This is a genomic window from Prevotella denticola, assembly GCF_900454835.1.
GTDB lineage: Bacteria > Bacteroidota > Bacteroidia > Bacteroidales > Bacteroidaceae > Prevotella > Prevotella denticola.
Genome location: NZ_UGTM01000001.1, coordinates 1,791,231 through 1,848,901 on the forward strand (window position 1 = coordinate 1,791,231; position 57,671 = coordinate 1,848,901).

The 57,671-nt window shown below is 50.3% G+C and carries 33 protein-coding genes (1 of these 33 only partly in view); 11 read left to right on the plus strand and 22 right to left on the minus strand.

Features of this window, described 5'->3' with window-relative positions; all coding sequences use genetic code 11:
- From DYH27_RS07565 to DYH27_RS07575, 3 genes are all read right to left on the minus strand, one after another.
- Positions 1 to 2,019 carry the 5' portion of a S46 family peptidase gene (locus tag DYH27_RS07565; protein WP_025067101.1) on the minus strand. It extends 105 nt beyond the left edge of the window, so only the first 2,019 of its 2,124 coding nucleotides appear in the window; the start codon lies at positions 2,017 to 2,019; its stop codon lies beyond the left edge, outside the window.
- Between the two features lie 276 nt (positions 2,020 to 2,295).
- Complete coding sequence (locus tag DYH27_RS07570; protein WP_025067100.1) at positions 2,296 to 3,744, minus strand: oligosaccharide flippase family protein; 1,449 nt, start codon at positions 3,742 to 3,744, stop codon at positions 2,296 to 2,298.
- 70 nt (positions 3,745 to 3,814) lie between these two features.
- Positions 3,815 to 5,041, minus strand: coding sequence for a nucleoside recognition domain-containing protein (locus DYH27_RS07575; RefSeq protein WP_013670811.1), 1,227 nt, complete (start codon positions 5,039 to 5,041; stop codon positions 3,815 to 3,817).
- Positions 5,042 to 5,538: 497 nt separating this feature from the next.
- On the opposite strand from DYH27_RS07575, the gene DYH27_RS07585 reads away from it, so the two are divergent.
- Positions 5,539 to 5,997, plus strand: coding sequence for a hypothetical protein (locus DYH27_RS07585; RefSeq protein ID WP_013670810.1), 459 nt, complete (start codon positions 5,539 to 5,541; stop codon positions 5,995 to 5,997).
- Between the two features lie 811 nt (positions 5,998 to 6,808).
- Complete coding sequence (locus DYH27_RS07590) at positions 6,809 to 9,109, plus strand: TonB-dependent receptor (RefSeq protein WP_244595158.1); 2,301 nt, start codon at positions 6,809 to 6,811, stop codon at positions 9,107 to 9,109.
- A 1,007-nt stretch (positions 9,110 to 10,116) separates the two neighbouring features.
- On the opposite strand, the gene DYH27_RS07600 is transcribed toward DYH27_RS07590, so the two are convergent.
- From DYH27_RS07600 to DYH27_RS07625, 6 genes are all read right to left on the minus strand, one after another.
- Positions 10,117 to 10,596: a hypothetical protein gene (locus tag DYH27_RS07600; RefSeq protein ID WP_013670806.1), complete on the minus strand. Its 480-nt coding sequence runs from the start codon at positions 10,594 to 10,596 to the stop codon at positions 10,117 to 10,119.
- Complete coding sequence (locus tag DYH27_RS07605) at positions 10,586 to 11,098, minus strand: RNA polymerase sigma factor (RefSeq protein WP_025067096.1); 513 nt, start codon at positions 11,096 to 11,098, stop codon at positions 10,586 to 10,588. The genes DYH27_RS07600 and DYH27_RS07605 overlap by 11 nt, the downstream gene beginning before the upstream one ends.
- Positions 11,099 to 11,370: 272 nt before the next feature.
- Positions 11,371 to 13,263, minus strand: coding sequence for a biosynthetic arginine decarboxylase (speA, locus tag DYH27_RS07610; RefSeq protein WP_004353910.1), 1,893 nt, complete (start codon positions 13,261 to 13,263; stop codon positions 11,371 to 11,373).
- Positions 13,264 to 13,647: 384 nt separating this feature from the next.
- Positions 13,648 to 14,208, minus strand: coding sequence for a shikimate kinase (locus tag DYH27_RS07615; RefSeq protein ID WP_025067095.1), 561 nt, complete (start codon positions 14,206 to 14,208; stop codon positions 13,648 to 13,650).
- An 85-nt stretch (positions 14,209 to 14,293) separates the two neighbouring features.
- Positions 14,294 to 16,633 carry a type I DNA topoisomerase gene (gene topA / locus DYH27_RS07620; protein ID WP_025067094.1) on the minus strand — a complete coding sequence of 780 codons (2,340 nt, stop codon included), beginning with the start codon at positions 16,631 to 16,633 and terminating at the stop codon, positions 14,294 to 14,296.
- Positions 16,634 to 16,711: 78 nt separating this feature from the next.
- The gene (locus DYH27_RS07625) at positions 16,712 to 17,248 is read right to left on the minus strand and encodes an NUDIX domain-containing protein (protein WP_025067093.1); all 537 of its coding nucleotides are present in this window, start codon (positions 17,246 to 17,248) and stop codon (positions 16,712 to 16,714) included.
- A 334-nt stretch (positions 17,249 to 17,582) separates the two neighbouring features.
- Here DYH27_RS07625 and DYH27_RS07630 point away from each other — a divergent pair, with 334 nt between their 5' ends.
- Entirely contained in the window at positions 17,583 to 18,407 is an 825-nt protein-coding gene (locus DYH27_RS07630) for an alpha/beta hydrolase (RefSeq protein ID WP_004354034.1), read from the plus strand.
- A 235-nt stretch (positions 18,408 to 18,642) separates the two neighbouring features.
- Here the strand turns inward: DYH27_RS07630 and DYH27_RS07635 are convergent, their stop codons facing one another.
- The 4 genes from DYH27_RS07635 to DYH27_RS07650 all read right to left on the minus strand — a co-directional run bounded on the left by DYH27_RS07635 (position 18,643) and on the right by DYH27_RS07650 (position 23,875).
- Positions 18,643 to 19,314 (minus strand): WbqC family protein, encoded by a 672-nt coding sequence (locus tag DYH27_RS07635; protein ID WP_025067092.1) that lies wholly within the window; start codon positions 19,312 to 19,314, stop codon positions 18,643 to 18,645.
- 145 nt (positions 19,315 to 19,459) lie between these two features.
- Positions 19,460 to 20,989, minus strand: a complete 1,530-nt coding sequence (locus tag DYH27_RS07640) for a S26 family signal peptidase (protein WP_029216312.1) — start codon at positions 20,987 to 20,989, stop codon at positions 19,460 to 19,462.
- 91 nt (positions 20,990 to 21,080) lie between these two features.
- Positions 21,081 to 21,836: a 4-hydroxy-tetrahydrodipicolinate reductase gene (gene dapB, locus DYH27_RS07645; protein WP_025067091.1), complete on the minus strand. Its 756-nt coding sequence runs from the start codon at positions 21,834 to 21,836 to the stop codon at positions 21,081 to 21,083.
- An 842-nt stretch (positions 21,837 to 22,678) separates the two neighbouring features.
- Positions 22,679 to 23,875, minus strand: coding sequence for a serine/threonine-protein kinase (locus DYH27_RS07650; RefSeq protein ID WP_025067090.1), 1,197 nt, complete (start codon positions 23,873 to 23,875; stop codon positions 22,679 to 22,681).
- Positions 23,876 to 24,472: 597 nt separating this feature from the next.
- On the opposite strand from DYH27_RS07650, the gene DYH27_RS07660 reads away from it, so the two are divergent.
- Together DYH27_RS07660 and DYH27_RS07665 are read left to right on the plus strand one after the other, a co-directional pair.
- Positions 24,473 to 25,333, plus strand: a complete 861-nt coding sequence (locus DYH27_RS07660; protein WP_025067089.1) for a GLPGLI family protein — start codon at positions 24,473 to 24,475, stop codon at positions 25,331 to 25,333.
- 4 nt (positions 25,334 to 25,337) lie between these two features.
- Positions 25,338 to 27,917 carry a peptidase associated/transthyretin-like domain-containing protein gene (locus DYH27_RS07665; RefSeq protein WP_029754930.1) on the plus strand — a complete coding sequence of 860 codons (2,580 nt, stop codon included), beginning with the start codon at positions 25,338 to 25,340 and terminating at the stop codon, positions 27,915 to 27,917.
- A gap of 551 nt (positions 27,918 to 28,468) precedes the next feature.
- Here DYH27_RS07665 and DYH27_RS07670 read toward each other — a convergent pair.
- From DYH27_RS07670 to DYH27_RS07680, 3 genes are all read right to left on the minus strand, one after another.
- Positions 28,469 to 29,227 (minus strand): succinate dehydrogenase/fumarate reductase iron-sulfur subunit, encoded by a 759-nt coding sequence (locus tag DYH27_RS07670; protein ID WP_004353967.1) that lies wholly within the window; start codon positions 29,225 to 29,227, stop codon positions 28,469 to 28,471.
- Positions 29,228 to 29,362: 135 nt separating this feature from the next.
- Positions 29,363 to 31,345 (minus strand): fumarate reductase/succinate dehydrogenase flavoprotein subunit, encoded by a 1,983-nt coding sequence (locus tag DYH27_RS07675; protein WP_007367745.1) that lies wholly within the window; start codon positions 31,343 to 31,345, stop codon positions 29,363 to 29,365.
- A 38-nt stretch (positions 31,346 to 31,383) separates the two neighbouring features.
- Positions 31,384 to 32,073, minus strand: coding sequence for a succinate dehydrogenase/fumarate reductase cytochrome b subunit (locus tag DYH27_RS07680; RefSeq protein ID WP_013670794.1), 690 nt, complete (start codon positions 32,071 to 32,073; stop codon positions 31,384 to 31,386).
- A gap of 738 nt (positions 32,074 to 32,811) precedes the next feature.
- On the opposite strand from DYH27_RS07680, the gene DYH27_RS07685 reads away from it, so the two are divergent.
- The 6 genes from DYH27_RS07685 (at position 32,812) to DYH27_RS07710 (ending at position 46,270) form a co-directional block, all read left to right on the plus strand.
- A complete protein-coding gene (locus tag DYH27_RS07685; protein WP_029216310.1) occupies positions 32,812 to 35,883 on the plus strand; it encodes a SusC/RagA family TonB-linked outer membrane protein in 3,072 nt (1,023 codons plus the stop codon).
- 39 nt (positions 35,884 to 35,922) lie between these two features.
- Complete coding sequence (locus DYH27_RS07690) at positions 35,923 to 37,716, plus strand: RagB/SusD family nutrient uptake outer membrane protein (RefSeq protein ID WP_025067088.1); 1,794 nt, start codon at positions 35,923 to 35,925, stop codon at positions 37,714 to 37,716.
- 54 nt (positions 37,717 to 37,770) lie between these two features.
- Positions 37,771 to 38,868, plus strand: coding sequence for a DUF5017 domain-containing protein (locus DYH27_RS07695; RefSeq protein WP_004354057.1), 1,098 nt, complete (start codon positions 37,771 to 37,773; stop codon positions 38,866 to 38,868).
- A gap of 145 nt (positions 38,869 to 39,013) precedes the next feature.
- Positions 39,014 to 43,156, plus strand: coding sequence for a hybrid sensor histidine kinase/response regulator transcription factor (locus tag DYH27_RS07700; protein WP_029754927.1), 4,143 nt, complete (start codon positions 39,014 to 39,016; stop codon positions 43,154 to 43,156).
- Positions 43,157 to 43,211: 55 nt separating this feature from the next.
- Positions 43,212 to 44,813 carry a glycoside hydrolase family 31 protein gene (locus tag DYH27_RS07705; RefSeq protein WP_025067087.1) on the plus strand — a complete coding sequence of 534 codons (1,602 nt, stop codon included), beginning with the start codon at positions 43,212 to 43,214 and terminating at the stop codon, positions 44,811 to 44,813.
- A 23-nt stretch (positions 44,814 to 44,836) separates the two neighbouring features.
- Positions 44,837 to 46,270: a DUF4832 domain-containing protein gene (locus DYH27_RS07710; protein WP_004354032.1), complete on the plus strand. Its 1,434-nt coding sequence runs from the start codon at positions 44,837 to 44,839 to the stop codon at positions 46,268 to 46,270.
- A gap of 287 nt (positions 46,271 to 46,557) precedes the next feature.
- On the opposite strand, the gene DYH27_RS07715 is transcribed toward DYH27_RS07710, so the two are convergent.
- From DYH27_RS07715 to DYH27_RS07740, 6 genes are all read right to left on the minus strand, one after another.
- A complete protein-coding gene (locus DYH27_RS07715; RefSeq protein ID WP_025067086.1) occupies positions 46,558 to 49,149 on the minus strand; it encodes a beta-N-acetylglucosaminidase domain-containing protein in 2,592 nt (863 codons plus the stop codon).
- A gap of 126 nt (positions 49,150 to 49,275) precedes the next feature.
- On the minus strand, positions 49,276 to 49,503 hold the full coding sequence (locus tag DYH27_RS07720) for a hypothetical protein (protein WP_025067085.1): 228 nt from the start codon (positions 49,501 to 49,503) through the stop codon (positions 49,276 to 49,278).
- Between the two features lie 133 nt (positions 49,504 to 49,636).
- On the minus strand, positions 49,637 to 50,530 hold the full coding sequence (locus tag DYH27_RS07725; protein ID WP_025067084.1) for a hypothetical protein: 894 nt from the start codon (positions 50,528 to 50,530) through the stop codon (positions 49,637 to 49,639).
- 103 nt (positions 50,531 to 50,633) lie between these two features.
- Positions 50,634 to 52,058 (minus strand): TolC family protein, encoded by a 1,425-nt coding sequence (locus DYH27_RS07730; protein WP_025067083.1) that lies wholly within the window; start codon positions 52,056 to 52,058, stop codon positions 50,634 to 50,636.
- Positions 52,042 to 55,230, minus strand: a complete 3,189-nt coding sequence (locus DYH27_RS07735; RefSeq protein WP_029216308.1) for an efflux RND transporter permease subunit — start codon at positions 55,228 to 55,230, stop codon at positions 52,042 to 52,044. The genes DYH27_RS07730 and DYH27_RS07735 overlap by 17 nt, the downstream gene beginning before the upstream one ends.
- A 117-nt stretch (positions 55,231 to 55,347) precedes the next feature.
- Positions 55,348 to 56,427 carry an efflux RND transporter periplasmic adaptor subunit gene (locus DYH27_RS07740; RefSeq protein WP_025067082.1) on the minus strand — a complete coding sequence of 360 codons (1,080 nt, stop codon included), beginning with the start codon at positions 56,425 to 56,427 and terminating at the stop codon, positions 55,348 to 55,350.
- Positions 56,428 to 57,671 lie beyond the last annotated feature (1,244 nt).

Consider the following 57,671-nt stretch of genomic DNA (forward strand, 5'->3'; position numbering starts at 1 on the left):
GTCGAAGTTGATGTCACTTGAAAGACTGTCCCAGTTGCCGTCGAAAGCAAGACCGATGAGACGTCCCTTGCCGTCGAACATCGGTGAGCCGGAGTTTCCGCCGGTAATATCGTTGTTGGTAAGGAAGCAGAGCTGCATCTTTCCGGTTGTCTTGTCAGCGTAACGACCGAAGTCCTTGACGCTCATCAGCTCCTTCATGACTGGTTCTGCCTGATAATCTTCAACCTTTGCGCCACGGTTCATCTTCTCGACAATGCTCTCGGCTGTCGTATAATAGTTGCTGTTGAAGCCACCGATCATATAGCCCCCAACCTGTCCGTAAGAGAGACGCATTGTGAAATTGGCATCGCTGTAATGGGGCATATCCATCTCCATCTGTACCTTTGCCTCACAGAGTTTCTTCTCTTCACTCTCGATGGATTCTTCCTTTTCTGACAGGTCTGCCATGATTGCCTGGTAGACCATGATAAGCTGAATACCCAGCTGTATGCCCGGGTCCTTGAGGTTCTTCTCATCGTTATAGAATTTATGCCCCTTTGTCAGCAGCTTGCTGTTGGCATACACCCAGTCAGTGTACTTCTTGTAGTTGTTGCCGAACTTGTCCTTGATAGTCTTGTAGAAATCAGGAAGATACCTGGCCGGCACATGGCCGGCGTAGTTCTTCAGCATGGCCGCTGTCATTTCCTTGTCGAGTGCCAGATTCCATTCATCGCTGTTGTCCTTGAACTGCATATACTGTTTCTTGGGATCGCCTTTCGGTCCTTGCAGCTCGATGGCTCCGCGCGAAAGGTCGAAGGTTCTTTGGAGAAACTCCGATGTCCTCCAGAACGATTCGTTCCAATAGGCTTGGGCTAATGCCGGTTCCCTGCTTGTCTCATAGAGTTTACCCAGCTTGGCGAAGTCTACGCTTACAGCCGGGTCTTTCACGGTTTTGGCATCAAGCCACTTCTGTATCTTCGCTTCGTATTCCGCCTTCTGCCGGATAAGACCGATGGAGTCGATACATTTGTTCATACCCATCGAGTTCTTCCAGTAGTTGGCAGAGCCGACATACTTGTTCTCATACTGGATGCGGGTCTTTTCATTCTGGTCCATGTATTTCTTCATGATGGCGAGCTTGATGTCACGCACCTGTACACGGGTCGTATTGTCGATGTCACGACGCCGCTGTATACCGTAGGACGACAGATAGCGACTGGTCGAACCAGGATAACCCACGGTCATGGCAAAGTCCTTGTCCTTGTAGCCTTCAAGGCTTACCGGCGCCCAGTGAGCAGGATGGTAAGGTACATTGTCTTTTGAGTAGGCCGCCGGTCCGTTGGTCTTGGGGTCGGCATAGATGCGGAAGACGGAGAAGTCGCAGGTCTGCCGCGGCCACATCCAGTTGTCCGTCTCACCGCCGAATTTTCCCATGCTCTTGGGCACGGTGAACACCAGCCGGACATCAGGGAAGTCCTGATAGGTCGTTGCGTAATACTTGTTTCCCTCGTAGAACGGGTCAATGGTCACGTGTAAGGTCTTGTCAATCGCCTTTACGGAGTCGGTCATGTGGTTCGTCAGAGAGTCGATGGCGGCCTCTGTCTGTTCGGCATTCTTGCCTGCAATGAGTCGATTGACACGGTCCGTGATGTCCTGCTGGTTCTTCATGAACGACACGAACATATTTTCATTGGGCAGTTCCTCGACGTAGTTTCTGGCATAGAATCCGTCCTTCATGTAGTCGTGTTCAACGGTGGAATGGGCATTTATCGCACTGAAGCCACAGTGATGGTTGGTGAACACAAGTCCATCCGGCGACACGACGACACCCGAGCAGAATCCTGAAAAGTTGACAACGTAATTGCTGATGGCATCGGGTGAGTTGTAAAGCATGTCGCAAGGCAGCTGGAATCCCTCGGCAACCATTTGTTCGTAGACCGCATCAGGGAGGTTGTAGAGCGTCCACATACCTTCATCGGCATGCATGGATGTGCTTCCCCATGCGAGAAGTCCGGCGATAAGCAAAGCTGATTTCTTCATATTCGTATTATTTGTTGAATGATATATTTATACTGCTTTCCTGGGAGTTCAAGAAGTCGGAGGGGGAAGGGGAATATGTTTTGGCAGTCGGAGGTTTTTGACAGACGGTGTCGTCGGCTGCGTTCTTTTTCCTCTCCATTCCTTCAGAAGCCGTCTTCGGCATCCTTCAGGAAATTTTCTTCGGTGTCCGTTAAAATCTTCTCCTGTGTCGTTTGGAGCCGCCGTCCCCTAGCTTCCTTTATCGGCTTCTGCTGTTTCTCCGACTGCAGAAAGCTACTATTTTGATATGCGTCGGCATAATTGTGCCAAAGGCAGGTCGTGATAGACGATATGTGCAATGAAGAGGATGATGACCAGCGTGTTGACACCCAATGCTGCCGGGACTGAAAGGTTGGCGTTGCTGTAAGCGATAATGGCGAAAAACAGTCCGCCTATCAGTACGTAAGTAAAGATACTCTTCAGCGGATAGTCTATCGGATACTTGCGCTGGCCGACGAGATACGACAATACCATTGCCGTTGCATTGCCCAGGAAGCCGGCCCATGCGCAGGCGATGTAGCCGTAGTGCGGTACGAAAATCACGTTGATGCCGATGATTACGGCACAGCCGATTCCCGAGAAGTAGGCCCCCCAGATGGTCCTGTCGATGAGCTTGTACCAGAAACTGAGGTTGAAATAAACACCCGTCATGATGCCGCCCGCCATCACGACAGGAACGACCCGCAGTCCTACCCAGTAGTCCCGGCCGATGATATGGCGCAGAACATCCATGTACCCCATTACCACCAGGAACGCCAGCAGCGTGAAGATGATGAAGAACTTCATGGCGCGGGCATAGGTCTCCTTGTTGTCTTTGTCGCGTGCCTTGCCAAAGACGAACGGCTCATAGGCATATCGGAAGGCCTGTGTAATCATCGACATGATCATGGCGATCTTGCTCGCTGCACCGAAGATACCGAGCTGTGCGTGTGCATCGTTTCCCTTGTAGACGTAGGGGAAGAGGATGTAGCCTGCCGTCTGGTTCAGTATTCCGGCAATGCCCAGGATAAGAATCGGCCAGGAATACGACAGCATCTTCTTCGCCAAAGGCATATCAAGCAGCTTCCCGCCTGCAAAGAAACCTTCTTTCAGTTCTCTCCAGAAGCAGAAGGTGATGGTTCCCGTGCAGACAAGGTTGATGTAGAAGGCGTAACCCACCTCATGTCCGCCGAGAACAAGATAGTAGACAAGGTTCAGGACGATGTTCAGAGCGATGAACAGCAGCTTGAATGCCGCAAACTTTATCGGACGCTTCTTGTACCGGAGGTAGGCAAAAGGAATGCACTGGAAGGCGTCAATCGCCACCGTAACCGCCATTACCCATACATAAGAGGGGTGCGCCGAGTAGCCCATGAAACTGCAGATGGGTTGCAGGAAGACGAAAACCATTGCAATGAACAGCAGTGACGACAGTCCTACCATCGACAGGACAGTGGAATAAACCTTCTGTGGATTCTGGTCCGTCTTGTTGGCATAACGGAAGAAAGTGGTCTCCATGCCGTAGGTCAGGATGACGAGCAGCAGAGCTGTATAGGCATAGATATTCGTAATGACACCGTAACCACCGCTCGCCGCACTGATCTTTGCTGTATAGAGGGGGACGAGAAGATAGTTCAGAAACCTTCCGATGATACTGCTCATACCGTAGATGGCAGTGTCCTTTGCAAGTGATTTTAAATTTGCCATTGTCGCTTTGTTATTGGGCTTATTACCGCTTATATTGCCTGTTATCGCCTGGTTACCGTCCTGTCGTCATCTAAAAGAAAACATAGCAGACGGCTATTGCGGCAATCACGCCGGCCAGGTCCGCCAGCAGTCCGCACGCTACAGCGTGTCTTGTGTACTTCACGCTGATGCTGCCGAAGTAAACAGCCAGAACGTAGAAAGTCGTGTCCGTCGAGCCCTGGAAGATACAGCTGAGCCGGCCGACGAACGAGTCGGGGCCGTAGCTCTTCATGGCTTCCAGCATCAGTCCGCGTGCCCCGCTGCCCGACAGCGGCTTCATGAAGGCAGTCGGCAGCGCACCGACGAAATCGGTATTCAGTCCGCATTGCCCCACACACCACTGTATTCCCTTTATCAGCAGGTCCATTGCACCCGATGCACGGAATACTCCCACTGCCACGAGGATGGCAACCAGATAGGGAATGATGCGCACAGCCGTAGAGAACCCTTCTTTGGCTCCCTCTATGAAAGCGTCATAGACGTTTACTCTCCGCAGCAGTCCGGCACCGATGAAAAGGACGATGATCGACATGAGGATAAGATTGGAGGCAACGGAGGTCACCGTACCCATCGTCTGCTTGTCCATCTGTCCGAATCCCCAGATCACCAGACCCACGAAAGCCGTCAGCCCCACAAGGGCGGCAAGCAGAGCAGGCTGGAAGATATTGATGCGCTGCCAGCCGGCCGTGATGATGATTCCGGCAAGCGTTGCGACGGTCGTCGCAAGCAGGATGGGGATGAACACATCCGTCGGCTGGGCAGCTCCGTACGAGCTCCGGAAGGCAAGGATGGTCGTCGGGATGATGGTCAGCCCTGACGTATTCAGCACCAGGAACATGATCATCGGATTCGTTGCCGTGTCTTTCCTCGGATTCAGCTCCTGCATCTGTGCCATGGCCTTCAGTCCGGTAGGCGTGGCCGCATTGTCAAGTCCCAGCATGTTCGATGCGATATTCATGAAGATGGACCCCATGACAGGGTGATTCCTCGGGATGTCAGGGAAAAGTCTGGTGAAAAGAGGACTGAGTATCCGTGCCAGCACGTTTACGACACCTGCCTTCTCACCGATTTTCATGATGCCCAGCCAAAGTGCCAGCACTCCGGTAAGTCCCAATGATGTCTCGAAGGCGGTCTTGGACGAATCAAAGGTCGCATCCACCATCTTCTGGAAGATCGTCGTGTCACCCGTCAGCAGAGAGATGATTCCGAAGACGAAGGCAATGAGGAAGAATGCTATCCAAATGTAGTTCAGTACCATTCAGTTTGTCTGTTACAGCTGTTCATTGTTTGATTGTTTTCAGGGGCGGGGACGGACAGCCCCGCAGAAGGTACCATTCTTTCCCATTGCAAATTTAGATAAAATTCCCGAACTATAATCCAGTCGGATAAAGAAAATGCTTTTTCTTTAAAGGAAAGACAATCCATTCTGTGTGTGAACCCGTAGTAAAATAAATGAAAAAGACAGACAGACACTTCCTGTTCCGTGCTATCCAACCGTGGGAAAACGCACGAGGCGTATCCTATTGAGTTTTTTTCAAAATCAGGGAAAATTGGCCATCATTTCCCGTTTTTGTCGATGATAACCCTATACCACATATACCATTTAATCTTTTTAACGTACGAAACAAACTGTTTATTCCATGAAGTTTTTAACTTTGCAACCAAGAGTTTTCGGAATAGCGTATTGTCTGTATTCCGATTGCGCACATCAGGTTTATTCCACTTGCAAAGAACAATACAGTAACAGCAGACCATATGGGTATATTTGACTTCTTCAAGAAAAACAGGCATAAGGAATGCCGGAACAATCAGCACACGACAGAGGTGATGGAGGATGAAGAGGAGGAGGCAGACTTGTGGGCCCAGGCTTATATGGCAAAACCGCATTGCTATACGAAGGAGGGGAAGAAGCCCATCCTGAGTTTTGTCGTGACGGAGGGGATAAACACCATTCTGCCGATGTACCCCAACGAGCTGTACAGGAAAGGTAAAAACGGATTCGCCGACATACGCCTCATTTTTGTCAGCACGTCCCGGAAAGGAGAGCCTGTCGATCTTCCTTTCTTCCACTGTGTCCCCGCACTTTCCAACTATGCACTGGACATCAGAGAACCGAACGTATTGATCAGAGGACTGAACGCGCTGGAAATGGGGGAGATTATATCAGGTGTCAGACATACGCTGGCGTGCTGTCCTGAAAGAGAGAAAGTATAGCCGCCTCCCTGTACATCCCATACAGAACCACCGGGACACAGCTCCCCCGCTTTCATCCCCCATTCCGGAAGGAGAGCGATAAAACCTGCCGAAATGTGAAGACTTGTCCCTTGTGTGTGCCGTAATGTCACTGACAAGACCCTTCAGCAGACTGACTATCCTCAAACATAAGTTTTAATTTCGTTTGCCGTCATTTTAACATTTCTCACCAACCCACTGTATATAAGCACTTTAATTATTGAACAAGTGTGACGGGAGTGACAGGAAAAGCCGTTTTGAGTCCATTGCCTAAAGTGAACCAATCACACATACAGAAGAACCGGCCCCTCCATAAAATGCGTAGATGAGGTTCTTTGATGTTTATGGGATGTCAAAGGATTTGCATCACCTATCAATCTATGCAACATTGATTTACAGTTGGTTGAGAAACAGGTGCGTGACGTTTTGGAAGGCGAGCACAGACCTTCCCATAGTGTTAGCAGTCATATAAATCTATCCCTTTAACGGAAAAACCCTAAATAAGCGACATATTTAGTCATATTTATAATTAAATTCGACTTTACATTGAAGTATAATCTCTTTAAGAACTTCCGTAACCGCATCTGGTTTGTCTAACTCCTCAAGTTAGTTCTTTAATTGTGGAATGTTGATAATTTCCTCTATACAATCAAGGTGGTCATCAACAGCTTTTTGCACAATATATGTTTTAAATATTATTTATCGATACGGTTTTGTGAAAAATAACTTGTAAAACGTGGTATTCACCAAAAGAATGTGTAAATTTGGAGCGTTTATATAATGTAATACAAATATGGCAAAAAAACAGTATATATGTATGTCATTTCTGTTCTTTGCAACCCTTCCTTTATTTGGGCAAGTTGTAGATGGATATGTATTCGATGAAATAGATTCTACTGCCATTGCTAATGTGTTGGTAAAAGTCGACAATAATAGCGAGTTGTTTGCTTTAACAGATAGCCATGGCTACTTTAAATTAGATAGTGTTGCATTGAAAGATAGCCACATTATTTCTATGAGTCATGTATCTTTTAATTCTCTCACAACAAAATTAACAAGTAATGGGACAACATATTATCTTAAGCCCAAATATGAGATGCTGAATGAGGTTGTGGTTGAAAGTAACTGGATATACAGGAAAGATGGAATGGTCGTTGTCGATTTTGGAAAAATGAAGATGGAACAAAATTTGCAATTGTCAGATGCATTACGTCATATCCCAGGAATTGTTAAGAACTCTAATGGAAATTATTCTTTGGGTGGGAAAAATGCAGTCATATATGTAAATAATGTAAAGCAAAATATTTCACCACAATCATTGGAGGCTTTTCTGGAGAGTTTACCTGCAAATATTGTTGCAAATATAGAACTGACTTTTGTCAATTCAGGGAAATATAGTGCATCCACCGAGGCTGTTATAAATATTAATACTAAAAGCAATATACCCCTGGGTCAGTCAGTACAACCATATGCTTTTACTTCAATTTTCCCACATGGAATGTATGATTCTGGTGGAAATATTTTTTATATGGTAAAGAAAAGTAGATGGCTTTATAATGGCACGCTTTCATTTGCAAACGAAAGAATATACAAGTCATCTACAGATAGCTTGTCGTATAATGGTCTCAAAATCCTTGATGACCATAATTTCAGCGATGGCAGAAATAATGTGTTTACATATAGAGGAAGTACAATTTATGAGTTTACAAACAAATCCAAATTAAGTCTTAATGCGTTTGTATATTACGATAAAGGCAGTGCCGATTTAATTTGGAACAATTATAACATCAATCAATATACTGCGAACAAACATGCCCATAGTGACCTTTATAATATTTCATTGTCATATACTTTGCCTTCTATCAACAAAAGGACAAATGGCCATTTGACATATTCCTTTTCATATGGAAAGGACAACTCTAAATTTGATTACCAGACAAAAGGAGAGGTATACAAGAGTTCAGACTTGAGGATGAGTGGATATATGAATACATTTAATATAGATTTAAACTCAGAAGTAAAATCATTTTTATTCTCTTATGGGCTACAGGTGGACTATAATAAAGTGAAAGATCATGTTATCTATTCACATGTAAACATGAATAGAAATGATGTTGACGAATCATTTTCTGGTCATGAAGTACTAACAGGTTTATATGCGCAAGCAAGATATACATTTTCTAAGCGAGTATCTACACGTCTTGGTTTCCGAATGGAGAATACACAATATACATATTCCTCTACTACTAACAACAACAGCAATCATTATGTCAATTTCTTTCCATCCTTGTTGACGTATATTAATATGAACAATTATAATTCGATTATTGGTATTGTCTCAAATATAAACAGGCCTAAATATTCATGGATGGTGTATGGAGAAAGACAGGCAAATGATATGGTATCTGTGTATGGTAATCGAGATTTGAAACCAAATAAAGCATACGGCTTTGTTATTTATAACACACTATTTAAATATATGAATCTTAATTTTTCATATATACTAACATATGACTTCATTGGAAATGTTTTTTCCTCAAATGGTAAACATTTGTCTAGTACCTATCAGAATATTGCAGATCTACAGACGTTTAAGACAAATATAGTCATACCGTATCGTTTTGCAGACAAGAAAATTATGGGGCAATTCCAGTTCAACCTCGCTTATGATAAGCTATATAATTTTAAAAACCAATTTTCATTGCCTGTTAATCGAAAGTGTTCGTATGTTAATTATAACATTCATTCTAATATAAGTTACTCTCCAGCAAGTAGGATTTACTTATCAATAGATGGAAATTATTATCCAACATATAAATCCTCTTTAATGAATGCGGCAGCAAATGGCTCTTTAGATTTTGAGCTACAATATATGATGCTAAAAGAAAAGAATCTTCAGCTTAGATTGACTCTTAATGATGTATTTGCAAGAGATGCTAAAAGAGTATTCTATTATGTTGATGGTCAATATTCCTCTTATCAACGGCACATTGGACCAATATTCAGATTGTCGCTTAAATATGTATTCAATAAAGGCCAAAGAGTCGTAGATGAATATCGAGATTACACTCCATCCAACGGCCGATTAAGATAATAAGTCTTTCAGTTTCACATACTGTCAAATTAAAAACGATTTAAACTATAGAGCCGATTTTGTCCTGCTATCATTTTAATATTTTTCATCAGTTCCCTGTATATAAACATCTCATTAATTAGGGAAGCGTGACGGAAGTGACAGGAAAAGTCGTCTTAAAAGCGCATGTTTTGTCCATAAAAATTACTTTTGTTTTATCAGGAGGATGTGAGGAGACAATCTGTTCGGAAACGGAAGGGGGAACGAATGAAACCGGAAAACGAACAGGGCTCAAGAGAGGTAGCAAATCACTTATAGACAGACACATAGGAATCTTACAGGAAAAGGTGCCTGACAACATTCTAAGAGGGCGTTAGTTGGCTTGCAACTAACGCCCTCTTGGGATGCTAACGGGCGTTAGTTGGAACATAGGTGACGGCCGGTTGGGGTCCAGGGGCAGGTCATCCCCATTCCTGGTAGGTTTCTTCAGTAAGAGAACAGGGGATTTTCATCTGCAAAATGTAAAATACTTTCAAATCTGTAAAGAAGCTGTCCGGTTTCCATTCCGCCTCTGACAGGCACCGGTAGCACACGTCAACAGGTCGCCGCCCCTGCACCGCCGGCGCTTTCTTGTGATGCAGCATTCCCTCCCCCGCCTTTCCATCCCATTGTACAAGACACTCCATGGCATTCGGACTGCCTTGGGAATCTGAGAAAGCAGAAAGCCGGAGTCCCTGCATCTGCAGACCGTTGCGATGAAACCGACCGGACTCTTCGTGTTTCTGTGTTTTCATGCGAAAGGACAGCACACCGCATCCCGCTCTACAGCCTGCCATTACCGCCTGCCAGCCCGTCCGCCGGACCAGAGAGAGAACCCCTTGAGAGGGGAAAAGAAAAAACCGACACCCACGTGGAGCATCGGTTCTTCTACATTAGTATGTTATGAAAAATTTGAGAGAATTGAGACTTCACAGCCTCTGCTTGTTTAACTAAAAATGATTATTATAGAGAAAGCATAGAAATTGTCTTTACTTTGTGAGGGTAGACACAGGACTCTGTATCTTGTGCTGCAAGGTGTCTCCCTTCACGGAGTCGGCCTTGGCAACGGACGGCCCTTCCTGCGGTTTTTCCACCGCCGCTGTAGCCGGGACAGCCTGCCGGCCGTCTCCATCGGAGAAAGCCACCTGCATGGCATTGCCCAATGTGAGGAAGATGGCCACAACGGCAGCCGCCTTGAAGAGCGGCATAAACCGCTGGCGCATGGTTATGACGCGCGCCTTGACAGGTTCTTCCTCCTCGATGCGGCCCAGGACTTTGCGGTCAAAGTCATCTCCCAACACCTCCTCCGTCTTCTCGCTCTGTGCATAGGCAAACAGATGACGATAAGGCAGCAAGGCGGCTGGAATGTCCTCCTGAGAGAAGAACATACGGAGAATCTCCTCCTCCTGGAGAGATGTCTCGCATCGCCAGTAGCGTTCCAGTAATTGCTCGATGTACTTATAATCCATAATTGTCTAATTTCAAATATTTCTGTTTGACCGTCTGCCGTGCCCGGAAGATATTGACTTTTACCTGCTCTTCGCTGATGTCAAGGACACTGGCTATTTCCTTGTAGGTCTTCCCTTCGAAGTCTCTCAGCTGCATGCAGCTCCGTTGCTTCTCGGGGAGTCCGTCTACAATCTGTCTGATGAGGCGGACTTTGTCCGTCTGGATCATGCGGTCCTGCGGATTGGATGAAGCGAGGGGCTCGGCAGCCTTCACATCTTCGAGGGAGTCGTTGTCGTTCCCTTTCTTCTTGATGCGGTCGAGCGACAGATTCCGGCAAACCGTCAGGCTGAAAGCCTCGATGGAGTCGATGGCATTCCATTCTTCCCTGCGGTTCCATACCTTTATCAGTGTGTCCTGCACGATGTCCTCGGCTTCCGCTCTGTTGAGCGTGATACGGAGTGCGAGCCGGAAAAGTTCGTTCTTCAACGGCAACACATCGTTACGGAAACTGACTTTCTTCATCTTCTCTCTGTATATATGACGATTATGGATGGGGATAAGTTACAGGGGACGGACGGGAAAGCCGATGTTTAACTTTCGTTAAGTTATCGGCTGCGCTTTGCTCCCCCTGCTTCCTGCCGCCTTCCGTTCCCTTGCGGCAGGGGCGGCAAGTGCCTTGAAGACTGGGAATGGAAGCATCAGCCAGGGGCGGGACGGACAAACGGCAGCAACAGACCGGAGCACTCCGGCACACCACCCACAGCCTGCCACATCGGCAGGAAATACTTTCCCGGCTACTCCAGATAGGTGTAACCGTACAGTCCGCTGCGGTAGTTGCTGAGGAACTCCTTGCCTTCCTCCAGCGAAATCTTACCCTGCTTGACGCTCTTCGTCACCCATATCTCAAGCTGCCGGACGAGCTTCTTGGGATTGTACTGTACGTATTCCAGCACCTCTTCAACTGTCTCACCGTCGAAGATCTGGTCAATGTGATAGCCTCCGTCCTTGACGGAGATGTGTACCGCATTGGTGTCGCCGAAGAGATTGTGCATATCGCCCAGAATTTCCTGATAGGCTCCGACAAGGAAAACACCGAGATAATAAGGCTCGCCCTTCTTCAGCGGGTGGACCGGCAGGACGTGGCTGGTGCGGCCCATGGAAACGAAATTCGACATCTTTCCGTCGCTGTCGCAGGTAATGTCCTGCAAAGTGGCGTTGCGTGCCGGACGTTCGTTGAGCCGCTGGATAGGCATGACGGGGAAAAGCTGGTCTATCGCCCAGCTGTCCGGGAGCGACTGGAAGAGCGAGAAGTTGCAGAAGTACTTGTCTGCCAGCAGCTTGTCCATGTTCCGCAGTTCATCGGGGACGTGCTTCATGTTCTTGGCAAGACTGTTGATCTCATGGCACACACTCCAGTACATCGCCTCAATCTCGGCACGTGTCTTCAAATCCACCATGCCGTGGGAGAACAACTCCAGTGCCTCCTCGCGGATCTGTTCGGCATCGTGCCAGTCCTCCAGCATATTGCGTGAGTCGAGGTTGTCCCAGATGTCGTAAAGGTCTTTTACCAGCTGATGGTCTGTCTCCTTCGCCTCAAACTCTTCGGACATCTCCGGCAGGGAAGCCGTCTCCAAAACGTCGATGACAAGGACGGAGTGGTGCGCCGACAGGCTTCTTCCGCTCTCGGTGATGATGTTCGGATGTGGAATACCGTTCTTGTCGGCTGCATCCACGAATGTATAGACGCAGTCGTTGACATATTCCTGAATGCTGTAATTCACGGAACTCTCGCTGTTGGACGAGCGGGTACCGTCGTAGTCGACCCCCAGACCGCCTCCGCAGTCGACGAAATCGACGCCGTACCCCATCCTGCGCAGGTTCACGTAATACTGTGCTGCCTCGTTGAGGGCGGTCTGGATGCGGCGTATCTTGGTAATCTGCGATCCGATGTGGAAGTGAATGAGGTGCAGGCAGTCGTGCAGCCCCTTCTCGTCTAGCGTCTCCAGCGCCTGGAGCAGCTCGGAAGAAGTGAGTCCGAACTTGGAGGCATCGCCGCCGCTCTCGGCCCATTTTCCCGACCCGCTGGATGCCAGTTTGATGCGGATGCCGAGGTTCGGCTTCACATTCAGCTTCTTCGCTGCCCGGGCAATGAGGTCTATTTCGTTGAGCTTCTCCACCACGATGAAGATGCGCTTGCCCATCTTCTGCGCCAGCAAAGCCAGTTCGATGTAGCTCTGATCCTTGTAACCGTTGCAGACGATGAGCGAGTCGCTCTGGCACTGTACGGCGATGACTGCGTGCAGCTCGGGCTTCGACCCGGCCTCCAGTCCCAGATTGAACTTGCGTCCGTGGGAGATGATTTCCTCCACCACCGGCTGCATCTGATTCACCTTGATCGGATAGATGATGAAGTTCTCGGCCTTGAATCCGTACTCCTTCCTTGCCTTCTCGAAGCAGGAAGAAGTCTTCTCGATACGGTTGTCGAGAATGTCGGGGAAACGGAGCAGCACCGGCGGCGTGACATCACGCAGGGCGAGCTCGTCCATGACATCGCGCAGGTCTATCTGCGTGTTGTCCTTACAGGGCGTGACATACACGTCACCCTTGCCGTTTATGCCGAAGTAAGATGTGCCCCATCCCGAGATGTTGTACAGTTCCTGCGAATCTTCAATCGTCCACTTTTTCATTTCCGTTCTTCTGTATGCCTTTAATTTCTTTTGTATTTTACCATTTTAACGTATGGTCCAAGTATGTGTCAGCCGGTATGCCGGATGCATCAGTATCGTTGCCGGATGGCCTTTCGTCCTGCCGGATGTCTGCCTGCATTCCAAACAAGCCTTACCTGGCCTCCAATAAGGCCTTACTTAGCCTTCAATCAGGCCTTACTTGGACTTCAATCAGGCACCTTTTCCACACCTGACTGCAACTAACTGAAAACCAGCATAGTTATCTGCAGAAATGCAAACGTATTCTGCAAGACGTGAATCCACTGAATCATCCCTTTGACGGAATGTCCTTATGGTGACGATGCCAGAGGCAGTCCCTCCCGCTTCCTGATGCCCGGTCTGTCTTCAGACTTTCAGCAGCCTGCGTAGCAGGCCGACGGTTATCTGTATCTTCTCATAGTTATCCATCAGGCTTACGTCGAGCGTATGTTTTGCCTTCGCATAAAAAGGTTCACGCCGTTCCAGCTGTTCACGGATAAAGAGACCGACCTCATCGGGTGTCTTGCCGAGCAGCAGCGGACGGACAGACTTCCCCATCAGTAAATGTTTATACAGCACGCCGGGGGCAGCCTTCAGGTAAACAGTCTCCGCCTGCCGGTTCATGTAGTCCATATTGTCGAAGAAACAGGGAGTGCCGCCGCCGCAGGAGATGATGACATTCTCGAACTCCGCCACCTCATGAAGCAGAGCCTGTTCCGTCTTCCTGAAACCGTCTTCGCCTTTTTCATCGAAGATCTGCTTCACGGTTCTGCGCATACGGCTCTCTATATACCAGTCCAGATCGTAGAAAGGAATGCCCAGCTCCTTCGAGAGGGCCTTGCCGACGGTAGTTTTCCCGGCACCCATATAGCCGATGAGGATGATACGGAGCGGTCTGCCTCCTTCTTTGTAGTCTGTCATGTCCATGCTGTCTGCTCACCGCCCTGCCGCCCGGTTGTCATCGTGCCCGCAGAGGGTTTCATTCCACCTGCAACAGGCGGGGATGGTGTCCTTATTGCTTTCTGCGCCGGGGTTCGGGTGCATTCTTCACGATGTCCATGCACTGCTCGTACGTCAGCTCGGCGGCTTTCTCGTGGAGCGCCTTCGGCATACGGTAGTTCTTGCCGTCATAGGCAATGTAAGGGCCGTAACGGCCGTTCATCACCTCCATCCTGCTGTCTTCTTCAAAGGTCTTGAGGTGCCGCTGCGCATCCTGCAGACGCTTCTTCTGAATCAGGTTGATGGCAGCATCAAGGCTGATGGTAAGCGGGTCTTCGTCCTTGGGCAGCGATGTGTACTTCTTGTTGTGGAGCACGTAAGGGCCGAAACGACCTGCACCGATGACGACATCCGTCCCTTCGAACTGCCCGACTGTGCGCGGCAGCCTGAACAGCTCCAATGCCTCATCAAGGGTAATCGTCTCTATGCTCTTTTCGGCCGGGAGCTGGGAGAAACGCGGTTTGTCCTCATCATCGGCACTGCCGATCTGGACAACGGGGCCGAAGCGGCCGATCTTCACGAACACCGGCTTGCCGCTCTTGGGGTCTATGCCCAGCTCGCGTTCGCCGGCCTTATGCTCTGAACGGGCGTTCATCACCTTCTCTACCTCCGGCTCGAAACCCTGGTAGAAGGTCTTCATCTCCTTGTTCCATGCCACCTTGCCCTCGGCGATTTTGTCGAACTCCTGCTCGACCTTTGCCGTAAAGTTGTAGTCCATGATGTCCGGGAAGTTCTCCATGAGGAAATCGTTGACGACAATACCGATGTCCGTCGGGATGAGCTTGCCCTTGTCGGCACCGGCCATTTCCTTCTTTGTCCGGGAAGTAACCTTCAGCCCGAGCAGCGTGTCTACGACGTATTTCCGCTCCTCGCCCTTCCGGTCGCCCTTCTGCACGTATTCGCGCTGCTGGATGGTCGAGATGGTCGGGGCGTAGGTGGACGGACGGCCGATGCCGAGTTCCTCGAGCTTGCGCACGAGACTTGCCTCTGTATAACGGCCGGGGCCCTGCGAATAACGCTCCGTCGAGACAATCTCACGGCGTTCGAGTTCCTCGCCCTCGTGCATGGCCGGCAGTGCATGGGAGAACTCCTCGCCGCCCTCTTCATCGTCGGACGACTCGTGGTAAACTTTCAGAAAACCCTCGAAAGCAATCACTTCACCGTTGGCAACGAACTGCAGATCGGTCTGGTTCTTGCCGTCTTCCGTTTCAAGGGAAATGTTTACAGTCGTTTTTTCTATCTGCGCATCCGCCATCTGTGAGGCGATGGTACGCTTCCATATCAAGTCGTACAGGCGTTTTTCCTGGCTTGTTCCGTCGATGGAGACATTGTCTATATAGGTGGGACGGATGGCCTCGTGGGCCTCCTGTGCGCCCTTGCTGTGCGTATGGTACACTCTCGCCTTGCCGTATTCGGCTCCGTAGAGACGTTCTATTTCAGCCTTGCTGGTGTTGATGGCCAGGGCGGACAGGTTGACACTGTCGGTTCGCATATACGTGATGCGGCCGGCTTCATACAGTCTTTGCGCCACCATCATCGTCTGGCTGACGGTGAATCCGAGCTTCCTGGCCGCTTCCTGCTGCAGGGTCGAGGTGGTGAAAGGCGGCGCCGGTGTGCGTTTCAGCGGTTTCCTGGCGATGGATGCGACCCTGAACCTTGCATTCTTGCACAGTTCCAGAAACGCCAGGGCCTCCTCATGGGTCTTGAACCGCTTGTTCAGTTCCGCCTTCACCTCATTCTTCGAGCCGTCCTCGTTGGTGACGGCGAAGACGGCATTCAGGCGATAATAAGGCTCTGACTCGAAGTTCTGGATCTCCCGCTCACGTTCGACAATCAGGCGGACGGCGACACTCTGCACGCGTCCTGCGCTCAGTGCCGGCTTCACCTTGCGCCACAGGACCGGTGACAGGCGGAAACCTACCAGACGGTCGAGCACACGGCGGGCCTGCTGTGCGTTCACCAGGTTCATGTCCAGATGGCGCGGTGTCTCGATGGCCTTCAATATGGCCGGCTTGGTAATCTCATGGAACACGATGCGGCTCGTCTTCTCCTCGTCCAGTCCCAGCACCTCACAGAGATGCCAGCTGATGGCTTCTCCCTCGCGGTCCTCATCGGAAGCCAGCCAGACCTTCTTGGCAGCCTTGGCATTCTTCTTCAGTTCGCTGACGACTTTCTTCTTTTCGTCAGGAATTTCGTAGTCGGGGGTCAGGGTGTCAAGGTCAATGCTCAATTCTTTCTTCTTCAGGTCACGGATATGGCCGTAAGACGACATTACCTTGTAGTCCTTGCCGAGAAACTTCTCGATGGTCTTGGCCTTTGCGGGGCTCTCTACTATTACCAGGTTTTCTTGCATAATCACTCTTGTACATTTTTTCAAGGACGCAAAAGTACTTAAACTTTTCGCTTACACCTTATATAGTAGACAAAATTTCTACTTTTTTAAGTTTTCCCTTTCCGTCTGGAGGAAGTCGTAAAGTGCCTGGCGAATAGACCGGAGACCGAACTGCTCGGTATGAACCTCGTCCAGCGGCATCCATATTGCCTCGTCTACATCATCTGCAGCCTTGAGAACGGTCTCGTCCTCCACGCTGCAGATGAAGAAGGCATCGAGTGTGGGAATGTCGAATCCACTGTAACGGTACTTGTTCGGAAGCGAACAGAAATAACGTTTTTCCTTGATAACGAGGTTGGTCTCCTCCTTTATCTCGCGCGAAAGTGACTCTCCGATGGTTTCTCCGATGTCGCAGAATCCGCCGGGAAGGTCCAGTGTTCCGCGTCCCGGATCAAGTTTCCGGCGCGTTACGAGCAGCTCACCTTTGCCGTTCAGGATGAATGCCGCCACTGACGAGCTGGGGTTCAGGAAATACTCAAAGCCGCAGCTCTCGCAGCGTTTGCTTTTCTCGTTCTGCTCCACGAAATGTCTGCTTCCGCATACGGGGCAATACTGGAACTTGTCTAATACGTGCATATCGGGTGATGAGTGTTGATGAATTGTCTGATGCTGACCAGCATGGCAAAGAACGGTTGTTAACATAAACGCCGAAATCATTAAAATACGTTTACGCCCAATGCCTTTTGTCATTCCATGCTGCAAATATACTAAAAACTCTAAATATCTACGGCTGAAACCGTATCTTTTTGTTAACTTTGCAACAATACGCTTAAAATCACATACTTTCTCCTGCTTCCTGCTGCAACCGAGACGACATCTTCTTCTTTGGAGACATTGTCGGGAAGTCATGCAGGCCGATGCCGGCAGGGACAATATGTGCGGCGGACAAGAAACAAAAACAGAGTACAGAATGAAATTCAGAAAACTTTTCCTTGCAATCGGACTGGCTGCTGTCTGCACGACAGTGTCTGCCCAGAGTTCTTTCGAAGTCAAGCTTTACAGCGGACAGCCGCCTTACACCAACGGCGATTCAAGAGACACTGCCAAGGTGCGCGTCTTCCTGCCTATGGAGAAAGAGGCCACGGGACGTGCCGTAGTCATCTGTCCGGGCGGTGCCTATGAGACGCTGTCGATGGAGAAAGAAGGCTACGACTGGGGAGAGTTCTTCCAGAACCAGGGCATTGCGGCCATCGTGCTGAAGTACCGTATGCCGCACGGCAACCCCGATGTCCCCGTATCGGATGCCGAACAGGCAATGAGACTGGTCCGCATAAATGCTGCAAGCTGGAAGATCAGCCGAAACGACATCGGCATCATGGGATTCTCCGCAGGCGGACATCTTGCAGCGACGATTGCGACGAGAAGTCTCGGCGAGGCGAAGCCGAACTTCCAGATACTGTTCTATCCGGTCATCTCCATGCTGGAAGGTTACGGCCACGACCGAAGCCGGACCAACTTCCTGGGACAGCATCCCGGCAAGCGCGACGAGAAGAAATACAGTGCTGACATGAACGTGAGCCGTGTCACGCCACGTGCTTTCATTGCCCTCAGCGATGACGACGATACCGTTCCGCCGGCAAACGGCGTGAACTATTACAGCGAACTCTATCGCAACGATGTCCGTGCCTCGCTCCATGTCTATCCCGGCGGCGGTCATGGCTGGGGCAGCAAGATCGGCTTCCGCTATCACGAAGAGATGATGATGGACCTGAAAGCATGGCTCAAGAGCTTCTAAGAGCAAGAAGGACCTGTCTGCCACAGTCCATGGTCCTCGGACGGTCTCTCCCGACATCATCTCGCTGTTGCCGTCCATCCGCATAAAGTGTGAAAGTTTTTCCATCCTGAAAAAGACAATCCCCACGAAGACGAACATTCGTTTTCGCGGGGATTGCTCTTTTATGAAGCTCCCCAATGCACAGGAGACAACTGTGTCGCAAGGCAAGCCGGAAGGGAAAGACTGCACGGCCCATCTACAGATACAGAACACTCTCATTTCCCTCGTTGAACAGCAGGTCGAGGATGCTGAGGTTAGGCTGGAATCCGAATTTCTGCTGATAGACCTGATAGTACCTGCGGGGCACAAAGTCCGGGTCTGCCCCCGGGTGCTTCGGACGGATTACCTCTCTGTAATCATCGGTTCCGTCGGGAGACACCGTCTCATAGGTGTCCGTGCGGCGCATACAGGGCATAATATCGATAAGTTCGCACATCTTGAGCGTTATCTCCCAGTTGAAATCATAGAGGAAAGTCCACTTCCGCTCAAAGAAGGGGCGTATATCGTCCGCATAAAACTCGAAAAAAGGACTCTCACCGTAAGCGGACTGCAACGCATTCCAGTGCTGGTGCCGCCAGTTGGCATGGTCGCTGATGCGTACTTCCTTCATCTGACACTTCAGGCCGACGAACTTCTCCACAGGGACAGAGAGCGTCTGCGGGCCGTTGGCCGCCGCAATCACACAACGGTTCCGGTAGGTCTGCTTGACGAAGTTGTCGTGCTGCTCGATCAGGCAGACATCATAGCGGTTCAGCTTCTGATACCACTGGATGGGGGCGAAATAAGCGGAAGACAGCAAGGCCTCCCCAAGCGCTTCCGAAGGAGGGGATGCAGGATTACCGTTGTTGCCGTTGTCAGGATATATCATGGGGACTTTGCCGATTCAAGGAGACACAGGGTGTCCCTGCTTTACTGCCAAGAAAAACAAAACAAAAGGAGGGGATGTGCATCATCTTCACCAGACAATGACAATTTGCACATCCCCTCCTTCTGAGGCGCTCGGGGAGGCTTCCCTATTTGATGTTGCCCACCCAGTTGAACAGTCGGTGCCAGCGGATGCCGCCGAGACCCTTGCGGTCAGGGTCGCTCGACCACCAGATGAACAGCGGCTTTCCCACAATGTGATCTTCCGGAACGAAGCCCCAGTAGCGGCTGTCGGCAGAGTTGTGGCGGTTGTCACCCATCATCCAGTAGTAGTCCATCTTGAAGGTATAGCTGCCGGCAGGCTTTCCGTTGATGTAGATGCGGCCGTTCCTTACCTGCAGATCGTTCTTCTCATACACCTTGATGCAACGCTCATAGACGGGGAGGTTCTGCAGTGTGAGTGCGATGGACTTGCCTTTGGCAGGAATCCATATCGGTCCGTAGTTGTCGCGTGTCCAGCCCGTAAAGCCGTTGAGCGGATAATAAGGACCGGAATAGAGGTCCTTGTCCGTCACCGGCCGCATCGACTTCACCAGTCCCTCGCGCTTCAGTTCGGCGGCGGCACGCTTCGTCAGCGGCATATAGCCGTCATACTGGAGTACAGCATTGTTGAGTACCTGGCCCTGGTCCAGGTCATAGCCATGCAGACGGGCGAGGCTCTGCACGTCCTCCGCACTGATTTCGAAGTCCTTGCGGAGGTCATCGAACCGTTCGCCGAGGAGGTCGGCTGCGGTAATGTTGTTGAACTTGACAAAGTACGTATACTGCACCTTCTCCGGCTCCTTGTTTGGCTTTCCGTCAAGATAAACGATTCTGTTCCGGATCTGCAGGGTCTGCCCCGGCAGGCCGACACAACGCTTGACGTAGTTCTCGCGGCGGTCGGTCGGACGCCAGTCCAACGGTCCGTAAGTCCCGGCATTCTTGATGATATAAGCCCTGCCCGTGGCATAGGCCTTTCCGTAGAAGGCACGCTGCTGGAGGGTTGTCATTGCCGACAGGTTGATGCCGGGATTCTGCTGTGCAAGGAAGTTCTCGCCCATGGTGTAGGCATCATGATAGAAGTCATTACCCTGATAGGCCGGTTCGCTCATGATGGTGTCACCGGCCGGGAAGTTGAAGACGACAATATCATTCAGCTGCACCTTTCCCAAACCCTTCACACGGCGGTAGTCCCAGTGCGGCCAGGCAATATAGCTCTTCGTGTTGATGATGGGAAGTGTGTGCTGCGTCAGCGGCATGGTCAGCGGCGTTTCCGGTATGCGGGGCCCATAGCTTACCTTCGACACGAAGAGGTAATCGCCCGTGAGGAGCGACTTCTCAAGCGATGAAGACGGAATGACGTAGTTCTGGAAGAAGAAGAGATTGATAAAGTAGACCGCCACCAGTGCGAACACCAGTGCATCTACCCATCCCATCACGAAACGGACCGGCCCTTCGGTATCCTTCCACCACTGCCAGCGGATTTTCTTCGTGATGTACACATCGAAGATGAAAGGAACGACCAACAGTCCCCACCAGCTCTTGACCCATAAAAGGAAGAGGAGGTAGAGAACAAGAACACAAATAAACTTTGCCCATTGCTTCTTGGGGTTGAGGGCTGCTTTTTCTTTATCAATCATATTGGGAATGTCTTTATGCGATGATAAGTGATGATGAGAGGGGAATAGGCGATGACAGGTGCTTGACAGACGGGGAACCAGGTGCTGGGGTTCAGAAACGGAACAGATCGCTTGTCGTGAGCAGGCCAGAGTGATCCTTGGTGTATTCAGCAGCCAGGACAGCACCGAGTGCAAATCCCTTGCGGCTGTGGGCATCGTGGGTGATGGTAATCTTGTCGGCCTCGGAATCATAACTGATGCTGTGGATGCCCGGCACCTCATCCCGACGGATGGAAGCGATGGGCAGCTCGTCCGGAGCGACCTTGTTGCTGCCGCTCTCCGTGCCGTCGGCTGCGTGCTGGAAGCCCTTTATCCATTTGTCCTTGCGGTCGAGGCGGTCGATGATGTCCTCTGCAAGCGTGATGGCTGTCCCCGACGGTGCATCGAGCTTATGGACATGGTGTACCTCCTCCATCTCGACATCATACTGCGGAAATCCGTTCATGATTTTCGCCAGATAACGGTTGACGGCCGAGAAGATGGCCACGCCGATGGAGAAATTGCTTGCCCAGAAGAGCGTCTGTCCGCCTTCCGAACACATCTTCTCTACGTCTGCCTTGTGGTCCTGCATCCATCCCGTAGAGCCGCTGACAACCTTCACATTATGTGCAAAGGCACGCTGGTAGTTGCCGAAGGCAGCCGTAGGATTGGTAAATTCTATGGCGACATCGGCCGAGGCGAACGCAGGAGAATCAAAGTCCTCTATGTTGTCAACATCAATGATACTTACGATTTCGTGGCCACGGTCACGGGCAATCTGCTCGATCATGTGCCCCATCTTGCCGTAACCGATCAATGCTATTTTCATAATCAGTCTGGATTAAAACATTGCAAAGGTAGCTGATTTGCGGCATAAAACAAAATAAGTTTACGTATTTTATATGGGCTTGCTCTGAAAATCCCACGTTGGACTTTTATTGATAGGAACATTGTCTGTCCTTCGAGTCCTTCTGCTTTTATAGGGTATATCCTGTTCGCCTGAAAGGGGGAGAAAACAGCAAAGACTATCTGTAGGACCTGCCTGTAACCTGTAAGATGTATGCAGGTTTACAAATCCGACTTCCATCTGTCTGCGGGTACGGAAAACGTGATTTTCATATAAGTAGACATTATCAACAGCAGTTAAAACAAGCTCTGAAAACCGTCAACCAAGTTTAAATGCAGGATGAAAAGCAGTCAAACGGAAATATTGAACTACAAATAGAAAAGTCTTCCCGATGGCCGGGAATGGCGTTCCCAACGCCTGGGAATCGGATTCCAGATGCCTGGGAACGGCATTCCCAACCGGTTGGGAATGCTCCATTGCAGTCAGGCCGACACTTGTATGGGAGAGTCGGGCTTGCTCCCTGTACACACCTTTTACACTGCTCCTGGCTTTGGAGACGGAAGTTCCCTGCATCCCGACCGATTACGCTGCGTACATATATGAATGCCCGACTACCGGCAATGCGCAAAGCAACTATATGCTGCTTCCGCATCCAACGTTCCATCTCCCCATGCAAAACAGACGGGGGCAGATGCAGCCCGTCTCCACTTGCCTCTGCAAAGGCTGGAAGACAGTGCGGCATCTGCCCCTATCCTATTACTATGGACATAACAGCTGAAAGGAGGGATGTCAATACTCCCTGCCCTCGCGCAGATATATCAATTCTACTTCAGTGCGGCCTTTTTCTGCTTCACATAACTGCCGAAGACGCGGTCGACCTCCGCACGCTGTTCCCTGTCAAGCGTATCGTTCGCCTGGATCAGCCCGCGGTAGTAAACCTTGATGGCCTTTGACAGCTTCGTCCTGTCCGATGCGTTCTTCTCAAAGATACGGTCCAGGTCCTTGTAGAGAGCCGGCTTCATCGTGTTCATAAAGGCAAGTTTTCCTGTCGCAGGCGCCTCTTCTACCGATGCGGCACTGTCGGGCTGTGCAGCAGACTTCACACTGACCGTGTCTTCCGGAGCTTTTTCGGCATCCGACTTGAAGATGGAAGCCACATCAATCTTTCCAACCTGTTCTGCCAATATACCGCCGTAGTTGTAAATCAGCACGCCAAGAACAAGCACGGCGACGACTATCACGCCGGCCATGACGGTGCCTTTGCCTATCTTCGGCATCGTGAAGGAAGAGCCTTCGTGGTTGAGGTCGGCAAGGAACTCGTCGATACTGCCATAACGGTCGCTGCGTTTGAAGGCACAGCAACGCTTGATGACCTCGCTGTAGGCCAGTGTCAGCCCCATCACCTTCATGATGGTTCCGAGCGAATAGATGTCGGCAGTAGCGTCGGCAGACATCGTCTCGTCCTTCAGTTCCGGAGCCATGAAGCGTGTCGTGTCGGCTGTCGGCTTCACTTCGTCGAGAGCAAGCACGCTGAAGTCGATGAGCTTCACACGGTCGCCCTGACTGGTGACCAGCACGTTGGACGGCTTCAGGTTGCGGTGGGTGACACCCTGATTGTGGGCGTAGCGCAGGGCATCGGCAATCTGGTTGATGATGGCGATTTTTTCGTCATCGGTGTGCTGTTCCCTGAGGTAAGCCTGCAAGGTACGTCCTTCTACGCACTCTTCCTCTATGCAGAGTCCGTAGCCGTCTACTTCTACCAGTCCCTGGTAGCGCACTATACCGGAATGGTTGAGGCGCTGGCACTGCTTGAATTCACGCTTCAGGGCGTTACGGTACAGCGTCCGGTTGCGGTATTCTTCTTTCAGTGCCTTCAACACTACGGGCTGGTCGCCCTTGCGGCACTTCACAATCATGCAGTATCCCTGGGACGGGATGACGGTGTATTCGGTACAACTTGCCTTTACAGGTGCATCCGCCGTCTGTGCCGGCTCGTCGGCAGAAAGTTTGTTCTCGCTCATCAGTATCAATAGGTTTAAAAACGTACTGTTATCTATGTCTGGTGGCAAAATTAGCAAAAAAAAATGAGACAAGACAGAAAAAGACAACTTAAAACACCCTATTACAATCTTTCTCATTTTACAGCATGAAAGAAACACAACCGCACCAAAAAGTTAAAAGTCACAAAAAATATTAAAGAGACTTGTGTTTTTTTCTTTTAATACGTATTTTTGTACAAAAATAGGAAAGCCTTAATTTAAACAATCAAAGAATGCTATAGCTATAGTATCGTGAGGATACCTCACATAGATTTAAACAACAACCCTTTAACTTTTAAAACATGAAAAAAATTTTTTTAGTGGCATTACTTGCATTGACAATTGTTCCTGCATCCGCCAAGAGACAGACCAATGTCGTAGAAGTACACACATCCTGTGGCATTGTCGCACACATTGATACCTGTAGAGGGAGTCTAGAAGATGTCATGAAACAGGTAGAGGCAATAGACGATGTGCTCTGTGGATAAAATAGAATTATCCAACTCAGAATCAAGAACGGGCTTGGATTTTTCCAAAGCCTGTTCTTCGACAATACCATAACATTAAAGATTCATCCAAATGAAGAAGAACATATTCTTATTTCTCTTTCTCGTAAGCACGATCCACCTGCATGGACAGACATTGGATTTCTCCAAGTTAGAAGGCCGGTGGGACACGACCAAGACTGTACAATATGAGTCTGCACAATATCAGATTGCTTATGAGTATAAGTATGCGAGAGACGCAAAGTACCCTAATGCCAAGCGGACGGCGACCACGATTCTAAGAGTGGGCAGTCGATACACGATGTTCACCGACTATGCCCTGCTGACATTCGATTCTATTTCTGCATCTATTGCAAAGGGAAAGTCGTCTGCTACATCCTCTGGTCCGAAACTGCTCGGTGCATTGAAGGCTAAGGGATTCAAAGAACTCATCCTGCAAAACAGAAAAGAGAACAACGAGTTTGTCCAACGCACTGCAGGAGGAATCCAAAGATACCAATATAATGAAGCCATTCCCCAGCTACAGTGGGAACTGCTGGAGGGAGACAGCACGATAGCAGGATACCCGTGCCGGAAGGCCAGGACAAGGCTTTTCGGACGCGACTACATAGCCTGGTATGCCCCCGATGTGGAGCTTCCCTACGGTCCGTATAAGTTCGGGGGACTGCCCGGCCTCATCTTCAAAGTGCAGGACACACAGGACAACTTCGTCTTCACGCTGACAGGATTGCAGACTGTAAAGGGCTACGCCCCGATCTACATATACGACAGAAGTGCCGTGATCAAGAGCAGCCGGAAGGCGGTCAGACAGATGTACAAGAACTATTGCGCAGACCCTTTGAAAGCCTTGACAAGCAACGGAAACGTCACGGTGGCGGCTGATGCGGCTGCAACGGTGAAAGCAAAACCCTATAATCCCATAGAACTGGAATAACAGTTTGCGCCGGCTCATACTTCTGCTTCTACTTTCCGCCCTCTGTTTTCCCTGCTTCGCCCAGCAGGACGAGGCGGTGGTGAAACTGGCGGTTGAGGTCAGGGACTCTGACAGCCGACAGCCGCTGGCTGACGTGATGTGCCGTGTTGTCAGCCCGACCGGCAGGCTGCAGAGCTACAAGATTGCAGACGGAAAGGGACACCTCAGCCTCACCGCAGGGAAAGCGGACGTGCTGGTATTTTCAATGATGGGTTATGGCAGGCGTAAAGTCAGCGTTGCGGACCTGCAGCAGCACGGCAGTCAGCCGGCAATCATCCTGCTCTCACCGAAGCAGATAGCATTGAAGGAAGTCGTCGTAAAGCTACCGCCGATCAGAAAGCAAGGTGACACGCTGGTCTACAACGTTGGTTCTTTCCTGCAGAAAGGCGACCGCCACTTAGAAGATGTGCTCAGGAAACTACCGGGAATCAAGGTTGCCGAAAACGGTTCGGTGTCTTATCAAGGCCGTGCCATCAACCGGTTCTATATAGAAGGGCAGGACCTCATGGGAAACAACTATACCCAGGCAACCCGCAATATGCCCGTCAATGCGGTGCGTGACGTGGAAGTCATGGAGAACCACCAGCCTGTGAAGATGCTGCAAGGGCGCAAGCCGTCAGAGTCGGCGGCCCTGAACATCCGGCTTGACAAGAGCCATCAGGCCCGTCCCTTCGGGGAGATTGCCGGCGGAGCAGGCATAAAACCAGACATCTGGGATAACCGGCTGTTTCTCACACAGGTAATGAAGCATTCGCAGATGCTTGTTTCAGCCAAGATGAACAATACCGGGAAAGACCTTTCCAAGGAAACCAGAGAGCATATCGATATCTATAATCGGGACGCATACGAACCCCTTCCCAAGGGCATTCTATCAGAAGACATGAGCCAGGAAGCTCTTCCGCAGGAGCGATACCTGCAGAACAAGTCCTATAGTGCTGGCTTCAACGGCCTCATCACACTATCGAAAGACGCGACACTACGCAGCAACGTGCTTTTCTATGGAGACCATGCCAGATACGACCGATTGACGGAAAACCGTTACGGGGGACTTGTCCCGACTACACTGGAAACCACAGAATGGATGAAGCAACGCACGTTTCGCATCATACCGGCGCTGAAATACGAAGAAAACAGCACGTGGAGGTTTCTTTCTGACGAACTGCAATACTCCTTCGGACGACAGACAGTCGGGAACCAAGCAGTCACGAACGGCATCGGAATTACCGAACAGGCGCACATAAAACCGTCTTATATAAGGAACTATCTTTCTTCTACTTTCAAATCGGGAAAGAGTATGTGGCAGATCCACTCGCTCCTGAGATACGCTGACCGTAGAGAAGAACTGACTGCGGCCTCCGATTCCTTACCACTATATAATGTGGCAGAACGCTTTGCAACACGGTCGGCCATGACCCGAAACGTTATCATGACTTCTATCCCTGTACTGGGAAATGACCTGGATATATCCTTCCAGGCTTACTACAGGGACAACTCGTACAGCTACCAGGACAACATCCACCATCGTACATTCAAGTTACAAGGCGAACCGGGCTATACGTGGAAACACAAAAGGCAAAGCTACGTAACCTTCGGACTCCCCATGGAATGGACAAGAATCATCCTTTCAAAGAAAGACAACAGGCTGTCTGCACGCAACTTCATGGCATTCAAGCCCTACCTGACCCTGCAGCAAGAACTGACAAGCACACTGACGGTGAACCTCTTTTCCTCTTTCTCAACCGACGGCAACTCTCTTGACTTCTATGCCCAGAAACCTTTGAGAGAGGGATACAGAAACATACAAGTAACAGGAAATGACATCTACAAGTCCACCCATCTGTACACTTCGTTCCATATCCGCTACCGTAACCTCGCAACCATGCTGTTTGCAAACCTTTCGCTTGCCTGCTCTGATACGAAAAGCGAGGCTTACAGCCACTATGAATACAATGACTCGATGACAATCATGACGTGGGTAAAAGGCGACAACCACCGGCATAACACAGCCATAAGTGCGATGGTGGACAAGACTTTCATCCCCATAGGACTGTCCTTAAAGGTTGATGCGACATATAACAGGGAAAGTTATCTTGTTTCGCAGTCTGGCGTCATGGTCAACAACCATTCCCACCAAGCCTCCGGAACACTCACTGCAAGTTTCCAGAAGCTGTCCTGGCTGCGCCTGTCAGCTGCTTTCACAGCCGGATATTACTGGGAACGGAGCAGTATCATGAGACAGAATGTCCTCTCCTCCTACACAACCAATGCAGCTCTTTACCTCTTCCCTGCAAAGAAGATGGAACTGAAGATGAAATTCTATAACCTTACAAACGAAATCATGGATGGACATTACCACACCTGTGGGCTGCTGGATGGCGATTTCAACTACAAGATCAACAATGTGTGGGAGCTGGGGCTGTCAGGAACGAACCTGTTGAACAGCAAGTCCTACAGCATTACACAGAACACAGGAATCAATATTCTCAACACATCCCTGCCCTTACGTGGGCGTGAAGTAATCCTCCGCCTACAGTTGAGACTATAAAGACACATATATCCTGAGAAACGTTCTCCACCACTTAGAAGCATCCTCTTCCAGATAGAAAGGCACACCTGTTCCGACTGTCGCCAATGTCGGGACAGCGACAGAACGGTAACAAGTCCAATTTCCTTTCACGAAAACAATCATTTCTTTTCACGAAGAAAAATATTTCTTTTCATGAAGAAAAATATTTCTTTTCATGAAAAGAATTGCTTCTGTACATGAAAAGACTTTGCAACAACAGTTCAGTCAGGCCGCTGAACAGACACACTGAAGGTTTCGGCGGTCATGCTTCACAACGGCTTCGGCACGATATCATCACCGTTCTCCTGCATCGTCCGTTCCCGCTCGTGTTCTGGTTAATCCTGTGATTACCGACCCTCCACTTTTATCCACCCGGAAGAAGGCCCTGCAACTCCAATTGATGATACTGACAGGGATGACAGGATTCTACCAACAGAAAATCCCGCAACTCCATAGGGAATCACGGGATTCTGTCTTTTGAAGAAGCATGGCGGCAGTCCGTCAGGCGGATGCCGGAAGCTTGTCATCCATCAGTCTGCGAACTTCGCTTTGATGAACTCACGGTTCAGGCGGGCGATGTTGGCAATCTTCTCGTTCTTAGGGCAGACAGCCTCACAGGCACGGGTATTGGTGCAGTTACCGAAGCCCACCTCATCCATTTTGGCAACCATCGCCTTGGCACGCTTGGCAGCCTCGGGTTTCCCCTGCGGCAGAAGAGCCAGCTGGCTGACCTTGGAGGAAACGAAGAGCATGGCAGAACCGTTCTTGCAGGCTGCCACGCAGGCTCCGCAACCGATACAAGTCGCACAGTCCATAGCCTCATCGGCATTCTCCTTGGGAATGAGGATGGCATTGGCATCCTGTGCCTGACCGGTACGGATGGACGTGTAACCACCGGCCTGGATGATCTTGTCGAAAGCGGAGCGGTCTACCATACAGTCCTTGATGACCGGGAAACCGGCCGAACGCCACGGCTCGACAGTGATGATGTCGCCGTCGTTGAAGCGGCGCATATAGAGCTGGCAGGTCGTCGCTCCACGCTCGGTCTTGCCGTGCGGAGTACCGTTGATGTAGAGCGAGCACATACCGCAGATACCCTCGCGGCAGTCGTGGTCGAAGACGAAAGGTTCGTCGCCGGACGCAATAAGCTCTTCGTTGAGAATATCGAGCATCTCAAGGAATGAAGTGTCATCCGGGATGTTCTTCATCTCATGTGTATCGAAATGGCCCTGGTCCTGCGGGCCGTTCTGCTTCCAATACTTGATTGTGAATGATATATTTTTTGCCATTGTATTTATGTTTTAGTTGACAAGTAAACAAGTTGTGAAGTAAACAAGTTATTTGTCTGAAATCTAATTTAGGAACAAATGTCTTGGTAGAACAAGCTAACAACTTGTCAACTCGTCCGCCCGTCAACTCGTCTGCTAATTCTTATAGTTACGTGTTTGTACCTTGATTGCCTCATACTCGAGCGGTTCCTTGATCAGCTCCGGAGCCTTGGTGTCATCACCCTGATACTCCCAGCAGCCGACATAGAAGAAGTGCTCGTCATCACGTTTGGCCTCGCCTTCCTCTGTCTGGTGTTCTTCGCGGAAGTGACCGCCGCAGCTCTCTTCACGGTGCAGTGCATCGTAAGCGACAAGCTCGCCCATGAGGATGAAGTCACGGAGGTGGATTGCCTTGTCGAGTTCGACGTTCAGACCTTCCTTCTTTCCAGGAATGAAGAGGTTCGTGTTGAACTCCTCACGCAGTGCCTTCAGCTGCTTCAGACCCTCTTCAAGACCTTCCTTGGTGCGTCCCATACCCACATGCTCCCACATGATGTGACCGAGTTCCTTGTGGATGGAGTCGACAGAACGCTTGCCGTGGATGCCCATCAGCCGGTCGATTTCCGCATCGACGGCCTTCTCTGCCTCATCGAACTCAGGACGGTCGGTCGGAATCCTGCCCCAAAGAGCCTGGTCGGCAAGGTAGTTCTGGATAGTGTATGGCAATACGAAGTAGCCATCGGCCAGTCCCTGCATCAGTGCAGACGCTCCCAGACGGTTGGCACCGTGGTCGGAGAAGTTGCACTCGCCGATTGAGAACAGGCCCGGCACGGTCGTCATCAGTTCGTAGTCGACCCAGATACCACCCATCGTGTAGTGGATAGCGGGGAAGATCATCATCGGATTGTAGTACTTCACGCCGTTGATTTCATTGGCAACCTCACCCGGATTGACATCTGTAATCTCCTCGTACATATCGAAGAGGTTACCGTAACGCTGCAGAATCGTGTCGATGCCGAGACGGTTGATCGACTCGGAGAAGTCGAGGAACACAGCCAGACCGGTGTTGTTGACACCGAAGCCCTTGTCGCAACGCTCCTTGGCAGCACGCGATGCAACGTCACGCGGCACGAGGTTGCCGAATGCCGGATAACGACGCTCCAGATAGTAGTCGCGGTCTTCCTCGGGTATATCAGACCCTTTCTTCGTACCGGCCTGCAATGCCTTGGCATCTTCGAGCTTCTTAGGAACCCAGATGCGGCCGTCGTTACGCAGAGACTCTGACATCAGGGTCAGCTTCGACTGCTTGTCACCGTGTACAGGGATACAGGTCGGATGAATCTGCACGTAAGAAGGATTCGCCATGTAAGCGCCCTTGCGGTAGCACTGGATGGCAGCCGTACAGTTGCAGCCCATGGCGTTGGTCGACAGGAAGTAGGTGTTTCCGTAACCGCCGGTGGCAATCACAACGGCATTGGCAGAGAAGCGTTCCAGCTTACCGGTGATGAGGTTCTTGGCGATGATGCCCCGTGCATGACCGTCTACGATGACGACATCCTCCATCTCGTAGCGGGTATAGAGCTTCACCTTCCCGGCCTGGATCTGTGCGCTCAAGGAAGAGTAAGCACCGAGCAGCAGCTGCTGGCCGGTCTGTCCCTTGGCGTAGAAGGTACGGCTTACCTGTGCGCCGCCGAATGAACGGTTGGCCAGCATACCGCCGTACTCACGGGCGAAAGGTACGCCCTGGGCGACACACTGGTCGATGATGTCGTTCGACACTTCCGCCAGACGGTAGACGTTCGCCTCACGTGCCCGGTAGTCACCGCCCTTTACCGTATCGTAGAAAAGACGGTAAACAGAGTCGCCGTCGTTCTGATAGTTCTTGGCGGCATTGATACCGCCCTGTGCAGCGATGGAGTGCGCACGGCGCGGTGAATCCTGGATGCAGAAGTTCAGTACGTTGAAACCCATCTCTCCGAGAGAGGCGGCGGCACTGGCACCGGCCAGACCTGTACCGACAACGATCACATCCAGTTTCAGTTTATTCTTTGGGTTAACCAAACGCTGATGAGCCTTGTAGTTGGTCCATTTCTCAGCTACTGGTCCTTCTGGTATTCTGGAATTTAATGTCTTAGTCATGATTGTTCTGAATTAAATTTTCAATTTAGATACTTAAATTACGCAACAGCGCAGCAAAGGCTCGGCGCACAATGGAAAGCAAATGCAAGTACTACAACGAGGAAGCAGAGCATCAGCAGGGTCACGTAAACGACACCGATGGTCTTCCAGCGGCTGAACCATACCTTACCGTTGATGCCGACCGTCTGCATGGCACTCCAGAAACCGTGAGAAAGGTGGAACCACAAGGCAGCGAGCCAGATGATGTAGAGAACGACATACACCGGATTGGCGAAAGTTGCCTGGATGTACTCGAAACCATGCGAGGGCGGTATCTTGACCGCCATCCCCGTCAGTTCTGCAAACATCATGTTGTACCAGAAGTTGAAAAGGTGAAGCCCGATGCCCAGCAGCACGATGATACCGAGAACGAGCATGTTCTGGCTTGCCCACTCCACGCTTGCCGGCTTCTCCGTCACGGCATAACGGTTGTCACCGCGCGCACGGCGGTTCTGCGCCGTCAGGATGAACGCATAGACGATGTGACAGACAGCCAGTGCCCCCAGTGCCACGGTAGCCACGACGGCATACCAGTTGGCCCCCAGCAGCTCGCAGATCATGTTGTAGGCTTTTCCGGAGAAGAGCGCGACAAGGTTCATACAGCAGTGGAACGTCATGAATAGAATCAGTGCCATGCCGGTCACAGACATAATCACCTTTCTACCAATAGATGAATTGATTAACCACATAAATGTTTTGATTTTAAATATTTAAACTGTTAAAATGATTATTCCACATCAGGTCAACACGCCGGGAAGACAGTCATCCGTCTCCCCCTCGAGATCCGTCCTTTCACTTCAATACCCAAAATTCGGTATAACCGCATACGTAATGCGTTGCAAAAATACTATATTTTAATGATTTATCAAAGTTATTTAATCAAAATATCCAGTATTTAGACGGAAAATAAGGACCGTTCTTCTATCCTAATAAATGAGGATGTGTCAAATGCAAACTTATCATCCGCTTTTGGTGATTTTTTCCTGTTTGAAAGTACATTCCATATCCGGTTCCCAGCATACGGACTATTGCCTGTCCTTGCGAGATGCGGGTACGGGCACCGTAGCAGACCACACTGACCGTGAGGACCGGTGCATCGGGAAGTCTGTTCCCAACGGCCGGGAATCCTGTTCCCGATGCCTGGGAACCGTATTCCCAACCGGTCGGGAATCGTCTGTATGCAGTTTGGAACTGTCCGCATGAGGGCTTCCATCATGAAAAAGCAGCGATGAATCCGCACGAAAAAGCATTTTCTCACCTCTTGGGAGCCATCGGAGAGCAGCCCGCAGAGCCATGCAGAGCAGGAGAAAAAACAGAAACCGGTCAAATAAAAAGTACTATAAGTAAACATTTATAACATTTATTAGCCTTATCTTTGCGGTCAGATTACAATAACTGAAAACATAAACTTAATATTTATTCGACCTATGAGAATAAAGATTCTATTACTAATGCTGCTGTTCCTATGCGTGGGCATGACGGCAACGGCGCAGAACCCGACAGTCACCGGGAAGGTAACGGATGCACAGGGAGAACCGCTCGTCGGTGCTACCGTCAAAGTAGATGGTACAAAAAACGCAACCGTCACCGACATAGACGGCCTGTTCTCCATTGCAGCAAAGAAGTCGGAAAAGCTGACGGTATCATATATCGGATACCAGAGCAGGTCCGTCACCATTGACAGGATGCAGAATCTGACGATCGTACTGGATGCCTCGCTCAACGAAATGGACGAGGCAATCGTCGTCGGCTATGGTCTGCAGAAGAAAAGCGACATAGCCACGGCGGTGTCATCTGTCAACGTCGAAGACCTTGCCAAGAGCGGATCATCGCAGGTGCTGCAGGCCCTCCAGGGCAAGGTGAGCGGCGTACAGGTCATGTCGTCCGACGGATCACTCTCCGGCAATATGCAGTTCCGCATACGCGGCGTCAACTCCATCACCGGCGGCACCCAGCCGCTGTTTGTCATTGACGGCGTTCCGATGCCCGTCCAGCCCATCGACGAGACGACATCAGGACTTTCCAACAACCCCATGATGGGCCTGAACCCCAACGATATTGCCTCCATCGAGATACTGAAAGATGCAGCGGCAGCCGCTATCTATGGTGCGAAAGGCTCCAACGGCGTCGTACTGATTACCACCAGGCAGGGGCAGGCATCAGCCCACCCCAAGTTTGCTTTCGGACTGACGACAGGCCTTGACTTCATGCCCAGCCTTCCGCTCAAGACCCTGAGTCCCGAGGAATATGCCTACAAGATGCGCAAATACGGAACCTACGACAGTCCCAACCTCATTCAGTTCTGGGACAAGGTCATCGAGAATCAGGGCTGGAACGACCCCTCCGTACACAACTGGCTCGATGAGATTACGCAGACGGCACACAAGACGGAGCTGAACGCAAGCATGCAGGGCGGCTCAAAGGGATTGACCTATATGCTCTCCGCCGGCTATGTAAACAATTCCGGTGTCATCCGCCGTTCCCGCTTCGACCGTTTCACCTCACGCCTCAACCTCACCCAGCAACTTGGCGACAAGGCAAGCGTCGGGCTGAACTCATCCTTCTCTACGTCAAAAGACCGGAATCCTACCACCGACTGGTCGCAGGCAGGCGTTGTGCTCAACGCCCTGCAGCGCTCGCCGTTCCTGTTCTATCCGGGATTCGCCGGCATCATGAACTACAGCAACATCAATATCATGAGTCCGCTGGTAGCCGTCGAGCAGGTGAACATCAACAACAAATACGACGAACTCAACTCCAACCTGTGGTTCTCTTACAACATCCTGCCGTCTCTCACCTTCAACACCAGCGGTTCTTACCGCCGCTACACCGTCAATTCAACCCGTGAATGGGGCTCGGAGACCTGGTTCGGACAGTCAGAACAGGGACGCATGGAACTGGGCAGCCGTGAAGAAAACAGCTGGGTATGGGAAGCACGCCTGCAGTATGCCCGGACGCTGGGCAGGCATTCCTTCTCGTTCATGGGCGGCTTCGAAGCGAGCAAATGGTGGAGCAAGAACCTCTATGCCAAGGCAACGAACTTTGAAGATATGCTGCAGGGCATCTACGGCATCAACAAAGGACTGGTCACCTATGCGCCTTCCTACCTCTACGACAGCAACAAGATGGTTTCGTGGATCGGACGTGCCACCTACAACTACTACGACAAGTACATCATGAACGCCTCTCTCCGCGTGGACGGGTCTTCCAAGTTCGGCCGGAACAACCGCTTCGGTTACTTCCCCGCAGTGTCGCTGGCGTGGCGTGCCTCCAACGAGGAATTCATCCGCAACATCGAGTTCATCAGCAATCTCCGCTTCCGCACCAGCTTCGGCATGACGGGTAACAATCAGATTCCCTCCTACCAGTCGCTGTCACAGCTGGGCGACAACAAGGCCGTCTTTGACGGCAATACCGTCGAAATCGGCCGTTATCCCACCAACATCACCAATGACGACCTCAAATGGGAGAGTCAGAAACAGTTCAACTTCGGGTTCGACCTTGCCGTATGGCAGAACCGCCTGCAGCTGACCGCCGACTTCTATTACAAGCGTGTCGACGATATGCTTCTGCAGGTGAACATCCCTTCCACATCCGGATTCGGCAACGCATGGAAAAATGCAGGCTCTCTGGAGAACAAGGGTATGGAATTCCAGCTCACGGCCCACTGGCTGAGAGGTCCGCTGCAATGGTCGACCGACTTCAACATCTCCTTCTACAAGAACAAGCTCCTCAGCCTTGACGAAGGACAGTACCAGCAGTTCTACGACCGCGGGCTGAACTCGAAGATCACCAGCGATGTCCTCCTGCGTGTCGGCAGGCCGGTGGGCACCTATTACGGCTATATAAGCGACGGCGTGTACAATAACGACACGGAAATCCGCAACGGTTATCCAGGTGCCAACCTCAAGCCGGGAGAGCTGAAGGTGGTCGACGTCAACCATGACGGAGTCATCGACGCCTATGACCGTGTGCCGATAGCCGATGTCAACCCGACCCATACGGGAGGTATCGGGAACACGCTGCGATGGAAGAACCTTGAGCTTTACTGTTTCTTCCGCTGGTCATACGGAAACGATGTCATCAACGGAAACGCCTACTATCTGCAGGGAGCTACGAACATCAACAACATCATGTCGAGCATCAACAACGAAATCTGGAGCAGCGACGATCCGTCCAGGAACTTCCCACGCAGCGGTGCCGGGACATGGAGCGAGGCCGTCATGCGCAGCGACCTCGTGGAGGACGGCTCTTTCATCAAGTTGCAGACCCTGTCGCTGGGCTATGACTTTCCGCACACGCTGCTCCGGAAGCTGAACCTCTCCAAGGCCAAAGTGGTCCTGACCGGATCCAATCTCTTTACCATCACCCGCTATTCGGGCTTCGACCCGGAGGCCAACACGGGCGTATCAGCCGTCTCGCGCATTGCTCCGGGCCTGGACATGAGTCCGTATCCCCGTCCGCGCTCCGTGTCACTGTCACTTGAGATCGGCCTGTAACAGCATTCATCCAATCGTTTTCAAAACAGTATCAAGACAATGAAAAAATATCATCTTTTAGTCGCTTCCATCGCTCTTCTGGGCTTAAGCAGCTGCTCCGACTTCCTGGAGGAGGAACCGAAGAGCACACTCACCACCAAGGACTTCTACAAGAACGAGGGACAGGCACGGCAGGCCGTGAACGGCGCTTACCGCAATCTTGCCGGCTCGAATGTCACCGGATATGAAGTCCGCGAGATTCCCAACGACCTCCTGAAACGGGCCACATGGGACGAGGCGAACGGCCTTGCCAACTTCACCTATACGGCAAGCAACAACTACATCACCACCATGTGGCAGGGACATTACGCCGTCATCAAGGACTGCAACTCGGCCATCGAACGCATCGAGGCCGGGAAAGACAATATTCCCAACTGGGAAAGATACCTCGCAGAGGCCAGAGGGATAAGAGCCTTCCTCTACTTCGACCTCGTCCGCTGGTTCGGTGACGTGCCTCTGGTCCTCACAGAGACGAAGACACTTGCCGACCTGCAGGTCCCGCGTGCGCCGCAGGCTGAAGTGTTCAAGCAGATAATCGATGACTTCAAGTACTGCATGGAGCATACGATGGACAAGGGCGACACTTCCCACGGCTATCAGTACGGCAGAATGACGAAGGATGCCTGCCGCGGCTTCCTTGCAAAGGTACACCTATGGCTGGGAAGCGTGGCCCAGCGCGACAACAAGGAGATACTCGGCAGTGCTGACAGCAACTTCAAATCGGCCATGGACTATGCCAAAGCCGTCATCGACGGACAGCGTTACAGCCTCTGCGACTACTATCCTGACGTCTTTGATGCCAAGACAAAGGAGAAGGCGCGAGAGGAAGTGCTCTTCTGCACGGAAGGCATGACAGGCGACAACACGGGCACCTGGACCGGAATGATGTTCGGCATCCGGGGCAGCCAGGAGAAAGGAGGTTCCTGGGACAACATCTCCAGTTCCGACTTCCACCGCATGATGTACGAGCCGAGCGACTCCGTACGCCGGCTCTGGAACTGTCCCCGTGTACAGCTGCAGGAAGACGGAACGCTCTGGGGATGGGACTACCGGAAGTACTGGGACACACGCTCTGACCAGAAACTCAGCGAAGCCACCGAGAACAACAACTGGGTGCAGTGGAGCATCGGAAAGTTCCGCCGTTATCCGCTGGCAAACCCCAGCTCCTACAATTACACCAACTTCGGCATGGACGAGCCGCTCCTCCGTTATGCCGACATCCTGCTGATCTACGCAGAGGCTTATAACGAGGTAAACCACGGACCGGGCAGCTACACGCCAAGCACCGGTACCGACCTCAGCGGTGCAGGCATACGGTCGGCCTACGATGCCGTCAACCTCGTCCGCAAACGCGCACGAATTGCCAACAGCGGCATCATACATGAGGACCCGCTTCCCCGAGTACTGAAGAAAAGCTACGCTTCGCTTGCTGACGACTGTGTCCCCGACTGGCGTCCAGGCTCCTACGGCTTTATTTATGACGGAGTGCGCAATCCGATGACCTACAACCACTACCAGAACGACTACGATGCTTTCCGCAACGAAATTCTGAACGAACGGGCACGTGAACTGGTAGCCGAGACAACCGACCGTTGGTGCGACCTGGTAAGACGCGGGAAACTTGTCTCCCAGATGCAGATGTGGCGGCAGTACAATCCTTTCATCAGCTCCACGGAGCGCAATGTCCTGACACCGGGAGCACCGGAGAACATCTCTGAACGCAATATGCTGCTGCCTGTTCCGTTGAGTGAAATGGATGTCAACAAGAAGCTGACACAGAATCCCGGCTACTGATCGGCTTTCAGGCAGAACAATGTAGAAAACAGTTTAAACAGACAATCACAGTTTATGAAACCATATCCTATCCATATAGCAGCCCTCATGGGGGCACTCCTCTTCACCGGATGTGAGAGCGAAGCACCGGAAGTAGACTTCAACGTTACGGCCGACAAGACAGAGGCGGCCGTAGGCGAACCCGTCACTTTCTCCATCAGCCACAACGATATGCTGCTCACCGTCTACAACGGCGAACAGGGACACAACTACGACCTCAGCGCCGACTTCATTCTTGCCGGGAAGACCGAACAGGACCTGCAGGACAACAACTACCGGCCTGCCGACCCGGAAGTCCGGCCTTACAAATGCGACCTGGCCGACACGGAAGCGGGCAGCACGACTGTCAAGGACAACCTGCTTGAGGTGCGCAATGCCAACTCGGGCGACAACCTTATCGGTTCTGAAGCCAGCATTGTCAACGACAACACCATCAACCGGAATGCGGTCAAGATAACTTCCGTCCATCCGAACTGGTGGTACCAGGCTATCCGGGTCAACACCAATACAAAGCTCGGCAGCAACAAGACCATGACCCTGCGTATGCGCTTCGACAAGGATTATCTCTCCAACATCGACAACGGAACGAAGAATGCAGACATCACCACCTTCCCTGTCGTTATCAGGCTCGGAGGGATAGCAGAGAACGAAACGGACGTGACTTTCAGTGACAATACCGTATGGGACATCTACTGGAATCCCCACACGGCATATACCGACTACACCGTCGACCTCTCCCGCATCATCAAGGCATGGGAAGACGGGACCGGCAAGAAGATGGCGAAGCTGGCTTATGCACAGTTCCTCTTCACGGCAAACGGCAATGTAGGCTATGTAGGCGACTTCTACGTACAGAAAGTTTCGTTCGGCGACTACGACTACAAGGCTTTCGATACAGGTGAGGCGATAAGTACAAATGCGGGGCCGGGTGTTGTTACTTACAGCCATGCTTACAGCAGGCCCGGTACCTACAAGGTGGTGGTCATCGGCTCTACCGTCAGCAAAAAGAACTACGGCAACGGCGGTTACAAGCACGGCTATGCCGGAAAGGTATCGGCAGATGAATACAAATATGGGAAAGTATTGAAAACAATTGAAGTCACCGTCAAATGATGATAAGGGTACATCGCTGATATCCGTGCGGAGTCATCATCCGTGCGGATATCTGCCCTTACCGCCAACGACGTAGGAACAACCTCCCTGTCCAGACGATTTGCCCCCTGCCGTCACTTACAAGCTACTTGAATGTCATAACCAGATGAGAACAGCAACACGAATACTATTGTCTTTCATGTTTCTTCTGGGCTCCAGCCTTTCCGCTGAAGCCCAGAACAGTCTTTCTTTCCATCATCTCACAAGAGCAGACGGACTGTTGCACGACAATGCGACCTGTGTCGTACAGGATTCTCTGGGCTATATCTGGATCGGTACCCACCGTGGCATCAACCGCTTTGACGGTTATACCATCGACTCTTACAAGTACACCGTGAAACAGAGAAACATCGTCCCTGTAAACAGGGTGTACAGCATGCAGGTCATCGGACGCTTTCTCTGGCTGGCTACCGAGGGAGGATTAGCCTGCTTTGACACTCATACGAAGAGATACACCGCTTATCATGTTGCCGACAAGGTCAGGACAGACTTCTTCAAACATATAAAGAGCATACGGCGTTCTACCCTGAAAGACCATCTATGGCTCATTGCCGACAAGCAGATACGCCTCATCCACATACGGCAGGGGACGGCTGCATCCGGAAAACGGCAGCCTACTGTCAGTTCTGTGAGAATCGGTGACAGCCGTGGATTCCTATGCACCGAGACAAACCCCAAAGTAGCTGAGAACGGAAAAGGAATCGTATGGTTTTCGGGCAACAGGACCGTTTCCATTTACCGTTACAAGGCACGGAAAGGGATTGTCTATACAGGCACTGTCGACCGCAATGATCTGTCCGGACTGCGCGATATGGTCTTCCAAGGCGGATACCTGTGGGCAATCTATTATGACCGGATCGTCAGGTACAAGGCATACAGAAACGGCGTATTGCACAAAGAGGCAGAAAGAACATTCAAGACACACGGCGGACTGATCGCACTCAGGCTGAGCACGCGTCATGCCTGGCTGGCAGCCAGCGACCAGCTCATCCGTATCAGCAGACACGACCTCAAGGATGTACATATCTTCACGCACTCTTCGTCACTTCCCAACACGGTTGTCAATGACATCAACAGCATCTACATTGACAGGAACGACAACATCTGGCTGTCGGGATGGATGTCGGGAGTGGCTTACACCTATACTCACCAGGAACTCTTCCATACCCTCAAATACAGTCCGAAGCAATATTCCGCAACAACAGGAAGTGCAGAATTCATCAGTGCGCTATGTTATGACTCCAGCGACGGATATGTATACATCGGCCGGAAGTTCGGCGGTATCAGCCGGCTGGACACAAAGACGAAACAGGTAGAATGGGACTACTGTGTCCAACCGCAGCTGCAGAACAGCATCACCTGCCTGCAGACCGACAGGCAACATATCTATGCAGGAATCGGAAACAACATTGTCGTCATAGCCAAGGACACGAAAAAAGTAACCCAGATTCTGCCGACGAGCAACCGCGGGTACATCTTCTGGCTGTGTTTCGACAGATTCGGCAGACTATGGGCGGCTACCTATGCCGGGCTGGAGTGCATGGAGAAGACAGACGGGAAATGGACTGTCAAGATGACCTTCACCACCAAGTCGCCCCTGCCCCGCCGTCTTTCCACCAATTACCTGCACAACATCTGCTATGACAGAGAGGCCAACGAACTGATCATCACTTCGACAGCAGGACTGAACCGGGTAATCCTGGACAGCAGGGGCAACGTCCAGAACATCGTAAGCTATGTGTCAGACAATTCTCCCGGCAGTCTCAGCAACAACTTCACATGGGCCATCAGCAAGGGCGCAAAGGGTGTCTACTGGGTGGGAACGATGGGAAGCGGACTTAACAAAGTGACTTTCCTTGACAGTCCTGACGGCAAATACACTTACAGATCCGAACATTTCGGCATCAGGGAAGGCGCTGAGAGCGAAGACATGGAAGCCATCCAAGTCGACAGATACGGAAGAATATGGTGCAGCGGATTCAACCTGAGCTGCTTTGACGAACAGACAAAACGATTCAAGACATTTAATGTCAGCGACGGACTGCAAGGGCCCACCTTCGCCACCTCCAGTTCTGCCTGCGATGCACAAGGTACACTTTACTTCGGCGGTTCCAATGGCATGAACTACTTTCTGCCTGCCAGTGAGAACAGCATGCCTGCCTCCATGCATGTCTATTTTACCCATCTTGTGGTCAACGGGACGGTCCTCAACACAGACATCGAATACACCCGGAATGTAACACTTCCCTATCCTGAGACCAACTTTACCGTAGCCTTCACCACGCTCGACTACAACTCCGTAAGGCATACACGGTTCAGATACAAAATGGAAGGCTATGACGAATGGCATGAAATCCAGGCAGGAGAAAAGCCTTCCATCACCTATCAGAACCTGCCTTACGGCAGCCACACACTCGTGGTTGAAGCCGGAGACTGGGCCGACTGGAGCGGTGAGGTCTATACGCTGCAGGTTTACGTTACACCTCCCTTATGGCGAACGTGGTGGGCTTACGTCATTTATGTGCTGACAGCAGGTTTCCTGATATATACCGGCACGAGATACTTCATCAAATGGACACAGATGAAGAACTTCATAGCCATGCGGAAGCAGAAAGAACGTCACAGGGAAGAGATGATGCAGATGAAGACCCGCTTCTTCATGGACATCTCTCATGAATTCCGCACTCCTCTCACGCTGATCAGCCATGCCGTACACGAGTTGAAAGAAGAAGACAGATCCGGGCAGAACAGATATGTAGATGCCATCCTGCGTAACTCCCGCCTGCTTTCAAACATGATCAACGAGCTGCTTGATCTCCACCGTGCAGACATGAAGTCTTTACGTCTGCACGCCACGAAGACGAACATTACAGAATATATGTCCGCTTTCTGCAGCGAGTTCTCCCTGTGGGCCGAGAGCGTGGGGGTCAATCTCCAGCTCACTGTCCACACTCCCAACCTGCAAGTATGGATAGACCAGGAACAGATAAGCAAGATCTTAAGGAACATCGTTTCAAACAGTCTGCGGTACACGCCAAAAGGAGGCAGCATCGATATAAGCATCGAAGAAGGCGAACACAACAGCATATTGCCGCTGCACAAGGACTTCTATGAATATACTGCCGCCATGGAGAAGGGGAAACAGATCATTATCCGCATAGCCGATACGGGGACTGGAATCCCCAGAAAGGAACTGCCCAAGGTATTCGACAGGCTGCACCAGGTGGAGAGCAACAGCCAGCAGAACATAGGGACCGGCATCGGACTGGCACTCGTGAAGTCGCTTGTCACACGCCATCATGGCGGAATTGTCATCAGCAGCAGTCTCGGACTGGGCACAGAAACCATCCTCTTCCTGCCCCTCTCCACTCATTATCTGAAAGATGAGGAAAAGGAAAAGTCAACGGACTTCAGCCTCCGTGAAATGTTCGATTCATCTTCTACCGGCTGCCAGCCTGCAGACGACGGAACGATGGAAGAAGAAACACAAGACGGCAGCAAACCCTCTCTTCTACTTGTGGAAGACAACGGCGAAGTGCTGATGATGATGCAGGAATACTTCAAAAAGGAATACAATACAATCCTCGCAAAGGACGGGCGGGAAGCTCTGGCCAAATGCAAGGCGGCAAATCCGGACCTCATCATTTCCGATGTGATGATGCCGAACATGGATGGGATGGAACTCTGTGCGAAACTGAAGAACGCCATTGCGACCTGCCATATCCCCATCATCCTCCTGACGGCAGTGACACAAGAGGAGAAACAGATAGAAGGACTGGAACTGGGTGCCGACGCCTATATTCCGAAACCTTACAACCCACGTGTCCTGAAAGTGATGGTGCGGAACCTGATTGTCAAGAGCCGCCTCATCCGGACCAGTATGCAGCTCAATGAGAACATACGAGAGAAGATCGAAGACGAAAAAGACCGGCAGTTCTTCGACCGCTTCAACCAGATCATACAGGCCAACCTTGCCGACAACGACTTTTCCATCCAGCAGGTAATCAGCGAGCTGGGAACAAACCGTACCAGCCTGTACAATTTCATCAAGACCAGTACCGGGATGTCGCTGGGAAAGTACATCATGAAGCTGAGGCTGGACAAGGCCGCCCGGCTCCTCATCAGCAGCGATATGTCTGTTTCAGAAGCCAGTCTGGAAGTGGGCATAGACAGCCTGTCTTACTTCACTCGCTCGTTCAAGCAGCAGTTCGGTGTCACACCGACAGAATTCATGAGGACGAAACGCTGAAAGGCAGCCCACATTCACCGACAGAAACCAACAGCAAACAATATCAGAAATCTATATGAAAAGATTCATCTCACATTTACTCGCACTGACATTGTCAGTATCCGTGCCGGCCGGTGTCTGTGCCCAGACATCAAAGACGATAGACATTCTCCCCGGAGAGACATGGTGGGGGGCGGCGACAGACCTCGGCACACGGTCTCCCCTGAACCTCCATCGGGTCGCTGCAGACCTCCGGACACAGAACTTCAACAACCAGGCAGCCCCTCTGCTCGTGTCCAACAAGGGACGAGGTGTCTGGGCAGACGGACCGTTCAGTCTCAAGGCCGAGAAGAACAGACTTACGGTCAAGGTCCACAGAGGCTCCTTCAGCCTCACAGGGAAAGGAAAGAACCTGCGTGACGCCTACCTTGCCGAAATGCAGAAGCACTTCCCCGCCACCGGGAAATGCCCTCCGGCTCTCTTTTTCGACAAGCCTGTCTACAACAGCTGGATAGAACTTACCTACGACCAGAACCAGAACGACATTCTGAGATACGCCCATGCCATTATCGACAACGGGTTCCCCGCAGGCGTACTGATGATTGACGACAACTGGCAGAAAGATTACGGCGACTGGGAATTCCGCCCGGACCGCTTCCCTGATCCCAAGGCAATGGTAGACACACTGCACGCCATGGGCTTCAAGGTGATGCTCTGGGTGTGTCCGTTCGTGTCCCCCGACAGCAAGCTGGGACGCGACCTGGAGAAAGAAGGCTATTTCGTAAAGGCGAAGGACTCGGAAGACGCTGCCGTGGTAAGGTGGTGGAACGGCCATAGTTTTGCGTACGACCTCAGTAATCCCAAGGCTTTCGCCTACCTCAAGAGAACTTTCAAGAATCTTCAGGCAAAGTATGCCATCGACGGATTCAAGTTCGATGCGGGTGATCCGGAACGCTACCTGAAAGAAGATGTCGACATATATGACGGAAAATCATACGATGTTGAACAGACGAAACTGTGGGCTACGATGGCCCTGGACTTCCCCTACAACGAGATGCGTGCCTGCTGGGAACTTGGCAATCAGCCGCTCATTCAACGTTTAGGCGACAAGAAATACTCCTGGGAAGGCGTTTCCCAGCTCGTCCCCGACATGATCGCAGCCGGACTGCTGGGCTATGCCTATACCTGTCCGGACATGATCGGAGGCGGCGAATACGGCAGTTTCTACGGTATCGCCCCCGGGAAGTTCAACCAGGCTCTCATGATCCGTTCCTGCCAGATACATTCCATGATGCCTGTCATGCAGTTCTCGGTAGCACCATGGCGCATGCTCAGCAAAGAGAACCTTGCCATCTGCCGCCGCTTTGCCAAGTGGCACGAAGAACTGGGAGGCTATATCAGACAGCAGGCAGAACTTTCAGCCCGTACCGGAGAGCCCATCGTACGCCACATGGACTACAGTTATCCGGACGAGGGATTTGAGAACGTCAACGACCAGTATATGCTGGGCGACCGCTATCTCGTAGCCCCGGCATCTTCAGCCAGCACCCAGCGCACGGTGAAACTTCCGCAGGGAAAGTGGAGGGATGACCAAGGCAAACTGTACAAGGGCGGCAGAAGCTATCAGATCAACGTTCCCCTGGACCGCCTGCCATGGTTTGAACCTGTATCAAAATAAACGAATCAGAAAAGAAAGCAAACATGAAACAGCATATGAAAAGCCTTCTGGCTGCTACCCTTCTGGGTATCGGCAATCTGTGTTGCTGCTCCAGCTGCACAGCCACATCTGTCACAGCTGAAAGCCCATCGGACATAAACGATGGGAAAACTGCAGTGACAACCATTGCCTATACACCGTCGGACAAAGAAATCATCAATCCCGAACGGGGTATGTTCACACACCATGAGTTCTACTCGGACAAGAACAACGAACTGACACTGGAACAGCTGCAACAGCTGAGGAATGAGGGAATGAGCCTCATCTTCACCGTTTACGTGATGAGAGACTTCCGTAACAAGGACATTTCCGCCCCTTACCTGAACAAGATAAGGCGTAATCTGAGGGCGATAAGGCACAGCGGTATGAAAGCCATCGTACGTTTCTGTTATTCCTACTCGGAAAAAGACAAGCCCTGGGATGCCCCATGGGACGTCACCAGACGCCATATCGAACAGCTGAAACCGGTCCTCCGGGAGTATGCCGACGTAATTGCCGTGCTCGAAGCCGGTTTCGTAGGCGTGTGGGGAGAATGGTACTACACGGACAACTACGTCTTCCAGCCGAAAGATGCATCGCAGTACGGACCGAGGAAGCAGGTGCTGGAAGCTCTCCTTGAAGTCATGCCCAAGGACAGGTTCGTCGCCGTCCGCTATCCCAGAGCCAAACTGGGCGTATATAACCTCCAGCCTACGGACACCATCAGCCGGGCAACGGCCTACGACGGCAGCGACATCAGCCGTACTTCCTTTCATAACGACTGTTTCCTCGCCACGGCCGACGACATGGGGACTTTCCTTGATGTGGCCGAACACCGCAAATACTGGATGTGGGAATCACGGTATGTGCCCATGGGAGGCGAGACCTGCGCTCCGTCCGACTACTGTGAAATCGGGAATGCGTACAGGGAATTCGCTGCCTATCACTGGTCCTATCTCAACAAGGACTATCATCCGGACGTCCTGTCAAAATGGGAAAAACAGAACTTCATGACGACTGTCAGGAAGAAACTGGGGTACCGCTTCGTACTCAAGGAGGGTAAATTCACCAAGACACCACGCACAGGAAAACCCTTCAGCATTGACCTGCAGATAAAGAACGAGGGATGGGCAGCCCCCTTCAATCCCCGCCCTGTGGAAATCATACTGAAGATGAAGAAAGGAGGGAAGAAATATACCTTCCACGTGGATGCCGACCCCCGCTTCTGGATGGCAGGCGAGACTATAGACCTGAAGGCCGCCATAACCTTACCGGGCGATATGCCGGAAGGGGAGTACGAGGTGTTTCTCAACCTCCCTGACCCCGACAGACAACTGCACGACAACCTTGCTTACAGCATTCAGTTTGCCAATGAAGGGGTCTGGCAGAGGAAAGAAGGCTACAACAGGCTGTGTACCGTCAACATCGTAAGGCCATAGACATATATCAGAAAGGATAATCAAGCCTTCCGAAAGCGGAAGCAGCAGAAAAGAAACAGGGACGCATGAGCAGTGCGTCCCTGTTTCTTTTCAACCGTTTCCGTCCTCCTTACCTACCGGCCTGTCCACGGAAAGCATAGCGACTTTTCCCGTAAAGTGTTGTCTGCATTACAGCTGGCCTACCTGCAAGTCAAGCAACGCCTGCTTGCAAACCAAGTAAGCACCTTTTCTTGGGCGACTCATAAGCATCTGGGACAAAGGTGCTTGTTGCCAGCCTTCCACCGCATTTACTTTCTCTTCGGAATAATCTCATAGACATCGGCCTTGCCGACCAGCTCGATGCGGGCCGCACCCTTTGCGACGGCTGCCGTAAAGAACGGATCACTGTAACTTGTCTCCGCCTTCAGGCGGTTGCGTCTGTCGTACTGACGCAGGCTGACGCTTCCTCCTTCGGGCAATGAAAGAAGGAAAGTGTACGAGGTCGTACCGTGCGGCACTTCAAACGAAACGGCACCCGTATTCTTGAAGGCCGTACAGGGCCGATGATCGAAGGCCAGAAGAACACCGTCTGATGCAGCGGCATCTCCGCCGAAAGCAAGGGAAGCCCCGGCCGCAGGAGTCACCACAAACGAACGTATGGAAGCCCAGTTGGTACGTTCGGAATCGAGCCTGCGGAGACGGATATAGCGCATCTCTACCGGCTCGCCAGCCTTCCACAGAACATCATACTGGTTACGCATATCTGAAAGAAGCGGCAGCCATGTCTTTCCGTCAACGGAACACTCCAGCGCAGCATGGTCGTAGAAATCGCAGTCGTCCTTGGAATTCCTGCCCTGCAGGATGTGTACCTCGCGCACTGCCATTGTCTCGGGAAGGGCGACACCCATCCAGTCACCCGCCTTCTGGCTCTCTCCGGAGGTATAGAACGTAGTGCTGTCGCCGTCAAGCATCAGACGGCTTTGTGTCGTCGCAAGACTCCTGTAAGTTCCGATTCCGTGCAGCGTAAAGGCCTTTTCGCCCGACTGCTGCTCGTAGAACGCATCGGCGAGGTCGGCCATGGCACACGCATAGAACGGCTGCAGCTTCATGGTTCCCGACTTGTGTGCCTCGTACGCTTTTTCCTCGGCGGGCGTCATGCGGTTCTGCACATACGCCTTCCAGAATGCGGCAGCGTCTCCCGAGCGGTAGAGGTCCATCAGTTCGATGGCCTTCTTGCCACGCTCGCCGAGCTTGCCGAACTCCGTCAGCCACGGACGAAGCTCCTTGATAAGCAATGTATCGGTGCAGCCTGCCTCGATTTCGGCAGGGGCCTTTACGACACGTTCGAACTCTTCATAAAGCCGGTCACGCTTATCCTGTGTGTAATCAGCGAGCCGGAAAGTCTCGGTCTCCCATGACTCGTCGCGGCGGTAGCCTGTCTCCGTATCGGCCGAATGGATGGCGAACGTCCGGTAAGCCTCCTTTGCACGGGGCATCATCACCTCCAGGCCACGTTCCCAGCTGTCAATCGGATTGTAGTCCTTTGGATTCCACGTGTAATCGGCCACGCTGTAAAGCGAGAGTTTCGAGGCCTCTCCGTGTTCCATCGGGTTGCTGACAAGTCCGCACATATCCCTGTCTGTGAGCGAGGTGTCCAGTCCGTAGACCGGACCCTGCAGGATAAGATTGCGCACATAGTCGGTAACGGCGTAGTTCCACCAGAAGAGAGCAGGCCGCTTGATGCGGCTGTCCACCCAGTCGAGCGTGCTCTTCGTCACGTCACTGCACACGACATCACCCGTCCAGAATACCCGGACAGAGGGGTCGAGCGTCCTTCCATAGATACTCAACGGCCCGTCTTCACCCGGTTTCGCCCATAGTCTGGAATAATCGGTAGGGCAGATAATCAGCGGAGAAACGTCGCCCTTCTCCTTTACAAACTCCTTGGTCAATCGGTTCAACAGCTCGACTTGCCTGTCTGGATTGGTTCCTTCACCCTCAATATCATCGAAGAAGATGGCGAACGAACGCACACCATCAGCATACATGAGGTTGAACTTACGGACAAGGTTCTGATAGTCTTCCTCGTTCCACTTGATATCCTTGCCCGGATGGATGGCCCAAACGAAATCTACACGATTCCGTTTACAAGCGTCAACAAGTTCTTTGATGTTCTTTTGTTCACGTTCGGGATAAGGCAGACGCCAGTTGGGCGAACTGTGATAAGGGTCGTCCTTCGGACCGTAGATATAGGTGTTGAGCTTGTACCTGCCGTAGAAGTCGATCAATGACAGGCGTACGGCGTGCGACCAGGGCGTACCGTAAAAGCCCTCGACCACGCCGCGGTAAGGGAATACCGGTGCGTCCATTATCTTTATACAGGGAAGTTTCTTTCCACCTTCCACCGACGGGTTCTCCATGATCTGGCGCAAGGTCTGTATGGCATAGAAAACACCTGTATCGTCAAAGCCGCTGATATCGATTCCACTCGGAGTTATCTGCAGTATATAGGCACCTGGAACATTCTCCACACCATTGACCGACGGCATCTTGCCATAGGCCGCCCGCAAAGGAAAGCCTTGCTTGTAGTGCGGAGAGCGGACGTTCAGAAGAGGCAGGAAGTCAAGGTCGTCGTCGTAAGGCCTTTCACTGTCATGCTTCGGGACGACAGTCCGGATGCCGCCGCTGATGTCCACCGTCTTCTCTCCCGTCAGCTTCATGTAACGTGGGGTAGGATTGATGACAAGTCCGTGATGGTCCATCTTCTTGCCGGGAACAGGATTTACCAGCTGTACTTCCGAACGCTGGCTGCCTAAGTCGAATTCGTTGTCCTGCGCCTGGGCTGCCGTAAATGTACACAAGCCCACGGCGAAAGTAACGAAAAGTCTCTTTTGTTTCATGTAGGTTCTTAATATTTTGCTTCCAACTGCCATTGCTTGTCAACACAGACAGTCAGGTGATTGTTATTGCATTGTATTACGGTTTGCATCTGCAAAGATAAGGAATAAAAAGGAATTAATCCTATGTTAATACCGCAAAATAGTATATGTCAAATAAGCGGATAAATAGGGCGATGCGCCGCCGCCCCACGACAGTTCCCTGAACTCCTTGAACACGAGGTTGCCCTCACAATCGTAGTGGTAGAAATGCCCGCGGTCTTCGGCAAGCCGCCCGCCGGCGTCGTAGCGGTGGTCGCGGTGCAGTCCGTCGGGGAAGGTGAGCCGTATCAGCTCGCGCCGCTCGTTGTATGCCAATGGAAGGTACGCCCCTCGCCGTCGGTGATGCCGGTCAGGGCGCTCCCTGCGTGATAAAAGGCTTAATGGCTGATGATACTTTTTGTATGTATTTCGTGGGAAACATCGAACTCCTTTCATCACAGATAACGGATTATGCCATAAATTCGAAATTAACAGAAGGATTATCCTTGTGCAATTTGTTGAAACAGCTGGTAACTAGCGAGTCTGCCGGCATTTCAAACGAATCCAGTGGCAGGTTGTTTATTTCCAATTGCAGGAGGGGATGTAAGTCAGGATGACCCACGTATAACCCCTTATTATGACGTAGTTTTATCAACATCAGGATTTCTGGTGGAAAGAGGAAGTATTGAGCGGAAGAGAACTCCAAAAGATTCCCATCATGCTCGTATTCATCACTTTGTGAGACATGGAAATCGCATAAGTCGATAAGCAACTTTTCGAATAATGCCTTATCACACGTATCCCAATTTTCAAGTGTTCTCTCATATACCCCCATTTCTGTGGGGTATTTCCAAGAATCTTCTATTGATGCGTTGTTGGAACGCAAGTATAAGTCAAGGATAAACCAAGGGAATGTTGGATTATCTGGAAACATGTTAGATTGTTTGCCATTTAGCATTTTTGTTAGCAGGGAACAATACGTGATGGACTCTTGACTTAAACCTAAACATACCAATTGCGCCAAATGCATAGAACTGTCGGAAAACAACAATGCCCCGTCATAATGCGTAGAGCATTGTCCAATGGAATAGGCCCATTTGTTGGCCGAGATCCCATAATAGGTGCTTCGCGCAAGTAGGTCATATTCAGCCCTGTCGTTTTGGGTGAACTCATAGATGAAATTCCATAGACACCAAGAGCATAAAGAAGTTAAACTCGTTCTAACAACTGTCCTGTGAGTGTCATTCTCTAAATAATTGTTGATTTCCTGCACTTCCTGTTTAAAATGAGACCCTTCCATTGTCTTTATCTTATGGGACATCATTTCTTTTGTATAACTAAAGGCTTCTTCTAAACTATTCATAGTAATTTATTTTAATTGCTTCACATCGAAAAATACGGCAAATCACACGATAATATGACACAAATCATTTCAAAAAATCATTTGCTTTTATGCCTGATGAGCCTTATTCTCCGAGACTTCTATATAGGTCTACGACACAGGAAAGCTGCTGTTGGCGTGTTTCAAGCAGTTCCATTTGGGCATCAAGCGCATCGCGTTCGGCCCCAAGTACATCGAGATAAGTAGCTCGTCCGTTCATATAGAGTTGACGAGATACCTCAACCGAGTGTTCCAAAGTCTTCACTTCTTCCTCTTTTAGCGCATAATAGGCGACGAGATTCTTATGCTTTGACAGCAGCGTACATACCTCAGAATAGGCTGTAAGCAGTATTTTGTCATATTCATATAAGGCTTGTAGCTGTGCGGCGTCAGCCTGTTGGAAGTTAGCTTCGATAGCTTTTCGGTTGATAAGTGGTGCAGTTAGTCCTCCCACGACACTGTAAGCGAGCGACTTTGGCATACGCGTTAGGTAGGTAGGATTAAAGGCTTCAAGTCCCAAAGTGGCACTAATGTTTACCGAAGGCAAGAAGGCTTTGCGCGCCGTTTCTACGTCCCAATGAGCTGCAGCGAGTTCATGTTCAGCCTGACGGATATCGGGTCGATGGCTCAGGAGATTGGAAGGAAGTCCTATAACGACCATTTTCACGTCTTCATTCAACAACTGTTTGGCATCTCGTTGAATAGGCGTTGGGTAACGACCGAGCAGTAAGTTGAGTGCATTTTCACATTCAGTAATCTCTTGTTTCAATGCAAACTCCTGTGAACGCGCCTTTGCAAGCTCTGCTTTGAACTTCTCAACAGCCAGTTCTGTGTCGCTATCGGCCTCCTTTTGTATCTCTGCTATCTTTTCCGCCTGACGCTGAAGATCGATGTATTTGCGTATAAGTGTGAGCTTGTTATCTAGAGCCAATAAGGTATAATAATTGCTTGCGACTTGTGAAATCAGTGAAGCGCGCACGGCATTCTGGCCTTCTAAGGTTGCCAAATAACGCTCGACAGCCGCTTTTTTGCTTGACTTCAACTTGCCAAAGAGGTCGAGTTCCCAATCAAAGGCAAAGCCCGGGTGATAGTTCATGAGTGGATCGGGGATGAGTTTTCCTGGAGTCATCTCGGTGGAAGCATTGCCGGCACCCTCACTTGTGTATCGTCCGGCCTTGCTAACTCCTACTTCTGCCCCCACGGAAAGCGATGGAAGCATGGCTCCTTTGGCTGCAATCATTCCACTTTTTGCTACAGCTATCTGCTGCAATGTTATCTTTAAGTCTTGATTATTGACTAAAGCGGAGTCGATAAGTGCCTTGAGTTGTGGGTCGGTGAAAAACATTTTCCATGACGTAGGCGTAGTCTTCGCCGTCAGCGTATCACCATTATATTGCGTGGGTAGCTGCAAACGTGTGCGGCTATTGACTTGCGTCGCTTGGGGAGTCTTGCAAGATGACACTCCGATGGCAAGCAGAATAAGAAGGAAAATATTATTTCTTTTCATCATTTTCAAGTTTATATCGTTTGTCTTTCTCTTCAGTCAATGGCTTGTTTCGTTGGTAACGAACCATCTTTACATGGTCGGCCATGCGTCCAAAGATATAATATAAGCCCGGAACAAGAATGAGTCCGAAGCATGTTCCGAATAGCATTCCACCCGCAGCTGCCGTGCCAATGGTTCGGTTTCCAATAGCCCCTGCACCGTGAGCAAATACCAACGGCAGCAAGCCGGCTATGAAAGCGAACGATGTCATGAGTATAGGACGGAAGCGAGCTGCCGCACCTTCGATGGCCGCTGCACGTATACTCTTGCCTAAGTTGTGGCGTTGCACGGCATATTCAACCATTAACACGGCATTCTTTCCAAGCAAACCAATCAGCATGACCATAGCAACTTGGGCGTAGATGTTGTTTTCCAATCCCGTGAGTTTTAGGAAAATGAACGTTCCACAGATGCCTGCGGGCAGACAAGTAATAATTGGAAGTGGCAAAAGGAAGTTCTCATATTGTGCTGAAAGGATGAGATAGACGAACGTTAAACATACAATAAAGATGATCAACGCTTGGTTTCCTTGGTCTACTTCGTCTTTAGTGATGCCGGCAAAGTCGTAATCATAGCCGTGAGGTAGCGTCGAAGTAGCCACCTCTTCGATAGCTTTGATGGCCTGACCACTACTGTATCCAGCTGCTGCTGAGCCTGTAACTTCAGCAGAATTATATAGATTATGACGCGTCATCTCACTCATTCCATATACCTTTTCCATGTGTAAAAAGTCGGCATAAGGCACCATTTCACCCTGGTTGTTCTTAACATTTAACTGCATCAAGTCTTGTGGAAAAGCACGATATTTTGGGTCGGCTTGCACGATGACCTTATAGGGCTTACCAAATCGAACGAAGCCCGTTTCGTAGTCAGAACCAATCAATGTGGAGAGATTATCCATGGCTGTACCAAGTGTAATGCCTTTTTGTGCGGCGATATTATTATCTACTCGAAGCATGTATTGAGGGAAACTGGCCGAGTAAAAGGTAAAGGCTGAGCCTATCTCTGGACGCTTATTAAGAGCTGAAACGAAGCTCTTGCTGACCTTTTCCATAGCATGATAGTCATTACTTCCAGTCTTATCAAGGAGTCGAAGCTCGAAACCTGACGCCGCACCATAGCCTGGAATAGAAGGTGGTTCGAAGAATTCTATGTTGGCATCTGTTATCTGTTGGCACTTGTTTTCAAGGTCATTGATAATCTCTTTTGCCGTCCGACTGCGTTCCTTCCAAGGCTTAAGATTAATCAAACACGAACCCGAGTTGGCACTGGTTCCTTCAGAAAGGATCTCATATCCAGCCAAAGAAGACACACTTTCTATGCCATCTTCCTTTGCAATTATACTCGCAAGTTGATGTGCAACCTTATTCGTTCGCTCAATAGTAGCACCAGGTGGTGTCTCAATTACAGCGTAAATCATGCCCTGATCTTCTTGAGGAATAAAGCCCGAAGGTAACGAATTGTTGATAAAGAAGGCTCCAATGCAGAACAAAAGTAATAGCGGAAGCGTGATAATCTTCCTCGAAACAGTGCGTTGAAGCACGTTGCGATAGCCGCCGATTCCTTTGTCAAAACCCGCATTAAACTTATCAAGTACACGATTAAGCCACGTCTTTTTGATGTGGTTATCACGCTCTCGAGTCAATATTAGCGCACAAAGCGAGGGCGTAAGTGTTAGGGCTGTGAAGCCCGAAAGCACGATACCAGAAGCTATTGTGATTGAAAACTGCCGATAAAACATGCCTTCTGGCCCACCCATAAAGGCTACAGGTATGAACACAGATGCCATAACCAATGTCACGGCTACTATGGCTCCACTGATTTCTTTCATTGCCTTTTGCGTGGCTTCCAAAGGTTCTAAGCCCTCTTTGGCTATCTTTACATTGACCGCTTCGATTACCACAATGGCATCATCGACCACGATTCCAATCGCCATTACTAAGGCAAAGAGCGATATCATGTTAAGCGTTATGCCGAAAGCATTCATGACTGCGAAGCTACCTATTAACGAAACAGGGACTGCAAGGCATGGAATGAGGGCAGAACGCCAGTCTCCAAGGAACAAGAATACAACGAAACCAACGAGTATAAAGGCTTCAAACAGCGTGTGAATTACCTTTTCTATAGAGGCATCAAGGAATCTACTGATGTCGTAACTCAACTCATAATGCATGCCCTTTGGCATGTCTTTTTGAAGATGAGCCATTGTTTTCTTGACGTTCTGGATAACTTGTCGCGCATTCGATCCATAGGCTTGTTTCAGTGTTATGGCTGCGGATGGGTGACCATTCAACGTAGAATATATGTCATAAACCTCACTCCCGAGGCTCACATCTGCTACATCTTTGAGTCTAATAAATTGCCCATCAGGAGTTGATTTCACGACAATATTGCTATACTCTTCAGGCGTTGTATAGCGTCCCGGATACTTCAACACATACTCAAAGCTTTGTGCATGCTTGCCCGAACTTTCCCCAAGCTTGCCTGGAGAGGCTTCAATGCTCTGCTGTTGTAAGGCATCTGTGATGTCGGTTGCAGACAAACCATAGGCTGTAAGCTTATCAGGTTTGAGCCAAACACGCATGGCAAAGCTCCTCGTTCCAAGGATATCAAGATCTCCAACGCCATCAACGCGGGCGAGTTCTGGTGAGATATTGATGTCCGCATAATTGAAAAGGAAGTTCTGATCGACTTTAGGATCATCGCTATATAGGTTGATATACATGAGGATATTAGGCTCCTCACGAGATATTTTCACACCTTCGCGCACAACAGCTGGCGGTAGTTTGTTGGTCGCTGCCGACACTCGGTTTTGCACATTGATAGCATCGACGTTGGGATCTGTACCAAGTTTGAAGACAATGTTTATCTCTCCTTCGCCGTCATTGCCTGCATCCGACTCGATATACTTCATTCCCGGCACACCATTCAGTGCCTGTTCAAGAGGAATAAGCACTGACTTAATCATCAGTTCATTGTTGGCTCCCGGATAATCGGCTACCACATTAACCTTTGGAGGGGATATAGATGGGAACTGAGTAATGGGTAAATTGAACAGCGAAAGAATGCCAATGAAGACGATTACCAATGAAACAACGATGGCAAGTACTGGTCTTCGAATAAACTTTTGAAACATATTGACTGTTTATTAGCGTCTTTTTTTCTTCTTATAAATGGTTGTTCTCATCATGAAATAATATGGTGTGAGAACCTTTTTCTGTTGTAAAGTGTGATGAAAAGCCACCTGAAAGCCTTAGTCGGCATTCAGTTGAACACGCTTCATGGCTTCACTTGGTGTGTAATAACGCGTCTTTACGTGTTGACCATCATGCACTTTCTGCACTCCACTCAATAGAATCTTGTCGTTGGCAGTTACTCCTTCGGCGATAATAAACACCTCTGGTTGTTCAAAAGCCACTTTAATCTCACGTGAATGTGCATAGCCTGCGCCATCAACAACAAACACATAACGGCGGTCTTCCTCTTCATACGTGGCCTGTTGTGGGATTACCAACACATTGTGTAAAGGCATATTGATGCGCACTGTGCCTGTTTCACCATTGCGAAGCAAGCCTTTCGGATTGGCAAAGCGAGCACGAAGAGCAATATTTCCAGAGCTACTGTCAAACTCACCAGCTATATTTTGGATGTAGCCTTTAGCTGAGAAGGCACTTCCATTGGCAAGAATCAGCGTCAAAGGAAGTTTGTTTCGCTCGGCAGAATGTTGCTGATAGTCTATATATTCGGGTTCAGAGATGTTGAAATATACGTTGAGTGACGAGTTGTCGGATAGTGTAGTGAGCAAGTCACCTCCCTGCACTAAGCTTCCAATCTTTTTCGGAAGACTCCCTATAACGCCTGTAAATGGGGCGCTGATTAAGCATAACCGTGCTTGAATCTGTGCCAATTTATAATCTGCCAAGGCTGCATTGAACTTCGCTTTAGCCATTTTTTGTGCATTGGGCGAAACAATTTGCCCCCTCGTTAGCGTTGTTGTGTTTTGCAGTTCAATGCGTGCTTGCTCGGCTTCTGCCTTTGCCCGCGCCACATTCTGTTGCGCTCCAACAATCGAAATGCGGAAAAGAGGCTGACCGGCTCGTACCTGTTGCCCTTCTGTGACATAGACTTGCTGCAGAATTCCCTCCTGCTGTGCGCGTACTTCTATGTTTTTTCGCGATTCAATATTGGCCACATAGTTCTTTGAAACTTGTGTATTGGTTACCCAAGGAGACGTTACTGCGTAGACCGTTTGGTCGCTGTTTTCCTTGTTTTTGCGGCATCCTGTGACTACAATCAACGTGATGATAGCCATCAACAGCATCTCTTTCTTCATACCTAACTAATGGGTTATCCGATTATCTTTTACTAATGATTCAAGAATTAAATACAAATTTATAGATTTTCTAAGTAGGTTGCTGTAAATCTATCATTAAAAAGATTTAATAGATAGGAATTAATTGCTTCTTTAACTCATTTTTTATATAATGTAAAGTAAGGTTAATCATCTCGTAATCTGTCTCATTTCATCGTGCGTTTTGCCCCAGATTAGGCTACAAAGTCATAGGAATTGTGAGCGCATCTCACTTGTTGTGTTTTTTAATCCAACTTTACCCCCCTTGTCTTTAGATTTGGCGTGGGTTATCATTTGGCTTTCAGCGTGCTGAAATAAAACACTATGCGGTGCATCATACAATAGAAGTATCTCTATAACTCCTTTGAGAAAAGAAGATGATTTGTTTGCTTTTTTACAAAAACAATGCAGGATTTTGTAAATAAGTTATGACATTTTTCATTTATCTTTGTATTTAAGAACGAGACAAAAAGTTTGTTTCTATAAAACGTTATCATTGCTTATATGGCATCATCTCAGTTGATTTCTCTGCCGAATGCATTGTCGGTGTCGTCGCTTCTCACGATAGTAAGGGGTGCTTTCCAACGTGAATCGTGCTGTGCATCAGTGCTGAGTGGCGAGTCTATCAAAGCAAAACGTCTACACCTTATATATAATAGGGGCTCTCGTTTTCATCAAATAGTCGGCCCCTATGCCTCACTTTTCCTCGCGAAAGGGCAGGATAGGTGCGACAAACTGCGGCAAAAGTAACGAAAAGTCTCTTTTGTTTCATGTAGGTTCTTAATATTTTGCTTCCGACTGCCACTGCTTGTCAACACAGACAGTCAGGTGATTGTTATTGCATCGTATTACGGTTTGCATCTGCAAAGATAAGGAATAAAAAGGAATTAATCCTATGTTAATACCGCAAAATAGTATATGTCAAATAAGCGGATAAAACAACTTGTGTTATTTACTCGCCTGCAGCCATCAACTCTTCTACCCATAGGGCAGTCGGAAGAAGTCTGGAAAATAAAGCAAATCTCCATTATTTATCTTCTACGAGGTGATGCCCTGAGAAATAATCTGCCGGCGGTGCTTTATGTGTTATTCATACTAAGTCTTTCTTTTTCAAATCGAGTATATTCTCCTCATCTTGAAAAAACATAACGGATTATCCAACCTGAAAGAAGAAGAGTCTGGTCGGACAAAAAGGAGGGTGTATCAAAACATAAATGTTTTTTGAA

Excerpts from the sequence above, each read along its gene's own strand:
- DYH27_RS07570 (WP_025067100.1), bottom strand. The coding sequence starts at position 3,744 with ATGGCAAATTTAAAATCACTTGCAAAGGACACTGCCATCTACGGTATG.
- DYH27_RS07575 (WP_013670811.1), bottom strand. The coding sequence starts at position 5,041 with ATGGTACTGAACTACATTTGGATAGCATTCTTCCTCATTGCCTTCGTC.
- DYH27_RS07585 (WP_013670810.1), top strand. The coding sequence starts at position 5,539 with ATGGGTATATTTGACTTCTTCAAGAAAAACAGGCATAAGGAATGCCGG.
- DYH27_RS07590 (WP_244595158.1), top strand. The coding sequence starts at position 6,809 with ATGGCAAAAAAACAGTATATATGTATGTCATTTCTGTTCTTTGCAACC.
- DYH27_RS07600 (WP_013670806.1), bottom strand. The coding sequence starts at position 10,596 with ATGGATTATAAGTACATCGAGCAATTACTGGAACGCTACTGGCGATGC.
- DYH27_RS07605 (WP_025067096.1), bottom strand. The coding sequence starts at position 11,098 with ATGAAGAAAGTCAGTTTCCGTAACGATGTGTTGCCGTTGAAGAACGAA.
- speA (WP_004353910.1), bottom strand. The coding sequence starts at position 13,263 with ATGAAAAAGTGGACGATTGAAGATTCGCAGGAACTGTACAACATCTCG.
- DYH27_RS07615 (WP_025067095.1), bottom strand. The coding sequence starts at position 14,208 with ATGGACATGACAGACTACAAAGAAGGAGGCAGACCGCTCCGTATCATC.
- topA (WP_025067094.1), bottom strand. The coding sequence starts at position 16,633 with ATGCAAGAAAACCTGGTAATAGTAGAGAGCCCCGCAAAGGCCAAGACC.
- DYH27_RS07625 (WP_025067093.1), bottom strand. The coding sequence starts at position 17,248 with ATGCACGTATTAGACAAGTTCCAGTATTGCCCCGTATGCGGAAGCAGA.
- DYH27_RS07630 (WP_004354034.1), top strand. The coding sequence starts at position 17,583 with ATGAAATTCAGAAAACTTTTCCTTGCAATCGGACTGGCTGCTGTCTGC.
- DYH27_RS07635 (WP_025067092.1), bottom strand. The coding sequence starts at position 19,314 with ATGATATATCCTGACAACGGCAACAACGGTAATCCTGCATCCCCTCCT.
- DYH27_RS07640 (WP_029216312.1), bottom strand. The coding sequence starts at position 20,989 with ATGATTGATAAAGAAAAAGCAGCCCTCAACCCCAAGAAGCAATGGGCA.
- dapB (WP_025067091.1), bottom strand. The coding sequence starts at position 21,836 with ATGAAAATAGCATTGATCGGTTACGGCAAGATGGGGCACATGATCGAG.
- DYH27_RS07650 (WP_025067090.1), bottom strand. The coding sequence starts at position 23,875 with ATGAGCGAGAACAAACTTTCTGCCGACGAGCCGGCACAGACGGCGGAT.
- DYH27_RS07660 (WP_025067089.1), top strand. The coding sequence starts at position 24,473 with ATGAAGAAGAACATATTCTTATTTCTCTTTCTCGTAAGCACGATCCAC.
- DYH27_RS07670 (WP_004353967.1), bottom strand. The coding sequence starts at position 29,227 with ATGGCAAAAAATATATCATTCACAATCAAGTATTGGAAGCAGAACGGC.
- DYH27_RS07675 (WP_007367745.1), bottom strand. The coding sequence starts at position 31,345 with ATGACTAAGACATTAAATTCCAGAATACCAGAAGGACCAGTAGCTGAG.
- DYH27_RS07680 (WP_013670794.1), bottom strand. The coding sequence starts at position 32,073 with ATGTGGTTAATCAATTCATCTATTGGTAGAAAGGTGATTATGTCTGTG.
- DYH27_RS07685 (WP_029216310.1), top strand. The coding sequence starts at position 32,812 with ATGAGAATAAAGATTCTATTACTAATGCTGCTGTTCCTATGCGTGGGC.
- DYH27_RS07690 (WP_025067088.1), top strand. The coding sequence starts at position 35,923 with ATGAAAAAATATCATCTTTTAGTCGCTTCCATCGCTCTTCTGGGCTTA.
- DYH27_RS07695 (WP_004354057.1), top strand. The coding sequence starts at position 37,771 with ATGAAACCATATCCTATCCATATAGCAGCCCTCATGGGGGCACTCCTC.
- DYH27_RS07700 (WP_029754927.1), top strand. The coding sequence starts at position 39,014 with ATGAGAACAGCAACACGAATACTATTGTCTTTCATGTTTCTTCTGGGC.
- DYH27_RS07705 (WP_025067087.1), top strand. The coding sequence starts at position 43,212 with ATGAAAAGATTCATCTCACATTTACTCGCACTGACATTGTCAGTATCC.
- DYH27_RS07710 (WP_004354032.1), top strand. The coding sequence starts at position 44,837 with ATGAAACAGCATATGAAAAGCCTTCTGGCTGCTACCCTTCTGGGTATC.
- DYH27_RS07715 (WP_025067086.1), bottom strand. The coding sequence starts at position 49,149 with ATGAAACAAAAGAGACTTTTCGTTACTTTCGCCGTGGGCTTGTGTACA.
- DYH27_RS07725 (WP_025067084.1), bottom strand. The coding sequence starts at position 50,530 with ATGAATAGTTTAGAAGAAGCCTTTAGTTATACAAAAGAAATGATGTCC.
- DYH27_RS07730 (WP_025067083.1), bottom strand. The coding sequence starts at position 52,058 with ATGATGAAAAGAAATAATATTTTCCTTCTTATTCTGCTTGCCATCGGA.
- DYH27_RS07735 (WP_029216308.1), bottom strand. The coding sequence starts at position 55,230 with ATGTTTCAAAAGTTTATTCGAAGACCAGTACTTGCCATCGTTGTTTCA.
- DYH27_RS07740 (WP_025067082.1), bottom strand. The coding sequence starts at position 56,427 with ATGAAGAAAGAGATGCTGTTGATGGCTATCATCACGTTGATTGTAGTC.